This is a genomic window from Halorubrum sp. CGM4_25_10-8A, assembly GCF_005435025.1.
GTDB lineage: Archaea > Halobacteriota > Halobacteria > Halobacteriales > Haloferacaceae > Halorubrum > Halorubrum ezzemoulense.
The window spans coordinates 272,559-326,133 of the sequence record NZ_SGTX01000003.1 but is presented as its reverse complement, the minus strand read 5'-3'; the positions used below and the strand labels follow the sequence as shown (position 1 = coordinate 326,133).

Annotated in this window: 64 protein-coding genes and 1 tRNA gene (2 of these 65 only partly in view); 50 read left to right on the top strand and 15 right to left on the bottom strand. The window is 69.5% G+C overall.

The genetic code is table 11. From position 1 onward, the window contains the following. On the top strand, nt 1-1,352 hold the 3' portion of the coding sequence (locus tag EXE52_RS05855; RefSeq protein ID WP_089308366.1) for a PAS domain-containing protein. 433 nt of this gene lie to the left of the window's left edge; only the last 1,352 of its 1,785 coding nucleotides appear in the window; the start codon falls outside the window, past its left edge; its stop codon occupies nt 1,350-1,352. A 115-nt stretch (nt 1,353-1,467) separates the two neighbouring features. Continuing rightward, a complete protein-coding gene (locus tag EXE52_RS05850; protein ID WP_049930157.1) occupies nt 1,468-2,784 on the top strand; it encodes an MFS transporter in 1,317 nt (438 codons plus the stop codon). Between the two features lie 48 nt (nt 2,785-2,832). On the opposite strand, the gene EXE52_RS05845 is transcribed toward EXE52_RS05850, so the two are convergent. Then, nucleotides 2,833-3,267, bottom strand: coding sequence for a hypothetical protein (locus tag EXE52_RS05845; protein ID WP_241988200.1), 435 nt, complete (start codon nt 3,265-3,267; stop codon nt 2,833-2,835). A 134-nt stretch (nt 3,268-3,401) separates the two neighbouring features. Between EXE52_RS05845 and EXE52_RS05840 the strand changes: the two genes are divergently transcribed. Both EXE52_RS05840 and EXE52_RS05835 read left to right on the top strand, forming a co-directional pair. Continuing rightward, entirely contained in the window at nt 3,402-3,680 is a 279-nt protein-coding gene (locus EXE52_RS05840; protein WP_049930159.1) for a zinc ribbon domain-containing protein, read from the top strand. 75 nt (nt 3,681-3,755) lie between these two features. After that, nucleotides 3,756-4,430 (top strand): phosphate ABC transporter permease, encoded by a 675-nt coding sequence (locus EXE52_RS05835; protein WP_086216120.1) that lies wholly within the window; start codon nt 3,756-3,758, stop codon nt 4,428-4,430. Between the two features lie 25 nt (nt 4,431-4,455). Here EXE52_RS05835 and EXE52_RS05830 read toward each other — a convergent pair whose 3' ends face one another. Further along, entirely contained in the window at nt 4,456-5,313 is an 858-nt protein-coding gene (locus tag EXE52_RS05830; RefSeq protein ID WP_049930162.1) for a 3-hydroxyacyl-CoA dehydrogenase family protein, read from the bottom strand. Between the two features lie 211 nt (nt 5,314-5,524). On the opposite strand from EXE52_RS05830, the gene EXE52_RS05825 reads away from it, so the two are divergent. From EXE52_RS05825 to EXE52_RS05815, 3 genes are all read left to right on the top strand, one after another. After that, entirely contained in the window at nt 5,525-6,328 is an 804-nt protein-coding gene (locus EXE52_RS05825; protein WP_086219875.1) for a class I fructose-bisphosphate aldolase, read from the top strand. Continuing rightward, nucleotides 6,328-7,221: a class 1 fructose-bisphosphatase gene (locus EXE52_RS05820; protein WP_089308365.1), complete on the top strand. Its 894-nt coding sequence runs from the start codon at nt 6,328-6,330 to the stop codon at nt 7,219-7,221. The genes EXE52_RS05825 and EXE52_RS05820 overlap by 1 nt, the downstream gene beginning before the upstream one ends. A gap of 112 nt (nt 7,222-7,333) precedes the next feature. After that, nucleotides 7,334-9,145 carry an acyl-CoA carboxylase subunit beta gene (locus EXE52_RS05815; RefSeq protein ID WP_089308364.1) on the top strand — a complete coding sequence of 604 codons (1,812 nt, stop codon included), beginning with the start codon at nt 7,334-7,336 and terminating at the stop codon, nt 9,143-9,145. A 24-nt stretch (nt 9,146-9,169) separates the two neighbouring features. Here EXE52_RS05815 and EXE52_RS05810 read toward each other — a convergent pair whose 3' ends face one another. Continuing rightward, nucleotides 9,170-9,718, bottom strand: a complete 549-nt coding sequence (locus EXE52_RS05810; protein WP_049930168.1) for a VTT domain-containing protein — start codon at nt 9,716-9,718, stop codon at nt 9,170-9,172. A 136-nt stretch (nt 9,719-9,854) separates the two neighbouring features. Between EXE52_RS05810 and EXE52_RS05805 the strand changes: the two genes are divergently transcribed. Both EXE52_RS05805 and gfo6 read left to right on the top strand, forming a co-directional pair. Next, a complete protein-coding gene (locus EXE52_RS05805) occupies nt 9,855-10,403 on the top strand; it encodes a redoxin domain-containing protein (RefSeq protein WP_089308363.1) in 549 nt (182 codons plus the stop codon). A 106-nt stretch (nt 10,404-10,509) separates the two neighbouring features. Next, nucleotides 10,510-11,601 carry a D-xylose 1-dehydrogenase Gfo6 gene (gene gfo6 / locus EXE52_RS05800; protein WP_089308362.1) on the top strand — a complete coding sequence of 364 codons (1,092 nt, stop codon included), beginning with the start codon at nt 10,510-10,512 and terminating at the stop codon, nt 11,599-11,601. Between the two features lie 24 nt (nt 11,602-11,625). On the opposite strand, the gene EXE52_RS05795 is transcribed toward gfo6, so the two are convergent. Together EXE52_RS05795 and EXE52_RS05790 are read right to left on the bottom strand one after the other, a co-directional pair. Next, nucleotides 11,626-12,468: an aldo/keto reductase gene (locus EXE52_RS05795; protein WP_089308361.1), complete on the bottom strand. Its 843-nt coding sequence runs from the start codon at nt 12,466-12,468 to the stop codon at nt 11,626-11,628. A gap of 398 nt (nt 12,469-12,866) precedes the next feature. Further along, a tRNA-Gly gene (locus EXE52_RS05790) sits at nt 12,867-12,937 on the bottom strand. A gap of 107 nt (nt 12,938-13,044) precedes the next feature. Between EXE52_RS05790 and EXE52_RS05785 the strand changes: the two genes are divergently transcribed. The 26 genes from EXE52_RS05785 to secY all read left to right on the top strand — a co-directional run bounded on the left by EXE52_RS05785 (nt 13,045) and on the right by secY (nt 28,826). Further along, nucleotides 13,045-14,322, top strand: coding sequence for a PQQ-dependent sugar dehydrogenase (locus tag EXE52_RS05785; protein ID WP_089308360.1), 1,278 nt, complete (start codon nt 13,045-13,047; stop codon nt 14,320-14,322). 159 nt (nt 14,323-14,481) lie between these two features. Beyond that, nucleotides 14,482-15,348, top strand: a complete 867-nt coding sequence (locus tag EXE52_RS05780) for a putative RNA uridine N3 methyltransferase (RefSeq protein ID WP_086220222.1) — start codon at nt 14,482-14,484, stop codon at nt 15,346-15,348. A 4-nt stretch (nt 15,349-15,352) separates the two neighbouring features. After that, nucleotides 15,353-16,369, top strand: a complete 1,017-nt coding sequence (locus tag EXE52_RS05775) for a 50S ribosomal protein L3 (RefSeq protein ID WP_089308359.1) — start codon at nt 15,353-15,355, stop codon at nt 16,367-16,369. Nucleotides 16,370-16,372: 3 nt separating this feature from the next. Beyond that, complete coding sequence (rpl4p, locus tag EXE52_RS05770; protein WP_086216128.1) at nt 16,373-17,119, top strand: 50S ribosomal protein L4; 747 nt, start codon at nt 16,373-16,375, stop codon at nt 17,117-17,119. After that, complete coding sequence (locus EXE52_RS05765) at nt 17,116-17,370, top strand: 50S ribosomal protein L23 (protein ID WP_049930182.1); 255 nt, start codon at nt 17,116-17,118, stop codon at nt 17,368-17,370. Before rpl4p ends, EXE52_RS05765 begins: the two co-directional genes overlap by 4 nt. Before the next feature lies 1 nt (nt 17,371). Then, nucleotides 17,372-18,094, top strand: coding sequence for a 50S ribosomal protein L2 (locus EXE52_RS05760; RefSeq protein ID WP_049930183.1), 723 nt, complete (start codon nt 17,372-17,374; stop codon nt 18,092-18,094). Further along, the gene (locus tag EXE52_RS05755; RefSeq protein ID WP_049930185.1) at nt 18,091-18,516 is read left to right on the top strand and encodes a 30S ribosomal protein S19; all 426 of its coding nucleotides are present in this window, start codon (nt 18,091-18,093) and stop codon (nt 18,514-18,516) included. Before EXE52_RS05760 ends, EXE52_RS05755 begins: the two co-directional genes overlap by 4 nt. 3 nt (nt 18,517-18,519) lie before the next feature. Beyond that, the gene (locus EXE52_RS05750) at nt 18,520-18,984 is read left to right on the top strand and encodes a 50S ribosomal protein L22 (RefSeq protein WP_006114468.1); all 465 of its coding nucleotides are present in this window, start codon (nt 18,520-18,522) and stop codon (nt 18,982-18,984) included. Next, on the top strand, nt 18,984-19,922 hold the full coding sequence (locus EXE52_RS05745) for a 30S ribosomal protein S3 (protein ID WP_086216131.1): 939 nt from the start codon (nt 18,984-18,986) through the stop codon (nt 19,920-19,922). Before EXE52_RS05750 ends, EXE52_RS05745 begins: the two co-directional genes overlap by 1 nt. Beyond that, nucleotides 19,922-20,140, top strand: a complete 219-nt coding sequence (gene rpmC / locus EXE52_RS05740; RefSeq protein ID WP_089308358.1) for a 50S ribosomal protein L29 — start codon at nt 19,922-19,924, stop codon at nt 20,138-20,140. The genes EXE52_RS05745 and rpmC overlap by 1 nt, the downstream gene beginning before the upstream one ends. A 1-nt stretch (nt 20,141) precedes the next feature. Continuing rightward, nucleotides 20,142-20,600, top strand: coding sequence for a ribonuclease P protein component 1 (locus EXE52_RS05735; RefSeq protein ID WP_086216132.1), 459 nt, complete (start codon nt 20,142-20,144; stop codon nt 20,598-20,600). Beyond that, a complete protein-coding gene (locus tag EXE52_RS05730; protein ID WP_006114464.1) occupies nt 20,591-20,935 on the top strand; it encodes a 30S ribosomal protein S17 in 345 nt (114 codons plus the stop codon). The genes EXE52_RS05735 and EXE52_RS05730 overlap by 10 nt, the downstream gene beginning before the upstream one ends. After that, nucleotides 20,935-21,333, top strand: coding sequence for a 50S ribosomal protein L14 (locus tag EXE52_RS05725; RefSeq protein ID WP_004597429.1), 399 nt, complete (start codon nt 20,935-20,937; stop codon nt 21,331-21,333). Before EXE52_RS05730 ends, EXE52_RS05725 begins: the two co-directional genes overlap by 1 nt. A 2-nt stretch (nt 21,334-21,335) precedes the next feature. Next, nucleotides 21,336-21,692 carry a 50S ribosomal protein L24 gene (rplX, locus tag EXE52_RS05720; RefSeq protein ID WP_049930190.1) on the top strand — a complete coding sequence of 119 codons (357 nt, stop codon included), beginning with the start codon at nt 21,336-21,338 and terminating at the stop codon, nt 21,690-21,692. Then, a complete protein-coding gene (locus EXE52_RS05715; protein ID WP_049930192.1) occupies nt 21,689-22,402 on the top strand; it encodes a 30S ribosomal protein S4e in 714 nt (237 codons plus the stop codon). Before rplX ends, EXE52_RS05715 begins: the two co-directional genes overlap by 4 nt. Next, complete coding sequence (locus EXE52_RS05710; RefSeq protein WP_049930678.1) at nt 22,395-22,919, top strand: 50S ribosomal protein L5; 525 nt, start codon at nt 22,395-22,397, stop codon at nt 22,917-22,919. Before EXE52_RS05715 ends, EXE52_RS05710 begins: the two co-directional genes overlap by 8 nt. Next, a complete protein-coding gene (locus EXE52_RS05705) occupies nt 22,916-23,089 on the top strand; it encodes a 30S ribosomal protein S14 (RefSeq protein WP_004597423.1) in 174 nt (57 codons plus the stop codon). Before EXE52_RS05710 ends, EXE52_RS05705 begins: the two co-directional genes overlap by 4 nt. A gap of 2 nt (nt 23,090-23,091) precedes the next feature. Next, nucleotides 23,092-23,484, top strand: coding sequence for a 30S ribosomal protein S8 (locus EXE52_RS05700; RefSeq protein ID WP_004047215.1), 393 nt, complete (start codon nt 23,092-23,094; stop codon nt 23,482-23,484). A gap of 2 nt (nt 23,485-23,486) precedes the next feature. Further along, nucleotides 23,487-24,020, top strand: coding sequence for a 50S ribosomal protein L6 (locus EXE52_RS05695; RefSeq protein ID WP_086220227.1), 534 nt, complete (start codon nt 23,487-23,489; stop codon nt 24,018-24,020). 3 nt (nt 24,021-24,023) lie between these two features. Beyond that, nucleotides 24,024-24,734 carry a 50S ribosomal protein L32e gene (locus EXE52_RS05690; protein WP_049930196.1) on the top strand — a complete coding sequence of 237 codons (711 nt, stop codon included), beginning with the start codon at nt 24,024-24,026 and terminating at the stop codon, nt 24,732-24,734. Next, nucleotides 24,727-25,188: a 50S ribosomal protein L19e gene (locus EXE52_RS05685; RefSeq protein ID WP_049930197.1), complete on the top strand. Its 462-nt coding sequence runs from the start codon at nt 24,727-24,729 to the stop codon at nt 25,186-25,188. The genes EXE52_RS05690 and EXE52_RS05685 overlap by 8 nt, the downstream gene beginning before the upstream one ends. Then, the gene (locus EXE52_RS05680) at nt 25,188-25,745 is read left to right on the top strand and encodes a 50S ribosomal protein L18 (RefSeq protein ID WP_049930198.1); all 558 of its coding nucleotides are present in this window, start codon (nt 25,188-25,190) and stop codon (nt 25,743-25,745) included. The genes EXE52_RS05685 and EXE52_RS05680 overlap by 1 nt, the downstream gene beginning before the upstream one ends. Then, complete coding sequence (locus EXE52_RS05675; RefSeq protein ID WP_049930200.1) at nt 25,738-26,385, top strand: 30S ribosomal protein S5; 648 nt, start codon at nt 25,738-25,740, stop codon at nt 26,383-26,385. Before EXE52_RS05680 ends, EXE52_RS05675 begins: the two co-directional genes overlap by 8 nt. Continuing rightward, nucleotides 26,385-26,849 carry a 50S ribosomal protein L30 gene (locus EXE52_RS05670; RefSeq protein WP_049930202.1) on the top strand — a complete coding sequence of 155 codons (465 nt, stop codon included), beginning with the start codon at nt 26,385-26,387 and terminating at the stop codon, nt 26,847-26,849. The genes EXE52_RS05675 and EXE52_RS05670 overlap by 1 nt, the downstream gene beginning before the upstream one ends. Further along, nucleotides 26,846-27,343 (top strand): uL15m family ribosomal protein, encoded by a 498-nt coding sequence (locus EXE52_RS05665; protein ID WP_086216135.1) that lies wholly within the window; start codon nt 26,846-26,848, stop codon nt 27,341-27,343. Before EXE52_RS05670 ends, EXE52_RS05665 begins: the two co-directional genes overlap by 4 nt. 1 nt (nt 27,344) lies before the next feature. Next, on the top strand, nt 27,345-28,826 hold the full coding sequence (gene secY, locus EXE52_RS05660) for a preprotein translocase subunit SecY (RefSeq protein ID WP_049930205.1): 1,482 nt from the start codon (nt 27,345-27,347) through the stop codon (nt 28,824-28,826). 511 nt (nt 28,827-29,337) lie between these two features. On the opposite strand, the gene EXE52_RS05655 is transcribed toward secY, so the two are convergent. Further along, nucleotides 29,338-30,096, bottom strand: coding sequence for a hypothetical protein (locus EXE52_RS05655; RefSeq protein ID WP_049930207.1), 759 nt, complete (start codon nt 30,094-30,096; stop codon nt 29,338-29,340). A 189-nt stretch (nt 30,097-30,285) separates the two neighbouring features. Between EXE52_RS05655 and EXE52_RS05650 the strand changes: the two genes are divergently transcribed. From EXE52_RS05650 to EXE52_RS05640, 3 genes are all read left to right on the top strand, one after another. Next, on the top strand, nt 30,286-31,416 hold the full coding sequence (locus EXE52_RS05650) for a tRNA (guanine(26)-N(2))-dimethyltransferase (protein ID WP_049930208.1): 1,131 nt from the start codon (nt 30,286-30,288) through the stop codon (nt 31,414-31,416). A gap of 109 nt (nt 31,417-31,525) precedes the next feature. Beyond that, nucleotides 31,526-32,848, top strand: coding sequence for a YihY/virulence factor BrkB family protein (locus EXE52_RS05645; protein ID WP_089308357.1), 1,323 nt, complete (start codon nt 31,526-31,528; stop codon nt 32,846-32,848). Between the two features lie 15 nt (nt 32,849-32,863). Beyond that, complete coding sequence (locus EXE52_RS05640; RefSeq protein WP_089308356.1) at nt 32,864-33,844, top strand: phosphatase PAP2 family protein; 981 nt, start codon at nt 32,864-32,866, stop codon at nt 33,842-33,844. Between the two features lie 62 nt (nt 33,845-33,906). Here EXE52_RS05640 and glnA read toward each other — a convergent pair whose 3' ends face one another. Further along, on the bottom strand, nt 33,907-35,271 hold the full coding sequence (gene glnA / locus EXE52_RS05635) for a type I glutamate--ammonia ligase (protein ID WP_086216099.1): 1,365 nt from the start codon (nt 35,269-35,271) through the stop codon (nt 33,907-33,909). Between the two features lie 126 nt (nt 35,272-35,397). Here glnA and lrp point away from each other — a divergent pair, with 126 nt between their 5' ends. Next, nucleotides 35,398-35,856 carry an HTH-type transcriptional regulator Lrp gene (lrp, locus tag EXE52_RS05630; protein WP_008441157.1) on the top strand — a complete coding sequence of 153 codons (459 nt, stop codon included), beginning with the start codon at nt 35,398-35,400 and terminating at the stop codon, nt 35,854-35,856. A gap of 85 nt (nt 35,857-35,941) precedes the next feature. On the opposite strand, the gene EXE52_RS05625 is transcribed toward lrp, so the two are convergent. Beyond that, entirely contained in the window at nt 35,942-37,171 is a 1,230-nt protein-coding gene (locus tag EXE52_RS05625; protein WP_089308355.1) for a phosphoglycerate kinase, read from the bottom strand. Between the two features lie 132 nt (nt 37,172-37,303). Further along, entirely contained in the window at nt 37,304-38,356 is a 1,053-nt protein-coding gene (gene gap, locus EXE52_RS05620) for a type I glyceraldehyde-3-phosphate dehydrogenase (RefSeq protein ID WP_049930217.1), read from the bottom strand. Between the two features lie 218 nt (nt 38,357-38,574). On the opposite strand from gap, the gene EXE52_RS05615 reads away from it, so the two are divergent. Next, the gene (locus EXE52_RS05615) at nt 38,575-38,955 is read left to right on the top strand and encodes an Hsp20/alpha crystallin family protein (RefSeq protein ID WP_049930219.1); all 381 of its coding nucleotides are present in this window, start codon (nt 38,575-38,577) and stop codon (nt 38,953-38,955) included. A 33-nt stretch (nt 38,956-38,988) separates the two neighbouring features. Here the strand turns inward: EXE52_RS05615 and EXE52_RS05610 are convergent, their stop codons facing one another. Both EXE52_RS05610 and eif1A read right to left on the bottom strand, forming a co-directional pair. Continuing rightward, nucleotides 38,989-39,888 (bottom strand): RimK family alpha-L-glutamate ligase, encoded by a 900-nt coding sequence (locus tag EXE52_RS05610; RefSeq protein ID WP_086216096.1) that lies wholly within the window; start codon nt 39,886-39,888, stop codon nt 38,989-38,991. Between the two features lie 191 nt (nt 39,889-40,079). Further along, complete coding sequence (gene eif1A / locus EXE52_RS05605; RefSeq protein ID WP_004597376.1) at nt 40,080-40,370, bottom strand: translation initiation factor eIF-1A; 291 nt, start codon at nt 40,368-40,370, stop codon at nt 40,080-40,082. Between the two features lie 96 nt (nt 40,371-40,466). Here eif1A and EXE52_RS05600 point away from each other — a divergent pair, with 96 nt between their 5' ends. Both EXE52_RS05600 and EXE52_RS05595 read left to right on the top strand, forming a co-directional pair. Continuing rightward, nucleotides 40,467-40,646 (top strand): hypothetical protein, encoded by a 180-nt coding sequence (locus EXE52_RS05600; RefSeq protein WP_049930222.1) that lies wholly within the window; start codon nt 40,467-40,469, stop codon nt 40,644-40,646. Between the two features lie 106 nt (nt 40,647-40,752). Further along, nucleotides 40,753-40,998, top strand: coding sequence for a hypothetical protein (locus EXE52_RS05595; protein ID WP_089308354.1), 246 nt, complete (start codon nt 40,753-40,755; stop codon nt 40,996-40,998). 1 nt (nt 40,999) lies between these two features. Here EXE52_RS05595 and EXE52_RS05590 read toward each other — a convergent pair whose 3' ends face one another. Next, complete coding sequence (locus EXE52_RS05590; RefSeq protein WP_089308353.1) at nt 41,000-42,718, bottom strand: cryptochrome/photolyase family protein; 1,719 nt, start codon at nt 42,716-42,718, stop codon at nt 41,000-41,002. Between the two features lie 112 nt (nt 42,719-42,830). Between EXE52_RS05590 and EXE52_RS05585 the strand changes: the two genes are divergently transcribed. From EXE52_RS05585 to EXE52_RS05575, 4 genes are all read left to right on the top strand, one after another. Continuing rightward, nucleotides 42,831-43,028, top strand: coding sequence for a hypothetical protein (locus EXE52_RS05585; RefSeq protein WP_049930226.1), 198 nt, complete (start codon nt 42,831-42,833; stop codon nt 43,026-43,028). 71 nt (nt 43,029-43,099) lie between these two features. Beyond that, nucleotides 43,100-44,077 (top strand): aldo/keto reductase, encoded by a 978-nt coding sequence (locus tag EXE52_RS05580; RefSeq protein WP_089308352.1) that lies wholly within the window; start codon nt 43,100-43,102, stop codon nt 44,075-44,077. A gap of 97 nt (nt 44,078-44,174) precedes the next feature. Next, entirely contained in the window at nt 44,175-44,330 is a 156-nt protein-coding gene (locus EXE52_RS18460) for a hypothetical protein (RefSeq protein WP_167373081.1), read from the top strand. A gap of 120 nt (nt 44,331-44,450) precedes the next feature. After that, on the top strand, nt 44,451-44,888 hold the full coding sequence (locus EXE52_RS05575) for a hypothetical protein (RefSeq protein ID WP_086216092.1): 438 nt from the start codon (nt 44,451-44,453) through the stop codon (nt 44,886-44,888). 154 nt (nt 44,889-45,042) lie between these two features. Here EXE52_RS05575 and EXE52_RS05570 read toward each other — a convergent pair whose 3' ends face one another. Next, entirely contained in the window at nt 45,043-48,198 is a 3,156-nt protein-coding gene (locus EXE52_RS05570) for an adenosylcobalamin-dependent ribonucleoside-diphosphate reductase (protein WP_089308351.1), read from the bottom strand. 425 nt (nt 48,199-48,623) lie between these two features. Between EXE52_RS05570 and EXE52_RS05565 the strand changes: the two genes are divergently transcribed. Next, nucleotides 48,624-48,866, top strand: coding sequence for a hypothetical protein (locus EXE52_RS05565; RefSeq protein ID WP_049930233.1), 243 nt, complete (start codon nt 48,624-48,626; stop codon nt 48,864-48,866). Nucleotides 48,867-48,910: 44 nt separating this feature from the next. Here the strand turns inward: EXE52_RS05565 and EXE52_RS05560 are convergent, their stop codons facing one another. Together EXE52_RS05560 and EXE52_RS05555 are read right to left on the bottom strand one after the other, a co-directional pair. Then, nucleotides 48,911-51,178, bottom strand: a complete 2,268-nt coding sequence (locus EXE52_RS05560) for a CDC48 family AAA ATPase (RefSeq protein WP_089308350.1) — start codon at nt 51,176-51,178, stop codon at nt 48,911-48,913. Next, nucleotides 51,175-51,426, bottom strand: a complete 252-nt coding sequence (locus tag EXE52_RS05555; protein ID WP_049930235.1) for a hypothetical protein — start codon at nt 51,424-51,426, stop codon at nt 51,175-51,177. The genes EXE52_RS05560 and EXE52_RS05555 overlap by 4 nt, the downstream gene beginning before the upstream one ends. A 214-nt stretch (nt 51,427-51,640) precedes the next feature. Here EXE52_RS05555 and EXE52_RS05550 point away from each other — a divergent pair, with 214 nt between their 5' ends. The 3 genes from EXE52_RS05550 to EXE52_RS05540 form a co-directional block, all read left to right on the top strand. Beyond that, on the top strand, nt 51,641-52,411 hold the full coding sequence (locus EXE52_RS05550) for an alpha/beta fold hydrolase (protein WP_094583049.1): 771 nt from the start codon (nt 51,641-51,643) through the stop codon (nt 52,409-52,411). A gap of 88 nt (nt 52,412-52,499) precedes the next feature. Continuing rightward, the gene (locus EXE52_RS05545; RefSeq protein WP_049930238.1) at nt 52,500-53,204 is read left to right on the top strand and encodes a hypothetical protein; all 705 of its coding nucleotides are present in this window, start codon (nt 52,500-52,502) and stop codon (nt 53,202-53,204) included. A 175-nt stretch (nt 53,205-53,379) separates the two neighbouring features. Further along, nucleotides 53,380-53,575: the 5' portion of an Hsp20/alpha crystallin family protein gene (locus tag EXE52_RS05540; protein ID WP_049930239.1), read on the top strand. Its footprint extends 179 nt past the window's final position; the window shows 196 of its 375 coding nt (coding positions 1-196); it begins with the start codon at nt 53,380-53,382; the stop codon falls past the right edge of the window.

The window sequence follows — 53,575 nt, the reverse complement described above, 5'->3', positions numbered from 1 at the left end:
ACCCCGTCTACGTCGTCGACGAGACCGGCGTCTTCCGGTTCGTCAACGAGCCGTTCGCCGAGCTCACCGGCTACGACCGCGAGGAGATCATCGGCCAGAAGCCCGGGTTCATCAAGGACGACGCGGCGGTCAAAGAGGCCGAGGACCGCCTCGGCACGATCCTCTCGTCTTCGGGGCCCGACGTCCAGCATTTCGGCGTCGACATCGTCCCGAAGGAGGGAGAGCCGATCCCCTGTCGCGACCACATGGCCGCGCTGCCGTACGAGGGCGACTCGTTCAACGGCAGCGTCGGCATCCTCCGAAACGTCTCCGACGAGCGCGAGCGCCGCGCGGAACTGGAGACGAAGACCCGCGCCCTCGACGAGGCGCCGGTCGGGATCACCATCACGGACGCGGACCGGGAGGACAACCCCATGGTGTACGTCAACGACCGGTTCGTCGAGATGACCGGGTACGACCGCGAGGAGTCGATCGGCGTCAACTGCCGGTTCCTCCAAGGGCCGGACACGGAGGAGGAGTCGGTTCAGGAGCTCCGCGACGCGATCGACGCCGACGAGCCGACGAGCGTCGAGCTGCTGAACTACCGGAAAGACGGGACGGAGTTCTGGAACCGAGTGAGCATCGCCCCGATCTGCGACCCGGACGGGACCGTCACGCACTGGGTCGGCTTCCAGGAGGACATCACGGCGTTCAAAGAGCGGGAGGCGGCGCTCGAACGACAGAACGACCAGCTCGACTCCTTCGCGAGCATCGTCTCGCACGACCTGCGGAACCCCCTCAACGTCGCGCAGGGCCGGGTCCAGCTCGCCCGCGAGGCGTCGGACGACGCGGAGAACCTCGACGCCGCGCTCGACGCGCTCGCCCGGATGGAGTCGATCGTCGAGCGGACCCTCGCGCTCGCCCGCGAGGGAGAGACGGTCGGCGACCCGGAGCGCGTCGACCTCGCGGACGTCGTCGCCGACAGCTGGTCAACCGTCGACACCGCGGACGCGACCCTCTCGGTCGAGACCGACCGCGAGGTGCTCGCCGACCCGGACCGCCTCCGGAACCTCTTCGAGAACCTGATGCGCAACGCGGTCGACCACGCCGGCGACGACGTCTCGATCCGGGTCGGCGACCTCTCGGACGGCTTCTTCGTCGAGGACGACGGGTCGGGGATTGACCCGGCGGTCGCCGACTCGCTCTTCGAACCCGGCGAGAGCGGCGGCGCGGGCACCACCGGATTCGGCCTCGCGATCGTTCAGGAGATCGCCACCGCGCACGGGTGGACGGTCGAGGCGACGACCGGCGAGGACGGCGGCGCGCGGTTCGAGGTCCGCGGCGTCGACAAGCGGACCCCGGCGACCCCCTGAGCCGCTCGGTCTCGGTCGACACCGAGACCGCGGTTCGACGCTCGTCGGCGACCGAAACCGGATCGACTCCCCCCGTTCACAAGCGCCTTTATCATCCGTTCCGAACCCAGAGTGAATGGGGCTCCTCTCCGGCGTCACCGACACCGACCGGCGCGTGATCGTGCTGGCGCTCGCGCGAATGGTCGGCGCCGCCGGGAACTCCTTTCTCATCGTCGTCCTCCCGCTGTACATCACCAGCGACCTCGTCGACATCGAGGGGTTACTCGGCGTCGAGGTCGGGGTCGGCGCGGCCGCGGTCACGCTGACCGAACCGCTCCTCATCGGCGTCGTGCTCTCGCTTTTCGGCTTTCTCAACAGCCTCTCGCAGCCGTTCACGGGGCGGCTCTCCGACCGCGTTGGCGCCCGTCGTCCGTTCGTCCTCGCCGGAATCCTGCTCCTCGGAACCGCGAGCGGGCTGTACACGATCGCGACGAGCTACCCGGTGCTGGTGGCGCTGCGGGCGATACAGGGGCTCGGCGCGGCGCTCATCATCCCCGCCACGGTCGCCCTCGTGAACGAGTACGCCGCGAGCGACGCCGACCGCGGCGGCAACTTCGGCGTGTACAACACGTTCCGGCTCATCGGCTTCGGCTTCGGCCCGGTCCTCGCGGGCGCGGTCGTCGCTCGCGGGCCGTACGACCTCTCCGCCGTCGGGCTCCCGGTCCTCGACGGCTTCGACGCCGCCTTCGTCGCGGCCTGCGCGGGGGCGTACCTCAGCTTCACGCTCGTGTTCCTGCTCGTCCGCGACGCCGACGTCGAGGCCGAGGCGGGCGACGACGTGTCGATCCGGGTCCGCGGCGAGGACCGCCTGCTCGACCCCGTGTTCACGCTCGGGCTCGCGACCGTCGCCATGGGCGCGTGCATCGCCCTGTTCGCGACGCTCCAGAACCAAGTGAACGTGCGGCTCGACCAGCCCCCAGTGTGGTTCGGCGCCCAGTTCGCGGCCGTGACGATAGCGAACGTGGTCTTCCAGGTCCCCGTGGGCCGCGCCAGCGACCGGATCGGCCGCCGGCCGTTCCTGCTCGCCGGCTTCGTCATCCTCGTCCCGACGACGCTGCTTCAGGGGATCGTGACCGAGCCGGCGCTGATGATGCTCGTCCGGCTCGGCCAAGGGATCGCGGTCGCGTGCGTGTTCGCCCCGTCGCTCGCGCTCGCCGGCGACCTCGCCCGCGAGGGGGAGTCCGGGACCACCCTGTCGGTGCTCACGATGGGCTTCGGCTTCGGCGTCGCCCTGGGGCCGCTGGCCTCCGGCTGGCTCTACGGCTTCGGGTTCGTCGTGCCGTTCGCCGTCGGGGCCGCGGCCGCGGCGGTCGCGCTGGTCGCGGTGTTCACGCAGGTGGAAGAGACGCTCAATACCGGCGACGAGCCGGCCGCGGCGGCCGGCGCGGACTGAGCGGGAGAGCGGGCGGAAATCCGCACCCGGCGCTCGTTTCGCGCGTCGTCAACACTCAGCTTCGGCGTAGTACATGCCTCCGCCGTTCTCGTCGACCGGACTGAACGCGGATACACACCCGTCGTCCTCACTCTCTTGTGCCACGCTCTCCGTGAATAGACTGGCTTCGTCGATCGAATCCGCGGATATCGTGAGTTCCAGGTCTCCCTCACCACTCATCCAACTTTCTTTTAAATACACTCCGCCCGTCGCTCCGCCTTGCTTCGGGCCGAATCGGAACCCGTCCTCGGATACGACCTCGTCGCCTCGCTCCGCAACTATCGTGACACCGACGGTCTCGTCCCGCAGATTCACCACGTCTATCTCCCGAATTTCCACCTGCGGGTCGTCGTCGGAAATACAACCGGCGGTGAGCCACCGCGAGGGCTCCGAGGACCTCGCGGCGTCTCCGTTTCGGCACTTCGGTTCACAATCCGGAAACATCGTTTAACCATGCGGCCCGTCGGAGTTCTCTGTTCCGACGAGTACAATCCGAGGCGCGTCCGGGTAGCAGACACGTCCTCTCGGCCCCCTCCGCAGTCAACAGAGCCAAACCGGTCGCGGCCGAACCGCCTCGCGTGCCGAGCGACCGCCTCCGCTGCGTCGACTGCCGCGAGCCGATCCCCGCCGACGCGCGGATCTGCCCGCACTGCCGGACCATCCAGCCGTCGCCGCTGCTGGACGTGGGCGTCGTCGTCGCCGGCGTGTTCGCGCTGCTGTTCGGCGTCGTCCTGACGGTGATGACCGTCGGGACCAGTCGCCTCCTCGGGTTCGTCCTGCTCGTCGTCGGGTTCGGCCTCGCGGTCGGCGGGTACACGCGATACATCGATCGACGAGCGACGAGCCGGGCGCGGTGAGTCCGCCGCTCGCCGCCCGTTTTCCGTCCTCGCGGCTGCGACAATTTAAGTAGCAGCGCGCGCCACGGTACGGACATGCTCACCCCACTCAACGGCGGCTTGGTCCTCGCGGGGCTGGCGCTCGCGTTCGTCGGCGCGGCGGTCTCCGTCTACGCGGTGACGCTGACGGGGCTGCTCGTCGGCGCCGGCGCCGGCTACCTGCTCGCGCCGAACGTCGTCGGCCTCGTCGCGGTCGACGGCGCCGTCCTCACCGCCGGCGCGGTCGCGGTCGGCGGCCTCCTCGGCGGCTTCCTCGCGTACGCCGGGCTCTCCTTCGCGGTGCTCGGCATCGGCGCGGTCGTCGGCGGGTTCGCCGGGCGGTTCGCCGTCGGCCCCTTCTACGCGGCGGACGCCGCGGGGGTCGAGGGGACGGCGCTGCTCGTCGGCGCGACGCTGGCGGGCGTCGCCGTCGGCGCGCTGTTCGGGTTCGTCCTCACCCGGACGACGCTCGTGGTCTCGACGGCGCTCATCGGCGCGGCGTTCGCCTCGCGGTCGCTGACGCCCGCGAGCTTCGAGACGGCCGCCGCGGAGACGACCGTCCAACCCCTCCTCTTCGACCTCTCGGCGCCCGCGTTCCTCGCGGTGTTCGTCCTCGGGGCGCTCTCGCAGCTGGGGCTGTTCCGGTTCGGCTACGTGACGAAGCTCGTCGGGCTGCTGCCCGGCGCGCGCCGGTGGACGGCGGACGACGACCGCGACGCGGACGCGGCCTGACCGCCTCTCAGACGCCCCGACGCGGTCACTCGTACTCGTAGAACCCGCGACCGGTCTTCTTGCCGAGGTCGCCCGCCTCCACCTTGCGCTTGAGGAGGTACGCCGGCTTGTAGCGGTCGCCGAGTTCGTCGTGGAGCGTCTCGCTTGCGTCGAGCGCCACGTCGAGGCCGATGTGGTCGGCGAGTTCGAGCGGCCCCATCGGGACGTTCGTGCCGAGCTTCATCCCGCGGTCGATGTCGGCCTTGTCGGCGACGCCCTCGTCGTACGCGCGGATCCCCTCGTTTATCCACGGCATCAGGATCCGGTTGGTGACGAACCCGGGCTTGTCGTCGGACTCCCACGTCTCCTTGCCCAAGTCCTCGGCGAAGGCGTGCGCGAAGTCGACGACCGCCGGGTCGGTGCGCTCGCCCACCACGACCTCGACGCCGTCCATGATCGGGACGGGGTTCATGAAGTGGAGGCCGACCACGTCGCTCGCGCGCTCCGTCGCGCTCGCGATGGTCGTGATAGACAGCGTGGAGGTGTTCGTCGCGAGGACGACGTCGTCGTCGGTGACGCGGTCGAGGTCGCCGAACACGTCGCGTTTTACCTCGAGGTCTTCGATCACGGCCTCGACGACGAGGTCGGCGTCCGCGAGGTCGTCGAGGGCTGTCGTCCCCGTGATCCGGTCGCGGACCGCTTCGGGGTCCTCGTCGAGCGCGCCCTTTCCGGCCAGCCGGTCGAGGCTGTCCTCGACGCTGTCGAGGCCGCGCTCGACGTACTCGCGCTCCACGTCCCGCATCACCACGTCGTATCCCGCCGACGCCGCGACCTGCGCGATCCCGTTGCCCATCGTCCCGGCGCCGACGACGCCGACGACCTCGATTTCGGAAAGCGTTCGCATGTGACTCGCTGCCGCGCCGCGGCTGGTAAGTATTGCGAAAGCCGGGCCCGAACGCGTTCGCGCCGGAGAAATTAACAATTCGAGTAGTAACGCGTTTCGAAGCCGATCGCGCAAAATCGACCCGAGGCGCCGCTCAGTCGGCCGCTAAGTTTCTTTACGTCCGCCGACTTCACCACAGCCCTTTTTACGTATGTAACGGAACTACGAACTGATGCTTCCTCACGCCGCCGACGACATTTCGCGCGACGGTAAGTCGCTCATCCTCGCGTACGACCACGGGCTCGAACACGGGCCGGTCGACTTCGAGCCGAACCCGGACACGGCGGACCCGGAACGGATCTTCGAGCTCGCCACCCACGAGGCGGTCACCTCGCTCGCCGTCCAGAAGGGGCTCGCCGAGGCGTACTACCCCGACTACGAGGACGAGGTCAACCTCCTGTTGAAGCTCAACGGGACCTCCAACCTCTGGCGGGGAGAGCCGAACAGCGCCGTCAACTGTACGGCCGAGTACGCGGCCGAACTGGGGGCCGACGCGGTCGGGTTCACGGTCTACGGCGGGTCGAACCACGAGGTAGAGATGGCCGAGGAATTCCGCGACGCGCAGGAGGGCGCCCGCGAACACGACATGGCCGTCGTCATGTGGTCGTACCCGCGCGGGCAGGGGCTCCGCAACGACGCGAGCCCGGACGTCATCTCGTACGGCGCGCGGCTCGGCCTGGAGCTCGGCGCCGACGTGGTGAAGGTGAAGTACCCCGGCTCCGCCGAGGCGATGGGCGACGCCGTCGAGATGGCCGGCCCTGCCGACGTCGTCATGTCCGGCGGGACGATGCGCGACGACGAGGCGTTCCTCCGGAACGTCTCGAACGCCATCGACGCGGGGGCCACCGGCATCGCCGTCGGCCGAAACGTCTTCCAGCGCGACGAGCCCGAGCGCATCCTCGACGCATTGGAGGCCGTGATCTTCCAAGAGTCCGACCCGGCCGAGGCGCTGGCCGTCGCCGAGAGCGACGACTGATGTCCTCACCGGACTCGACCGTCGACGCGGTGTTCGACGCGGTCGCGGCGACGGCCCCCGAGATCCGCGCCGCGCTCCCCGGCCGCCGCGTCGAGAGCGGGACGGAGAACGAATCCGGCGAGTCGGTGCTCGCGGGCGACCTGTACGCCGACGAGCTCCTCGGCGACGCGATAACCGCGGTCGACGGCGTCGGCTCGTTCGTCAGCGAGGAGCGTGAATCGGCGGTCGACGCGGGCGGCGCCGTCGGGAGCGGCGCGGGCGACGCGCTCGCCGTCGCGATCGACCCCCTCGACGGCTCCTCGAACCTCCGGTCGAACAACGCGATGGGCACCGTCGTCGGCGTGTACGAAGCGCCGCTGCCCGCGAGCGGCCGCGACCTCGTCGCCGCCGGCTACGTCCTCTACGGCCCGATCACGACGATGGTCGTCGCCGACGAGACGGGCGTCCGCGAGGAAGTGGTCACCGCCGACGGCGACAGCGTCGAGAGGTCCGTCGTCGAGGCCGACCTCTCGCTGCCGGCGACCCCGACCGTCTACGGGTTCGGCGGCCGGGTGCCCGACTGGCCCGCGGACTTCCGCGCGTACGCCCGATCGATCGAAGACGAGCTGAAGCTCCGGTACGGCGGCGCGATGGTCGGCGACGTGAACCAGGTGCTCACCTACGGCGGCGTGTTCGCCTACCCCGCCCTCCGGAGCGCGTCCGAGGGGAAGCTCCGGCTACAGTTCGAGGCGAACCCGATCGCCTACATCGTCGAGCGCGCGGGCGGCGCGTCCTCGGACGGAACCGGCTCGATCCTCGACGTGGAGCCCGAGGCGGTCCACCAGCGCACGCCGGTTTACGTGGGCAACGAGGCGCTGATCGAGCGGCTGGAAGCCGCCGTCGACGCGGAGTAGCAGCGGGGTACCGCTCCGGACGAGCGGCGCGCCGCCCCGGGCCGCCGGCCGACGCGGGCCCGCCGAATCCCGCATGGAAAACTGTTTAGGATCCACCGCAAATCTTGCGTTCATGAAAGTCCACGTCGGCGCGGCGGCGACGCCCGAGGAGGCTGCGGCGATCGCGAAGTCGCTCGCCGAACACCTCGGCGTCGACGTCGACGTCCACGTCGAGGGCGAGGAGACGCCGGTCGCCAGCGCCGAGCCGTCCGAGCCGAGCTACCCGCTCGACGACGACCTCGGACCGACCGACCGCGAGCGCGACCTCCGCGCCGAGATAGCCGACATCCGCGAGGGCGGCCCGGAGAAGTACCGCGACCGCCTCTCGGAGCAGGGGAAGCTGTTCGTCCGCGACCGCCTCGACCTCTGGTTCGGCGGCGAGGGCGGGACCCGCGGGACCGGCGACGCCGGCGCCGCGGACGGCGACCCCGCGGGGGTGAAGTTCGAGGACGGGAAGTTCGCCGCGTTCGACGACTGGCACCCCGACGCGCCCGCCGGCGAGGACGAAGCGGGGAACGATCGCGGCGGCGACCGCCTCCCGGGCGACGGCCTGCTGACGGGCGCGGCCGAGTTCGAGGGGCGCGACGTCCACTTCATGGCCAACGACTTCACCGTGAAGGCGGGGTCGATGGCGTCGAAGGGCGTCGAGAAGTTCCTTCGGATGCAACAGCGGGCGCTGAAGACGGGGAACCCGGTGCTCTACCTGATGGACTCCTCCGGCGGTCGGATCGACCAGCAGACCGGCTTCTTCGCCAACCGCGAGGGGATTGGGAAGTACTACTACAACCACTCGATGCTCTCCGGCGCGGTGCCGCAGATCTGCGTTCTCTACGGCCCCTGTATCGCCGGGGCCGCCTACACGCCCGTCTTCGCGGACTTCACTGTGATGGTGGAGGACATGTCCGCGATGGCGATCGCCTCCCCGCGAATGGTGGAGATGGTCACCGGCGAGGAGATCGATCTGGACGACCTCGGCGGCCCCCGCGTCCACGCCGAGGAGTCCGGCTCCGCGGACCTCGTCGCGCGCGACGAGGAGCACGCCCGCGAGCTGGTCGCCGACCTGATCGGCTACCTCCCCGACCGGGCCGGCGAGAAGCCCCCGCGGCGCGAGACGAAGCCGCCGAAGCTCTCGCCCGACGGGATCGACGAGCTGATCCCCGAGTCGCCGAACCGCCCGTACGACGCCCACGACCTGATCGACCGGATCGCCGACGCCGAGTCGGTGTTCGAGCTGAAGGAGGGGTACGGTCCGGAGATCGTCACGGCGTTCTGCCGGATCGACGGGCGGCCGGTCGGCGTCGTCGCCAACCAGCCGACGGAGCGGTCGGGCGCGATCTTCCCGGACGCCGCGGAGAAGGCCGCGGAGTTCATCTGGACCTGCGACGCCTACGAGATCCCCCTGCTGTACCTCTGTGACACGCCCGGCTTCATGGCCGGCTCGCAGGTGGAGAAGGACGCCATCTTAGAGAAGGGGAAGAAGATGATCTACGCCACCTCCTCGGCGACGGTGCCGAAACAGACCGTCGTCGTGCGGAAGGCGTACGGCGCGGGCATCTACGCGATGGGCGGGCCGGCCTACGACCCTGAGAGCGTCATCGGCCTTCCCTCCGGCGAGATCGGCATCATGGGCCCCGAGGCCGCGATCAACGCGGTCTACGCCCGGAAGCTCGCCGAGATCGACGACCCCGAGGAGCGCGCCGCCGAGGAGGAGCGCCTCCGCGAGGAGTACCGCGAGGGGATCGACGTCCACCGCATGGCGAGCGAGGTCGTCATCGACGAAATCGTGCCGCCCTCGGACCTCCGCGCCGAGCTCGCCGCGCGGTTCGACTTCTATGAGGACGTTCAGAAGGACCTGCCGGACAAGAAGCACGGGACGATCCTCTGACCGGGTGAAACGGGCGGAGCCGGGCTACAGCGCCGCGACGAGGTCGCCGCCGAACAGCCCGACTGCGCTCTCGACGCCGAGCGCGACGGCCAGCCCGATTCCCAGGAGCGCGCCGGCGTAGGCGGCCGACCCGAGTAGCGACGCGGCGGCGAACCGCGGCGCGGACACCGACGACGCGCTCGCGCTGGGCACCGCGAGCCACCCGCGCGTCCCGGGGACGGCGTTCGAGGCGGCGACCGCCGGGAGCCCCCACCGGTCGAGCCAGCGCGTCGCGCCGTCCAGCCGCCCCGCGTCGACCGGGACGGCCCTCGACGCCGTCGGATCCAGGTCGAACCGACGGACGGCGACGAAGAGCAGCGACTGGCCGGTCGTCGCCCCGACGACGGCCGCCGCGAACACCGGGACGACCGCCACAGCGTCGACCCCCGCGGCGACCACCGCTGCGACAAAGAGCGTCCGCGCTGGCAGCACCTTCCCGACGAGGGCGCCTTCGAGCGCGAAGACGACGAAGACTGCGACGGCGCCGTAGGTGCCGACGAGGGCGAGCGCCGTCTCGGCGTGGGCTCCGATCACGACCGCCCTCCGGGCCCCACAGCTAAAACACCCCCCGAGCCGGCTGTTCGCACGCGTCAGGCCGCTCCGCGGACCCGGTCGCGGTCGCCGCCCCCGCCTCGGGTGGCTATTTATCGGCCGCGGGCCTCGTGGACGCATGGTCACCGTCGGCGACACCGCCCCCGACTTCGCCGCGCCCGCGGTCGGCGGGGCTCCGGAGGGCGACGCGGAGCGCACCGCAACCGAACTGGCGCTGTTCCGGTTGGTCGAGGCGCACGACGCCGTCGCTCTCTGTCTCGCGCCCGCGACGTTCGTGCCGCCCTGTACCGCGGCGCTCACCGCGGTCCGCGACGCCGGCTGGCACGACCGCGACGGCCTCGCCGTCGTTGCGCTCACGGGCGACTCGCTGTACGCGGCGTTCGCGTACGCCGACCGGTTCGGACTCCCCTTCCCGGTGGTCGCCGACTTCCACGGCGGCGTCGCCGAGTCGTACGACCTGCTCGCCGACTCGTGGGAGGGGCATTCGGGCATCCCGCGGCGCGCGACGGTCGTGATCGACGGGGACTGGACGGTCCGGTTCGCCGAGGCGACCGACGATCCCCTCGACCGCGCCGACCCGGCGCCGGTCCGGCGCGCGGCCGAGACGCTCCGCGAGATCGGGATCGACGTGGACCGGCCGCGGGTGAACTACGACGGGCCGTGGTGAGCGCGGCGCGGACGAGCGCGACGGCGGCGCGGTCCGTGACTCGCCCGGTCGCGTCACGCGTCGGCGTCGCCGTGGTTATTTGACGCCCCCGCGCGGAGGGGGCGACATGGACGCCGCCTTCGCGGAGTACCTCGACGAGTTCACGCGCCGCGACTGGGAGACGCTCGACCCGGCCGCCGTCGCCGACCCGGTCAGGGTCGCGGTCGTCGGCCTCGGCTGGTTCGCCCGGGAGTGGGCGCTGCCCGGCATCGCGCGGTCGGCGTACACCGAGGCCACCGTCGTCAGCGATGTCGACCCCGCGGCGGTCGAAGCGGTCGCCGCCCAGCGCGACCTGACGGGCCTCACGCCCGAGGAACTGCGATCGGGGGCCGCCGCGGACGCGTACGACGCCGTCTACGTCGCGACGCCGAACGCGACCCACCTGGAGTACGTCGAGGCCGCCGCACAGCAGGGGAAGGCGGTCCTCTGCGAGAAGCCGCTGGAGGTGACGCCGGAGCGCGCGCGGAAGCTGGTGGCGGCCTGCCGCGACGCCGGGGCGCCCCTGATGGTCGGCTACCGGATGCAGACCGACCCTGCCGTCCGGCGGCTCCGCGACCTCCTCGACGCGGGCGTCGCCGGCGAGGTGATCCACGTCCACGCGACGATGTCGCAGACGATGCTCGGCGAACTCGGAAGCGACACGGACCAGTGGCGGCTCGACCCCTCGCTGTCGGGCGGCTGCGCGGTGATGGATCTGGGCGTCTACCCGCTCAACACGACGCGGTTCGCACTCGGCGAGGACCCGGTCCGGGTGTCCGGCCGGACCCGGTCGGAGCACGAGGCGTTCGCCGACGTGGACGAGCACGCCTCGTTCCGACTCGAGTTCCCGGACGACGTCGACGCGTTCTGTACGGTGAGCCAGAACGCCCAGCACGCGAGCCGGCTGGAGGTCACCGGGACAGACGCCAGACTCGTCCTCGACCCGGCGTTCTACGAGCGCGAGGACCGCGGATTCGCCGTGGTTCGCGGCGGGACGCGGGTCGATGTCGACTTCGAGCAGGTCCACCAGATCGAAGAGGAGTTCGCCTACTTCGGTCACCAGCTGCTGGCCGACGAACTGTTCCACCCCGACGGCGAGCACGCGCTCACGGACATGCGCGCGCTCGCCGGCGTCTACGAGTCGGCCGAGACCGGGCGGCCGGTCGAACTCGGCGACTGAGCCGCGACCGCGGCTGCGAGCCCACTACTGTTCGATCCCGTACACGTCGTTCGTCCAGTCGCGGGCCGGGGTGTCGTACACCGGGGCGTCGCGGTCGCGCCCGTCGAGCCGTCGCCGATCGGCCTCGTCGAGCTCCCAGTCGAGGTCGGCGTTGGCCCGGACGTGCTCCGGGGTCGACGAGCGCGGTAGCGGGACGACGCCGCGGTCGATCGCCCACCGGATGATCACCTGCGCCGGGTGCTTGTCGTACTGCTCCGCCAGCTCGGCGACGACCTCGTCGCCGAACACGTCGGTCCGCGCGAGCGGGGCCGCGGCCTCGATCACGGTGTCGGTCTCGCGGCAGTAGTCGACGAGGTCGGGCCGCTGGAACCACGGGTGAAACTCGATCTGGTTGACCGCGATCGGCACGTCGGAAATGTGGTGCGCGCAGCTGAGCTGGTACGCGCTGAAGTTCGAGACGCCGATATCGCGGACGAGCCCCCGCTCGCGCAGCTCCACCATCGCCTGGAGCGTCTCGCGCAGAGAGATGGCGGGGTTCGGCCAGTGGATCAGGTACAAGTCGAGGTAGTCGGTGCCGAGCCGGTCGAGCGACGCCTCGCACGATTCGATCACCGACTCGTAGTTGAGGTTCTTCGCGAGCACCTTCGAGGTGAGGAAGACGTCGTCGCGGTCGACGTCGCTCGCCGCGAGCGCCTCCCCGATGACCGCCTCGTTGCGGTACCCCTCCGCGGTGTCGATGTGCGCGTAATCGGCGTCGAGCGCCGCCCGAACGCTGTCGGCCGTCTCGTCGTCGTCGAGGTCGTACGTGCCCAGCCCGAGCGCCGGCAGCTCCGCGCCGCTCGGGAGCGTCTTCGTTGGTACGGTCACGCGAGGGGGGTTCGCCGGATCACCGATTGAAAGTACCGGTCGGGGAATCTCGTGCGGCGGCGCGTGCCTGCGAGGCCGCCACGCGGCCGAGCAGCACGCGCGAGGGAGTCGCGAGCGAAGCGAGCGGAAGTCAGGCCGGTACATGACCGCAGGGAGTACACCGGCCGAGATTCGAACTCAGAATCAGACGTGCCCGCTCACGGCTCGCTCCGCTCGCCGTTCGCTGCGCGCGACTGATAGCGCTCAAGTCTCTCTCGGTGATTCTGCTCACTTCGTTCGCAAGTCCGCTGAGCGGAGTGAAGCGGACGCTGGCTGGCGCAGTCAGTCGGAAAATGCACCGGCCGAGACTCCCGCAAGCAGAGCGAGCGGGAGTCAGGTCGGGGCACGACCGCAGGGAGTGCACCGGCCGAGATTTGAACTCGGGTTGCAACCATGGCAAGGTTGCGTGATACCACTACACTACCGGTGCGTGCTTCGCATCCGATCGTAGTCCGGGTCGGAGATATAAGGGTTCCGAACGACGGTCGGCGGAAGGGTCATCGGTGCCGCGCCCCCACACGGATCCGTACCCGAACGATGACCGACCTGCCCGACCGCGCCGACCGACGCACCGTCCTCCGCGCGACCGCCGGGCTCGCCGGCATCGCCGCGTTTCCCGCCGTCGCCGGCTGTCTCGGGGGCGGCGGCTCTCCCGGCGGCGACGAGGCCGGAGGCTCCGGCGACGACGGCGGCGACGCCCCGCCGGACGACGGCGCGGGCGTCGCGTACGACGTCGAGACCGTCGCGGAGGGGTTCGAGAACCCATGGGCGCTCGCCTTCCTACCCGACGACGGTCGCCTGCTGGTCACAGAGCGACCGGGACGGCTCTCGCTTGTCGACCCCGCGGACGGGGCCGTCGAGGCGGTCGCGGGCGCGCCAGAAGTGTTCGCGGAGGGGCAGGGCGGCCTGCTCGACGTTGCGGTCCACCCGGACTACCCGGCCGACCCGCGCATCTACCTCACGTACGCGGCGGTGAACGACGCGGGCGAGGCGACGACGCACGTCGGGACCGGACGGCTCTCGCTCGACGGCGGCGACGCGCCGGTGCTCGACGAGTTCGAGCCAATCCGGGTCGCCGAGCCGTTCCGCGGCGGCGCGAACCACTTCGGCTCCCGGGCGACGTTCGGCCCCGAGGGGTCGCTGTTCGTCACGGTCGGCGACCGGCGCGACACGGACTTCGGACCCGACCACGTCTCGCAGGACCGTTCGAACGAGCTGGGCGCGACGCTGCGGCTGACCCCGGACGGCGACGCCCACCCCGACAACCCGTTCGTCGACGACCCGGACGCGGCCGACGCGCTGTACAGCTACGGGCACCGGAACCCGCAGGCGATGGCGGTGCGGTCCGAGACGGGCCGGATCTGGCAGTGCGAGCACGGCGAGGAGGACGGCGACGAGATCAACGTGATCGAGCGCGGCGGCGACTACGGCTGGCCGGTCGCCAGCGAGGCGTGCCGCTACGGGACCGACGACCCCTTCGCGCCGGGCCACGGGGACCGCGACGGCGTGATCGCGCCGGTCCACCACTGGCCGTGCGGGTCCGGCGGCTTCCCGCCGAGCGGCGCGGTCTTCTACGACGGCGACGCGTTCCCCGAGTGGCGGGGCGACCTGTTCGCGGGCACGCTCGCGGCGCGGTACCTCGGGCGGTTCACGGTCGACGGCGACGGCCTCGACGCGACCGTGACCGAGCGCGAGCCCCTGCTCGCCGACCGCGGGTGGCGCATGCGCGCGGTCGCGGTCGAACCGGACACGGGGAACCTCTACGTCGCGGTCGATGACGACGACGCGCCGGTGGCGCGGGTCGTTCCGACGTGAGGGGTCGCCTCCGCGGCGACGCGGATCCGTGTGACGAGTTGGCTCGGATTCGCGGGCGGAATCCCCACGCAGACCCCGTGTGAACGCGGCACAGCCGGATATCGGGACCGCTATCCTTTTACCGTGCCGTCCGGAATCGAAGGTTACAGTCTCGCCACGATGCGTACCGAAGACGGACTCACGATCTGTGTTCCGTCTTCGCTCGTCCGGGAAGCCGAGGACGACCGCGAGGCGACTCGCAAACTCGGCTACGTCGCCCGTGCGGCGGCGGTGTTCCGGGCGGATCGGCTCGTGGTCTTCCCCGACCGGGAAGGCGACGGGCGACGGGGCGGGGAGTACGTCCGCACCGTGCTGGGGTACGCCGCGACGCCGCCGGAGCTCCGAAAGGACCTCTGGGGGCAGCGCGACGAACTCCGGTACGTCGGTGTGCTTCCCCCGCTCCGCGTGCCGTGGCGGACCGGCTCGACCCCTAGCGGGGAAGAGTCGAAAACACAGGGACTCGTGACCGAGGTCGGACCTGAAGGCCGCGTCCGGGTCAATTCCCCGCTGCGGGAACACCCGATCTCCCTGCTCGTCCCCTCCGGAATGGAGGTCGAGCGGGGGGAGCGCGTCACCATCAGGGTCTCTTCGAGAGAACCGGTCCGCGCCCGCATCACCGGGAAGCCGGAGGTCGGCTTCCAGGTCGCGGCCGCGGACCTGTCGGAAGCGCTCGCCGGCGACGGACTGGCCGTCGCGACGTCGCGACACGGAGCGGAACTCTCCGTCTCGCGGCTCGGCGACCTCGTCTCGGACGCCCGCGAGGCCGGCGGTTACACCGTCGCCTTCGGCGCGCCCGAGCGGGGGCTTCCGGAGATGCTCGGGCTTCCGCCCGACCGCATTCGGGCGGCCGTCGCCGACGGCCGCTCGGTCGAACCCGATCCGGGGTTCGACCTCTGGCTGAACACGATCCCGGCACAGGCGAGCGAGGTCGTCCGGACGGAGGAGGCTCTGTTCGCGACCCTCGGCTCGCTCACACTCACGGAGTAAACACATGCCACAACCAAGCCGACCACGAAAAGGCTCGCTGGGCTACGGCCCGCGCACCCGCGCAGACAGCGAGGTGCCGCGCATCCGTTCGTGGCCAGAAGACGACGGGGCCCCTGCGCTGCAGGGATTCGCCGGCTACAAGGCCGGGATGACCCACGTCATGATGGTCAACGACGAGGCGAACTCGCCGCGTGAAGGGATGGAAGAGGCCGTCCCCGTCACCGTCGTCGAGACGCCGCAGATGCACGCCGTCGCCGTGCGCGCCTACGAGAACACGCCGTACGGACAGAAGCCGGTCGAAGAGGTCTGGGCGACCGAGTTCCACGAGGAACTCGACCGCGCGCTCGACCTCCCGGCGGAAGACACCTTCGAGGCAGATGCCGACGAGCTCCGCGCGCTGCTCGACGACGACGTCGTCGACGACGTGCGCGTCATCACGCACACGGCGCCCTCGGAGCTCTCGAACGTCCCGAAGAAGAAGCCCGACATCATGGAGACGCGCGTCGGCGGCGGCTCCCTCGAGGAGCGCGCCGACTTCGCGCTGGACCTCGTCGCGGAGGGCGGCGCCCACGAGTTCGGCGACGTCTTCCGCGCGGGCCAGTACACCGATGTCTCCGGCATCACGAAGGGGAAGGGGACGCAGGGTCCCGTCAAACGCTGGGGCGTTCAGAAGCGGAAGGGCAAACACGCCCGCCAGGGATGGCGGCGTCGGATCGGCAACCTCGGTCCGTGGAACCCCTCCCGCGTCCGCTCCACCGTCCCCCAGCAGGGGCAGACCGGCTATCACCAGCGCACCGAGCTCAACAAGCGCCTCATCGACTTCGGCGAGGGCGACGACGCCTCCGTCGACGGCGGCTTCGTCAACTACGGCGAGGTCGACGGTGAGTACGCGCTCATCAAGGGCTCGCTGCCCGGTCCGGACCAGCGCCTGCTGCGGTTCCGCCCGGCCATCCGGCCGAACGACCAGCCGCGCCTCGACCCCGAGGTCCGGTACGTTTCCACCGAATCCAACCAGGGATAACCAATGAACGCAACAGTACACGACCTGGACGGCGAGGAGGCGGGCAGCGTCGAGCTGCCGGCCGTCTTCGAGACCGCGTTCCGACCGGACCTCATCGGTCGCGCGGTCGACGCCGCTCAGGCCAACCGGAAGCAGGCCTACGGGGCCGACGAGTTCGCCGGGCTGCGGACGCCCGCCGAATCGTTCGGCTCCGGCCGCGGGCTCGCGCACGTGCCACGTTCCGAGAACGTCGCCCGTCGCGTCCCGCACGCCGTGTCGGGGCGCGCCGCGCACCCGCCGAAGGCCGAGAAGGACCAGTCGAAGCAACTGAACGACAAGGAGCGACAGCTCGCGATCCGGTCGGCCATCGCGGCCACGACCGACGCCGAGCTCGTCGCCGAGCGCGGCCACGCGTTCGACGAGGACCTCGACCTCCCGCTCGTCGTGAGCGACGAGTTCGAGGACCTCGAGAAGACGCAGGACGCCCTTGGCGTGCTCGAAGCCGTCGGCGCCGACGCCGACATCGAGCGCGCCGAGGAGGGTCGCTCCGTCCGCGCCGGACAGGGCAAGGCCCGCGGCCGCAAGTACCGCCAGCCCAAGTCCGTCCTCGTCGTCACCAGCGAGGAGCCGTCCCGCGCCGCCCGCAACCTCGCGGGCGTCGACGTCGCGACCGCTCGCGAGGTCAACGCGGAGGACCTCGCGCCCGGCGCGCACCCGGGCCGACTCACGCTGTGGACCGAGAGCGCCGTCTCGGAGGTGGCCGACCGATGAACTCGATCATCGAGCATCCGATCGTCACCGAGCAGGCGATGAACGAGATGGACTTCAACAACAAGCTGCTGTTCCTCGTCGACGTGGACGCGACCAAACCGGAGATCGAGTCCGAGGTCGCCGAGCGCTACGACGTGGGCGTCGTCAACGTGAACACGCAGGTGACGCCGCAGGGCGAGAAGAAGGCGGTCGTCACCCTGTCCGCGGACGACGACGCGACCGAAATCGCCTCGCGTATCGGGGTGTTCTGAGATGGGACGACGAATCCAAGGACAACGGCGCGGACGCGGCGGCCCGACGTTCCGGGCCCCCTCCCACCGTTACAAGGCGGAACTGTCGCACAAGAAGCTCGAAGACGTGGACACGGTCACCGGCGAGATCGTCGGGATCGAACACGACCCGGCCCGCTCGGCCCCCCTCGCGGAGGTCGAGTTCGAGGACGACGACCGCCGGCTCGTGCTCGCGCCGGAAGGCGTGCGCGTGGGCGAGACGATTCAGGTCGGCGTCTCGGCCGAGATCAAGCCGGGAAACACGCTCCCGCTGGCGGAGATCCCCGAGGGCGTCCCGGTGTGTAACGTCGAGAGCAACCGCGGGGACGGCGGGAAGTTCGCGCGCGCCTCCGGCGTGTCGGCGACACTCCTCACCCACGACCGCGACGTCGCGGTCGTCCAGCTCCCCAGCGGCGAAGTGAAGCGACTCGACCCGCAGTGCCGCGCCACGATCGGCGTGGTCGCGGGCGGCGGCCGGACGGAGAAACCCTTCGTCAAGGCCGGCAACAAACACCACAAGATGAAGGCGCGCGGCACGAAATACCCGCGCGTCCGCGGCGTCGCGATGAACGCCGTCGACCACCCCTTCGGTGGCGGTGGTCGCCAACACCCCGGCCAGCCGAAGTCCGTCTCGCGGGACGCCCCGCCGGGACGCAAGGTCGGTGACATCGCATCCAAGCGCACCGGACGAGGTGGCAACAAATGAGTTCAGACTACCGAACCGGCCGCGAGGGCGAGGAGTTCGCCTACCGCGGTCACTCGCTCGACGAGCTGCAGGAGATGGACGTAGACGAGGTCGCGGAACTGCTCCCCGCACGCCAGCGGCGAAGCATCGTTCGCGGACTCGGCACCGAACAGCAGAAGCTGCTGGAGACGGTCCGGAGCCGCGACAAGGAGACGACGGCGGACGACCCGATCCGGACGCACCTGCGCGACATGCCGATCCTGCCGGAGTTCGTCGGCGTCACCTTCGCCGTGTACAACGGCCACAGCTTCGAGCGCGTTCAGGTTGAGCCCGAGATGATCGGGCACTACCTCGGTGAGTTCCACCTCACGCGAAGCACCGTCGAACACGGTCAGGCCGGCATCGGCGCGACCCGGTCCTCGAAGTTCGTGCCCCTCAAGTAACCCATGGGAATCAACTACAGCGTCGAGGCCGACCCGGAGACCACCGCCAAGGGGATGCTCCGCGACCGGCCCATCAGCGTGAAGGACAGCAAGGAGATCTCCCGAGAGATCAAAGGCGAGACGGTCGCCGACGCGGAGGAGTTCCTCCAGGAGGTCATCGACGAGGAGACGTCGGTGCCGATGCGCCAGCACAACGCCGGCGCGGGCCACCGCTCCGACATCGACGGCTGGGACGCGGGACGGTACCCCGAGAAGGCCGCCAAGGACTTCCTCAAGCTCTTGGAGAACGTCAAGAACAACGCCGACGAGCAGGGGTTCGACGGCGAGGCGATGGTCATCAAACACGTCGCCCCTCACAAGGTCGGCGAGCGACCCGGTCGGAACCCCCGCGCCGCGGGCGCGACCGAGTGGAACACCACGCTCGCGGACGTCGAACTGATCATCGAGGAGCCGGAGGCTGACAACTAATGGCTGACGAACACCAATTCATCGAGGACGGCCTGCGCCGTTCCCAGATCAACGAGTTCTTCGCGGACGAGCTCGGCCGCGCCGGCTACGGCGGGATGGACGTCGCCCAGACGCCGATGGGCACGCAGATCGTCCTGAAGGCCGAAAAGCCCGGGATGGTGATCGGGAAGGGCGGGAAGAACATCCGCAAGATCACCACCGAGCTCGAGGACCGCTTCGACATGGACGACCCGCAGATCGACGTTCAGGAGGTCGACGAGCCCGACCTGAACGCACAGATCGTCGCGGACCGTCTGGCGAACGCCCTCGAACGCGGCTGGTACTTCCGGAAGGCCGGTCACACGACGATTGACCGCATCATGGACGCGGGCGCGCTGGGCGCCGAGATCGTCCTGTCCGGCAAGGTCACCGGCGCGCGCTCGCGCGTCGAGAAGTTCAACCGCGGCTACATCAAGCACAACGGCGAACCCGCCGAGGAGGTCGTCGACCACGGCCAGGGCGTCGCCGTCATGAAGCTCGGGACGATCGGCGTCAACGTGAAGATCATTCCGCCGGGGGCGACGCTCCCGGACGACTTCCAGATCCGCGAGGACGCCGAGGTCCCCGAGGTCGAGCAGGCGGCCGCCGGCGCCGGCGACGACGAGGGCGTCGAGGCGCTGCTCGAAGAGGATCCGGAGGAGGTTCCCGACGTGGGCGCCGACGAGGATGTCGGTGTCCCCGACGAGGACCCCGCGGATGTCATCGACGAGGAGGTCGTCGAGGAGGTCGTCGAGGAGACGCAGGACACGGCCACCGAGGCGACCGACGTCGCCGCGGAGGAGCCGGTCGGCGACGCGGACGCCGACGAGCTCGACGAACTGGACGAAGAGATCGAGTCCGAGGCGGCCGACCTCGTCGCGGAGATGGAGGCGGCCGACGAGGAGGAGGAGGACGAATAATGGCGATCCTCTACACCGACGAGATCCGCGACATGACCGCGGCGGAGCGCCAGGTCGAAGTCGAGGAGCTCGAGACCGAGCTGCTCAACTCGAAGGCGCAGCGGGCGGCCGGCGGCATGCCGGAGAGCCCGGGCCGCGTCAACGAGCTCAAGAAGACGATCGCCCGGATCAAGACGATCCAGGCGGAAGAAGGCGACTTCGACGAGGACGAAGCGTAAGATGATCTCCCCCGACACACTCGTTCGGCACGAGCTCGTCGGCCTCCCGGTTCGGGTGGCCGACGCCGACAGCGACGCCCACGTGGGTATCGCCGGTCGCGTGCTCGACGAGACGTTCGGTACCCTCGTGGTCCGAACGGCGTCGGGGGACAAACGCGTGCCCAAGTCGGGCGCGACGTTCGAGTTCGGCGTCGCCGAGACGCCGACCGCTCGCACAGATGAAGCCGCCGGCGACGGACAGTCGCCGGGGTCCGCGTCCCAACTCGGGTCGGATACTACGGGGGTCCGCCCCCGTCAGTCTGGCCCGTCCGGATCCGCAAGCGTCGTCGACGGTGACGGCGCGGGTCCGGCGAGCCGCCGAGGCGAGTGCAAAGACGCGGTCTACGCGACGGTGGATGGCGATCGGTTGCGATATCGGCCCGCCGAACGCACCGAACGAGGTGCCACACAATGGCGATAGGAATCGACGTACCCACGCCTCCGGAGCCAGACAACCCGGAGGATTACGACTACGAGAAATGCCCGTTCTACGGGCAGCTCTCCGTCCGCGGCCAGACCCGCGAGGGAACGGTCGTGTCGACGGATATGGAAAAGACCGTCATCGTCGAGCGAGAGTACGACGTGTTCGTACCGAAATACGATCGGTACATGAAGCGTCGCTCGCGCATCCCGGCCCACGTGCCGGGCGTGCTCGACTCGCTCGAAGTCGGTGACGAAGTGACGATCGCGGAGACGCGACCGCTCTCGAAGACGAAGTCCCACGTCGTCGTCGAGATCCGCTCGGGTGATCAGTGATGGAGGCGCTCAAGGCCGACGTCACGCAGGGGCTCTCGAAGGGCTCGCTGATCACGTGCGCCGACAACACCGGCGCCCGTGAGCTGAAGGTCATCTCCGTGTCGGGCTACTCCGGCACGAAGAACCGCCACCCGAAGGCGGGGATCGGCGACAAGGTGACCGTCTCGGTCACCAAAGGGACCCCGGAGATGCGGCGGCAGGTGCTGGAGGCGGTCGTCGTCCGCCAGCGCAAGCCGATCCGCCGTCCGGACGGCACGCGCGTGAAGTTCGAGGACAACGCGGCCGTCATCATCGACGACCTCGAGGAGCCGCGGGGCACGGAGATCAAAGGCCCCGTCGCCCGCGAGGTCGCCGAACGGTTCGGGAGCATCGCCTCGACCGCGACGATGATCGTCTAACTATGACGAAACAGCCACGCAAACAACGAAAACGGTCGGAGACCGCGCCGCTCCACGAGCGGCAGAATCAGGTCCGGGCCACCCTCACCGACGAGCTCCGCGAGGAGTACGGACAGCGCAACGTCCGCGTCAACGCCGGCGACACCGTCGAGGTGCTTCGCGGCGACGCGGCCGGCACGGAGGCGGAGGTCGTCTCCGTCGACCTGTCCGCCGAGCGGATCACGGTCGAGGACGTCACCGTCGAGAAGGCGGACGGGGAGGAGGTTCCCCGCCCGATTCCGGCGAGCAACGTCCGGGTGACCGAGCTGGACCTCGAGGACGAGCGCCGCGAGGCGCGGCTCCAGGAGGATAACGAATGACGCGACACCAGAAGCGACTGTCAGTACCGAACTCCTGGCCGGTCGAGCGCAAGACGAACACGTTCACCGTGAAGGCGGGCGCGGGCCCGCACGGCGAGGCGGGCGTTCCGCTCGTCGTCCTGCTGCGGGACGTGCTCGGCTACGTCGACTCGACGAAGGAGGCGCGCTACGCGCTGAACAACGACTCGATCCTCGTCAACGGGGACGCCGTCTCGGACGAACAGCGTCCGATCGGGATGTTCGACATCCTGGCGTTCCCCGAGCGCGGGGAGTACTTCCGCGTCTTCCCCGACGAGGGCGGTCGGCTCGCGCTGACTCCCGTCGACGAGGACGCCGCGGGCAGCCGGCTCGGGAAGATCACGAACAAGACCGTCGTCCCCGGCGGCGTCACGCAGCTGACGCTCCACGACGGGACGAACGTCCGCGTCGACGACGACGCGGACTACGAGACGAACGACTCGATCGTCGTCGACAACGAGACGAAGGAGATCGTCGCCCACTTCGAGTACGAGGAGGGCGCCTTGGTGACCGCCGTCGCCGGCCAGCACGCCGGCCAGATCGGCGAGATCGAGGACATCGACGTGACCCTCGGCTCCGGCGACAACACCGTGACCGTCGCCAGCGAGGACGGCGGCTACGAGACGGTCGAGGAGTACGTCGTCGTCATCGACGAGAACTTCACCGACGACGAGGGTGATGCGGATGAGTGAAGCCGAGAGCGCCGACCACGAGATGCGCGAGCCGTCCCTCGAGAAGGTCGTCGTCCACATGGGCGTCGGGCAGGGCGGTGAGCCGCTCGCGGACGCCGAGGAGATCATCGAGGAGATCACGGGCCAGCAGTCGGTCCGGACCACCTCGAAGCGCACCATCGCCGAGTTCGGGATCCGCAAGGGCGACCCGATCGGCGTCAAGGTGACGCTGCGGGGCGAGGACGCGCACGCGTTCCTCGAGACCGCGCTCGATCTCGTCGATGTCTCGCGGAGCCAGTTCGACGACACGGGTAACCTCAGCTTCGGGGTCGAGGACCACACCGACTTTCCGAGCCAGGAGTACGACCCCAACATCGGGATCTACGGCCTCGACGTGACGACGACGATCGTCCGTCCCGGCTACCGCGTCTCGAAACGCGACAAGGCGACGGGGACCATTCCCTCCCGCCACCGGATGACAGCCGAGGACGCGGCCGCGTTCCTCGAAACGAACTTCGACGTCGAGGTAACCGAATGAGCGAAGCGAACAACGACACGGGCGAGCACGCCGCGAAGCGCACCGACTCCCGGCACACGTGCCGGCGGTGCGACCGCGAGCAGGGACTCGTCGGCAAGTACGACATCAACCTCTGCCGGCAGTGCTTCCGCGAGGTCGCCCGAGACATGGGATTCGAGAAGTACAGCTGATCATGACGGGAAACGATCCATTCACCAACGCGCTCGCCGGCATGGACAACGCCGAGAGCGTTGGCCACCTGTCGTACACGGTAGAGCCCGCTTCGAACATCATCGGCTCCGTCCTCGAGGTCCTCTACGACCGCGGGTACGTCGACGGCTTCGAGTACGTCGACGACGGGAAAGCCGGGAAGTTCGAGGTCGAACTGAAAGGCGCGATCAACGAGTGTGGCGCCGTCAAGCCCCGCTACTCCGCGGGTGCGGACGAGTTCGAGAAGTGGGAGAAGCGGTACCTCCCCGCCCGTGACTACGGGACGCTCATCGTCACGACGAGCCACGGCGTCATGAGCCACTACGAGGCCCGCGAGGAGGGCATCGGCGGCCAAGTGATCGCATACGTCTACTAACAATGAACAGAGTCGAAATCGATATTCCGGACGACGTCTCCGCCGAGACCGACCACCTCGAACTCACCGTCGAAGGACCCAACGGGAGCGTCACGCGACGCCTCTGGTACCCCGACGTCGACGTGACGATCGAGGACGGCGCGGTGGTCATCGCGACCGAGAACGAGGACGCGAAGACCAACGCCACCGTCGGCACCTTCGAGAGCCACGTCGCCAACATGATCCACGGCGTCACCGAGGGCTGGGAGTACGCCATGGAAGTGTACTACGCCCACTTCCCGATGCAGGTGAACGTGGAGGGCGACGAGGTCGTCATCGAGAACTTCCTCGGAGAGAGCGCCGCGCGGCGCACCCCCATCCGCGGAGACACGGACGTACAGATCGACGGCGAGACGGTCACGCTCTCGGGCTCCGACAAGGAGGCCGTCGGCCAGACCGCCGCCGACATCGAACAGCTGACGAAGGTGACCGACAAGGACACGCGCGTCTTCCAGGACGGCGTGTACATCGTCGAGAAACCCACCGGAGGTGCCTAACCGATGGCAGACGAACTGGAAGACATCAGCGGTGTCGGTCCCTCGAAGGCGGACGCGCTTCGCGAGGCCGGCTACGAGACGGTCGAGGACGTGAAGGCCGCCTCCCAGTCGGAGCTCTCCGAGGTCGACGGCGTCGGCAACGCGCTCGCAGCGCGTGTCAAGGCCGACGTCGGCGGGCTGGAGGTCGACGAGGAGGCGGACGCGGAAATCGAAGACGAGACCGACGAGGAGGAGCCGGTCGACGAGGCCGAGGAGTCCGAGACGGTCGAGACGGAGCTTCGGCCCCGCGGTCACGCCGACAAGACGCCGGAACTGGACGACGAGACCGCTCGCGCGCTCGCACAGAAGCACCGCGAGGGGAAACCGCAGTTCAACCGGCAGGACTACCACAAGAAAAAGCGGATCCCGACGTCGTGGCGCAAGCCGCGCGGCGGGCTCTCCAAGCAGCGCCGTCGCATGAAGTCGAAGGGGCCGGTCGTCGAGGCCGGCTTCCGCTCGCCGACGGCGTCGCGCGACCTGCACCCGAGCGGCTTTGAGGAGGTCCGCGTTCACAACACGGACGATCTTGAGGGCGTCGACGGCGACACGCAGGCGGTGCGGATCGCCTCGAAGGTCGGCGGTCGAAAGCGCGAACTGATCGAAGACGAGGCGGAGGAGCGCGGCATTCGCGTGCTGAACCCGACCTACGTCGAAGTGGAGGTCGACGATGAGTGATCTGAAGGCGCAGAAACGGCTCGCAGCGGACGAGCTCGACGTCGGCAAGGGCCGCGTCTGGCTCGACCCCGAGGCACAGGAAGAGATCGAGGACGCCATCACCCGCGAGGACGTCCGCGAGCTCATCGAACAGGGAACGATCCGCGCGAAGGACGCGAAGACGAACTCGCGCGGTCGCGCCCGCGAGCGCGCCGACAAGCGCTCGTACGGGCATCAGTCGGGCGCCGGCTCCCGCAAGGGTCGCTCCGGCGCGCGACAGGACACGAAAGACGACTGGAAGGCGCGCATCCGCGCACAGCGGGCCCGCCTGAAGGAGCTTCGCGACGACGAAGACGTGCTCGACGCCTCCGAGTACCGCACGCTGTACAACAAAGCGAGCGGGGGAGACTTCGAGGACGTCGCCCGTCTCGAGGCGTTCATCGAGACGCAGTACGGTTACGAGGTGACGGACTAATGGCGACAGGACCACGATACAAGGTGCCGATGCGGCGCCGCCGCGAGGTCCGGACGGATTACCATCAGAGGTTGCGCCTGCTGAAATCGGGCAAGCCTCGCCTGGTCGCTCGGGTGAGCAACGCTCACGTCAGGGCGCAGCTGGTGACCCCCGGATCCGACGGCGACGAGACCCACGCGGCCGCCTCCAGCGAGGAGCTCGGCGAGTACGGCTGGGACGCCCCCACGGGCAACCTCCCCAGCGCGTACCTCACCGGGTACCTCGCGGGCGCTCGCGCCGTCGACGCCGGCCTCGACGAGGCCGTCCTCGACATCGGGCTCAACACGGCGACGCCCGGCAACAAGACGTTCGCGGTACAGGAAGGAGCGATTGACGCGGGCCTCGAGATCCCGCACAACGACGACGTGCTGGCCGACTGGTCGCGCACGCGCGGCGAACACATCGCCGACTACGCCGAGCAGCTCGACGAGCCGCTGTACAGCGGCGCGTTCGACGCCAGCGAGCTACCCGAGCACTTCGACGACGTGCTCGCGACAATCCAGGAGGACCATGAGTAGACACAACGACGGCTGGGAACCGCGGACGCGACTCGGCCGCAAGGTACAGGACGGCGACATCACGTCGATGGAACAGGCGCTCCAGTCCGGGCTCCCGCTGAAGGAGGCCGAGATCGTCGACCAGCTCCTCCCGGGGCTCGAAGACGAGGTGCTGGACATCAACATGGTCCAGCGCATGACCGACTCCGGCCGCCGCGTGAAGTTCCGTTGCGTGGTCGCCGTGGGCAACCGCGACGGCTACCTCGGCTACGCGCAGGCCCGCGACGACCAGGTCGGCGGCGCGATCCAGAAGGCGATCGACGTCGCGAAGCTGAACATCATCTCGGTGGACCGCGGCTCCGGGTCCTGGGAGGACCAGCCCGGCGGCACCAACTCCTTGACCCGCACGGCGAAGGGGAAGGCCGGCTCCGTCACCGTCGAGATCAAGCCCGCCCCGCAGGGGCTGGGCCTCGCGGCCGCGGAGACGGTCCGCAACATCCTGGAGCTCGCCGGCGTCGAGGACGCCTGGACGAACTCCGACGGCAACACGCGCACGACGGTGAACCTCGCGAAGGCGACGTTCAACGCCTTGGAGAACGCGGCGCAGTCCCGTACGCCCCAGCACGCGCGCGAAGTCCACTACGACGAGGTGAGCGAGTGATGCAGGCGATCGTTCAGCTCCGCGGCGAGGTTAATCTCGGGTCCGGCGTCGAGGACACGCTCGACATGCTGAACGTCGGGCGCGTCAACCACGCGACGCTCGTCCCCGAGACGGACTCGTACAGCGGCATGATCGCGAAGGTCAACGATGTCGTCGCGTTCGGGGAACCGAGCGTCGAGGCCGTCGCGCGAACGATCGCGCGGCGCGGCGAGCCGCTCGAAGGCTCGGCCGACGTCGACGACGAGTGGATCGACGACAACACCGACTACGCCGATCTGGAGGCGCTGGCCGAGGCGCTCGTCGACGAGGAGACCACGCTGCGCGAGCAGGGTCTCTCGCCGACGCTGCGGCTCCACGCCCCCCGCGGCGGTCACGAGGGCATCAAACACCCCGTGATCGAGGGCGGCGAACTCGGGAAACACACCACCGAGGAGATCGACAGTCTCCTGGAGGCGATGCGATGACGAGCAAGAAACGACGACAGCGCGGCTCTCGGACGCACGGCGGCGGCACGCACAAGAACCGGCGCGGCGCCGGGCATCGCGGCGGTCGCGGCGCGGCCGGTCGCGCGAAACACGAGTACCACAACTACGGTCCGCTCGGCAAGCACGGGTTCAAGCGCCCCGAGGACGCTCAGACGGAGGTCCTCGAAGTGAAGATCCAGAAGCTCGACGAGGACGCGGCGCTGTACGCCGCGGACGGTCTCGCCGAGGAGGACGGCGACGCGTACGTCTTCGACGCGCGCGACGTCGTTGAGGACGGCCACGAGGCTGATGTGGTGAAGGTGCTCGGCGGCGGGCAGGTCCGCCGCGAGCTCCGCGTCACGGCCGACGCGTTCACCGCCGGTGCGGTCGAGCTCATCGAGGAGGCGGGCGGCGAGGCGACGCTCTCCGAGCGCGCCGAAGAGCCCGCTGACGAACCGGAAAACACTTCCGACGACGAGAACGACGAGGCGTAACATGAGCTGGAAGGAGGCCGCCGAACCGGTGCTCTCGCGGATGCCCGTCGTGGAGCGGCCCGCGGGACACGTCCCGTTCAGACGGAAGCTTACGTGGACGGCCGGAATCCTGATCGTCTACTTCTTCCTGACCAACATCAACCCGTTCGGGTTGGCGGTCGGGCAGGGGTCGGACTTCTTCGGGCAGTTCCGGTCGGTGCTCGCCGGGTCGTCCGGGTCGCTGCTACAGGTCGGTATCGGACCGATCGTCACGGCGTCCATCGTCCTCCAGCTGTTGGGCGGTGCGAACCTCCTCGGGCTCGACACCGAGAACGACCCGCGCGACCAGGTCCTCTATCAGGGCCTCCAGAAGCTGCTGGTGATCATCGTCTCCGCCCTCACGGCGGCGCCGATGGTGTTCACCGGGGGGTTCCTCCCCGCGGACGACGCGGTCGCGAGCGCGCTCGGCATCGGGACGTTCGGCGTTCAGGTGCTGATCTTCGCGCAGATCTTCGTCGGCGGCATCCTCATCCTGTTCATGGACGAGATCGTGAGCAAGTGGGGCGTCGGCTCCGGCGTCGGGCTGTTCATCATCGCGTCGGTGAGCCAGCAGATCGTCGGCGGCTTCTTCAGCTTCTCCGCACTCGGCGCCTCCGGCTTCTTCGCGAGCTGGTACGGCGTCATCTTCGGCGACGTGCCGGTGTCGATGTCGCCGTTCACGGCGGAGGGGCTCCAGAATCTCCTCTTCGATCCGGGGAACATTCTGGCGCTTTTCACCACGGTGTTCATCTTCGGGATCGTCGTGTACGCGGAGTCGGTCCGCGTCGAGATCCCGCTGTCGCACGCCCGCGTGAAGGGCGCCCGTGGACGCTTCCCGGTGAAGCTCATCTACGCGTCCGTCCTCCCGATGATCCTCGTTCGCGCGCTGCAGGCGAACATCCAGTTCCTCGGCCAGATCCTCTCCTCGCAGTGGGCGGGGATGCCGGCGATACTCGGGACCTACAGCGAGCAGGGGCAGCCCATCGGCGGGCTGTTCTACTACCTGAACCCGATTCAGAGCCGGGGGCAGTGGATGTGGTTCCTCGGTGAGATACCGGCGTCCGTCGAGCCGTGGATGATCGCGATCCGGCTCGCGATCGACCTCGCGTTCATGATCGTCGGCGGCGCTATCTTCGCGATCTTCTGGGTCGAGACTACCGGCATGGGGCCGGAGGCGACCGCGAAACAGATCCAGAACTCCGGGATGCAGATCCCCGGGTTCCGCCGGAACCCGCAGGTCGTCGAGAAGGTCATGGAGCGGTACATCCCGCAGGTGACCGTCATCGGCGGCGCCCTCGTCGGGCTGCTCGCCGTGATGGCGAACCTGCTCGGCACCATCGGGCAGGTCTCCGGCACCGGGCTACTGCTTGCGGTCTCTATCACGTACAAGCTGTACGAGGAGATCGCCGAAGAGCAGCTCATGGAGATGCACCCGATGATGCGCCAGATGTTCGGCAACGAGTAGCGAACATCCACTCCTTTCCGTTCTTCTTCGACCCTGAGCGACTGCGTCGTACTCAGCAGTCTCCTACCGGGGGGAGTCGAAGTGACCGACTCGGACGGCTTCTTCGAGCAACTCGACGAGACCGAGGCGATCGCCGACGATTAACCGGAATCTATCGAAACACCGGTCGAACAGACGGAAGCGGACGCCCCCCGCGCGGATGCGGATACAACGGCCGGCTCAACGTTCACCGAGCCACGACGACGTACGGGTACCTCCGGTACATCGCCAGCTGTCGATTCCGTCGGTGTAAATTCAAACGACACAGTATCGCGCCGAGTCGGTTCCTGACGCTTCGCGTCGACAACGGATCGAGAACTCGGCGTTAGGGGAGCGGCCGGTCGGGTTCGGCCGCTATCGCCCGCGACTTCCGAGGCGTGACCAGATCGGGTTGTTCCGGCTGGTCGCCTTTCGCTCGGAGACGCACCACTCGGCTCGATCCCACCGAGACCGTCGGCCGCGGTCGCCCCGGCTATACGGCGTCGGACCGATCGCTCGCAGCGGCTTCGTCCGCCGCGTCCTCTTCGTCGTCGCTCATCTCCTCGGCGGCTTCTTCGACCTTTTCTTCGACGGTTTTCTCCACCGTCTCTTCGACCTTCTCGCCGACGGTTTCTTCGACGGTTTTCTCCACCGTCTCTTCGACTTTCTCGCCGACGGTCTCCTCGACGGTCTTCTCTACCGTCTCTTCGACTTTCTCGCCGACGGTCTCCTCGACGGTCTTCTCTACCGTCTCGCCCACGGTCTCTTCGACCTTGCCCGAGACCTCCTCGCTGACCGTGTCGCTGACGTCGTCGGCGACCTCGCCGACCTCCTTGTTGACGGTCTCGCCGACGCTCTTCTCGACCTCCTTGCTCACGGTCTCCTCCACCTTCTCGCCGACCGTCTCCTCGACGGTCTTCTCGACCTCCTTGCTCACCGTTTCGCCGACGGTCTTCTCGACCTCCTTGTTGACCGTCTCACCGACGGTCTTCTCGACCTCCTTGTCGACGGTCTCGCCGACGCTCTCTTCGACCTGTTTCCCGACCTGGTCGGCGACCTCGCGCGTCATCCAGTCCGGATCGAAGCGGGCCATCTTCCACACGACGTGGATCACGTACGACGCGAACACCCCGATCCCGAACGCGATCGCGACGTTGTTCACCTGCGTCGTCGCGATCAACACGATCGACAGGACGATCAGCGCGCCGTACGCGATGTCGGTCGCCGCGTCTACCCGCGCCGGGCTTACCATTCCCGGCCCTCCGTCTCTTCGTCGACCGCGCTCGCCCGCCGCGTGGGATATCCGTTCATACGGTTACCTTGCGAGCCCGCGGCGTAAAAGCCTCCCTCGTTGGGCGTCCGCGCCCCGCGCCCGGAGATCCGGAGCGCACCCCCGGACCCGGAGCGCGACCCTTTTAGGCCGGATGGTCGAATCGAGCGTATGGACATCGAAGAGGGCGGACTCACCGTCTCCGTCCCGGAGGCTCGTGACGGCGCCAGCAAGGGCACCGGCGGCGGCGTCTTCTTCAACCCGACACAGGAGCTGAACCGCGACGTGACGGTCGCGACGCTGCGCGCCTACCGCGACCGCGAACCGCGCGTCGCCTCGTACCTCGACGCGATGGCCGCCTCCGGGGTCAGGGGGGTCCGCGCCGCCGCGGAGGGGTATCGGGTCACCTGCGCCGACGTCGACGCGGACGCGGTCGAGCTCGCCGCCACGAACCTCGACGCCAACGGCCTCGACGGCGAGGCGGTCCACCGCGACGTCAACGCCCTCCTGTACGACGAGGGGCCGTTCGACGTCGTCGATCTGGACCCGTACGGCACACCGATCCCCTTCGCGGACGCCGCGTTCGCGAACGGGCGCAACCTGGTCTGCGTCACCGCCACCGACACCGCGCCGCTGTGCGGCGCCCACCTCAACAGCGGGATCCGGAAGTACGGCGCGGTCCCGCGCAACACCGACTATCACCCCGAGATGGGGCTCCGAACGCTGATATCCGCCTTGGTGCGGACCGCCGCGCGCTACGACAAGGCGGCGACGCCGATCCTCTCGCACGTCTCCCGTCACTACGCGCGGACCTACCTCGAACTGGAGTCGGGCGCCCGCGCGGCCGACGACTGCCTCGACGGCGTGGGGTACGTCGACCACTGCGAGGACTGCCTCTGGCGCTCGGCGACGCCGGGGCACGTCGCCGACCCGGTCGACGCCTGCCCGGAGTGCGGGAGCGACCGCGTCCTCACGGCCGGTCCGATCTGGCTCGGCCCGGTCGCGGACGCCGACTTCGCGCGCGCCGTCCGCCGCGAGGTGACGGACGACATGGGCGAGGCGAAGCGTGCGCGCAAGCTGCTCGGGACGGTCGCTCGCGAACTCGACACCCCCACGCACTACGACCAGCACCGGCTGTACAAGGAGTGGGGTGAGCCCGCGATCGGGATGGACGAGTTCGTCGAGCGCGTCCGCGGGGCCGGCCACGAGGCGAGCCGCGCGCACTACCGTGGCACGGCGGTGAAGAGCACGGCGTCGATCCCCGAGATGCGCGAGGCGGTCCTCGGCGACAACGCGGACTGACGGGGCCGCGGCCGCGTTCGCTCCCGCCGCGAATTCCACCCCACGAGCGCCCGCCCGCGCCGCGCCCGGCACCCTCCCGCTTTTGTCGCGGTCGGTCGAAACACGTGACGTGTCTCGACACTCGCGCACCGCGTTCGGGACGGTTCGACGCGTCGCCGACCTCGCGGTCGACAGGCAGGTGACGTTCCTCGCGGCCGCCATCGCCTACTACGCGTTCGTCTCGCTCGTCCCCGCGCTCCTGCTGCTGGTCGTCGTCGCCACCGCCGTCTTCGGCGAGACCATCGCCGCCGAGCTGGTGGCGTCCACGGGCGAGTTCCTCACGCCGGCCGGCGAGGAGGCGGTCGTCGGGGCCGTCTCCTCGGCCGGCGGGCGGACCGGCGCGAGCCTGCTCGGGGTCGGGCTGCTGATCTGGTCGACGCTGAAGGTGTTCCGCGGGCTCGACACGGCGTTCGTCTCGCTGTACGGCGGCGAGGAGGCGCCCGGCCTCCTCAAGCAGGTCGCCGACGCCGCCTCGGTCGTCGTCGGCGTCGGCGTCGGCCTCGGCGTGATGGTCGCCGTGGGCGCGTTCGTCGCGGCCGCGGACGCGCTTCCCCTGATCGAGGCGGCGAGCGTCCTCGCCCTGCCCGCTCTCCTCGCGGTCGTGTTCCTCCCGATGTACTACCTCCTGCCGCAGCCGGCGATCGCCGTCCGCGAGGCGCTGCCGGGCGCGGCGTTCGCGGCGGTCTGCTGGACGCTGCTTCAGGCCGGGTTTCAGGTGTACGCCGCGGGCGCCGCGCAGTACGAGGTGTACGGCGTCATCGGCGGCATCCTCCTGCTGGTCACGTGGCTGTACCTCGCCGCCGTCGTCGTCGTCCTCGGTGGCGTGGTCAACGTGGTGCTCGCCGGGCGGGGGACTGGCGGCGACGACTCCGGGGAGGCCGGGGGCGGCGGTCCCGCCGCCGCGTTCGACGGCACCGACGACGCCGCGGACCGGCAGTTACAACAGGACCGCGACCGACCCACGGGTATGAACGGCGAGTCGGATCCCGAGGGGGACGACGGCGAACGGCCGCGCGGCGCGCCGGACGTCGCCGCCCTCGAAGCGGAGGTCCGGGAGCTGCGGTCGCAGCTCGACGAGTTCGAGGACGACGTGGAACGCCGGACGGTCGACAAACCGGAGGTCGAGTCGGAGCTGAAGCGGTACGTCCGCTCGCGGATGCGCCGCGGCCACGCCCGCGGCTGGGGCCCGTACCTCGTGCTGCTGTACGGGACCGTGCTGACGCTCGCCGCGTTGACCTCCCTCGACGGGATCTACGCGGTCGGCGCCATCGTCGTCCTCGGACTCTCGACGCTCGGCCTGTACACGATCTTCGTCGTCGTCGGTATCGGCCTCAACCTGATCGAAACGCCGGGGAAGGCGCTCGACTACGCCCGCCGCCGCGGCGATGACTGACCGGACGACGGACGCGTGACGGGACTCGTCGCCGCCGAGCGTGGGATCGGCGAGTTCGCCGTCGTCGACGCCCTCCCGGAGGCCGTTGTCGTGGTCTTCGCGGCAGTCACCCACCTCGCGGACCCGTGGCTGCTCTTCGCCATGCTCGCCGTCGGCTACTGGTTCGCGAGCGAGGGGGTCGCGGGCTCGCCGCGCCGCGCCGGCGCCACGGCCATCGCGGCCGTCACCTGCGCGTACGCCGCGACGGCGCTCGGCAAGGCGTGGTTCGCGGCCCCCCGCCCGCCCGGCGCGATGCCCCCGGCGGACGTGCCGACGTGGCTCCCCGCGCTCCTGTCGGGCTGGTACGAGGCGCAGGTGCTCTCGGACGGGTTCGGCTTCCCGAGCGGGCACGCCACCGGCGGCGCGGCGGCGTACCTCGCGCTCGCACTGCTGTACGACCGGCTCTGGACCGACCGCGCTCGCTACCTCGCGGCCGGGGCGGTCGCCGTCGCCGTCGCGGCCTCGCGGGTCGTCATCGAAGTCCACTACCTCGTCGACGTGCTCGCCGGCCTGCTCGTCGGCGCGGGGACCGTCGCCGTTGCCCTGCGGCTCGCCGGCGACCCGCGGGTCCGCGGCTCGCCCGGCACGGACGCGGCGGCCGGACCGACCGCCGATCTGAACCCCGCACCGGCGTTCGCCCTCGCGGCGGTCGTCTCCGCGGGCGCGCTGGCCGTCGCCGTCGCCGGCGGGCACACGGGGGAAGTCGTCGAGGCAGGGATCGGGATCGCCACCGGTGCCGGGGGCGCGATCGGCTGGCGGTTCGTCGACGGCGAGGAGCCGTCGGTCCCGCCCCGCGTCGCCGTCCCCGCGCTCGCGGTCACCGGCGGCCTCTGGGTCGGCGCGTACGCCTTCGCGGGGACGCTGCCGGTGACGCTGGTCGCGACGACCGCCGCCGTGGTCGCCGTCGTCGCGCTCCCGGCGCTGTCCGGGCGGATCGAGCGGTCGCTCGCCGAGTGACGCGGCGTCGGAAAAAGTCCCGTCGCGGACCGCGGTCAGGGGCTACTCGACTCGGACCGGGCTCAGAACGTCTCCAGGTAGCGGTCCTCCTCCCACTGCGACACCTGGGTGAGGTACTCGCTGAACTCCTGAGACTTCGCCTCGGCGAACTTCTCGGAGGTGTGCGGGCCGAGCGCCTCCTGGAGCACCTCGTCGGTCTCCAGCTCCTCGACTGCGGCGCCGAGGTTCGGGGGCAGCGTCTCGATGCCGTACTCCTCGCGCTTCGCGTCGTCGAACTCGTAGATGTCCTCGCGGACCGGGTCGCCCGGGTCGGCGCCGGTCTTGATCCCGTCGAGGCCGGCGGCGATGAGCGACGCCATGCCGAGGTAGGGGTTACAGGACGGGTCGGGGCTGCGGACCTCGAAGCGCGCGGAGACGCCCGCGGCGTCCGGGACGCGGACGAGCGCCGAGCGGTTCGTGTCGGACCACGCGACGTAGATCGGGGCCTCGTAGCCGGGCACCAGCCGCTTGTAGGAGTTCACGGTCGGGTTCGTGACCGCCGTGAACGCGGGGGCGTGGTTCAGGATGCCGCCCATGAACTGGTAGGCCGTCTCGCTCAGGTTGAACTCGTCGGAGTCGTCGGCGAAGGCGTTGCCGTCCTCGTCGAACAGCGAGATGTGGCTGTGCATGCCCGAGCCGTTGATGTCGGCGATGGGCTTGGGCATGAACGTCGCGTGGAGGTCGTGCTGCTCGGCGACCGCGCGAACGACGGCGCGGAACGTCGCGATGTTGTCCGCGGTCGTGAGCGCGTCGGCGTACTTGAAGTTGATCTCGTGTTGGCCCTCCGCGACCTCGTGGTGGGAGGCCTCGATCTCGAAGCCCATCTCCTCTAAGGTGAAGATGATCTCCTTGCGCACGTCGGACGCGAGGTCCTTCGGGGCGAGATCGAAGTAGCCGCCGTTGTCGTGCGGGATGGTCGTCGCGTTGCCGTCGTCGTCCTTCTCGAACAGGAAGAACTCCGGCTCCGGCCCGATCGAGACGGAGTAGCCCATCTCCTCGGCCTCGGCGAGGACCGACTTCAGGACCTGCCGCGGCCCGCCGACGAACGGCTCGCCGTCGGTGTCGACGATGTCACAGATGAGCCGCGCCGCGCCCGAGTCGCCGTCGTTGCGCCACGGGAGCACCGCGAACGTGTCGGGGTCGGGGACGAGCCGCATGTCCGACTCCTGGATGCGCACGAACCCCTCGATTGAGGAGCCGTCGAAGTAGATGCCTTCGGTGAACGCCTTCTCCGCCTGGTGGGCGGGGACGGAGACGTTCTTCACGACGCCGAGGATGTCAGTGAACTGAAGCCGCAGGAAATCGACGTTCTGCTCCTCGATCTCGTCGAGTACCGCCTGTTCCTCGGCCGTGAGGCCGCCGTCCGGTTTCGCGTGTTCGTCCGTCATGTTCTGGACGTTTGATTCGTTATCTGCCAGTATAAAGGCCTTATCGCTTGGCGCATGAACCGCCGGACAGGCAAAACTGCTGGACGTTCGTAAAATTCTAAACCCCCGAAAGCGTGGTTAGGTGTGATGACGTACGAAAACCTCGACGCGAAGCTCATCAACTCGCTGCTCAGCAACGGCCGCGCGAGTCTCCGGAGCTTGGGCGACGAACTCGACGTATCGGTGACGACCGTTTCGAACCACCTGCGCGACCTCGAAGAGGAAGGCGTCATTCGGGGGTACACGCCCGTCGTCGACTACGACAAGCTCGGCTACGACGTGACCGCCGTGCTCCAGCTCAAGGTCGAAGGGAGCGCGCTGCCGGACGTGACCGAGAAGCTGCGGCAGGAGAAACAGATGGTGAGCGTCTACGAGGTCACCGGGGATTACGACGTGATCGCCATCGGGAAGTTTACCGACACGGACGGGATGAACGACCAGATCAAGTCGATCCTCACGGACGCGGACATCAGGGAGTCGAACACGAGCGTCGTCCTCAACGCGGTCACGGAGAACGAGCAGTTCGACCTCGACGTCAAGGAGTAGTTCGGCCGCCGCCGGGGCCCTCTCCGCGCCGCCGACACCTCTCTTCGTACCGGCGCGAGCCGTCCCCGCGCTGCCCGCTGCCGGCTCAGTCTCTCCGCCGCTCCGCCGCCGCCTCCAGCGTCTCCACCGCCGGGAGCGGCTCGCCCGTCAGCGCGCGGATGTACGCGCCGCCCGCGATGGAGACGTGCGAGAAGTCCGCCTCGCTCAGCCCGTACATCTCGATGGCCCGCGAGGTGTCGCCCCCGCCGACGACCGAGAAGCAGTCCGTCTCCGCGATGGCGTCGAGGACGCCCACGGTGCCGTCGGCGAACCGCTCGTCCTCGAAGACGCCGAGCGCGCCCTTCACGAAGACCGCGTCGGACTCGCGGATCGCCGGCTCGTAGTCGGCGACCGTCGTCGCCCCTACGTCGAGGTACCCCGTCTCCTTCTCGCCGATGTCGTCGACGGGGACCTCAGCGCGCTCGCCGTCGGGACCCTCGTACGCAAGGTCGCTCGCGAGGCGGATCGCGTCGCCGCGCTCGTCGAGGACCGACTCGATCAGCTCGCGGTTCCGCTCCCACTGCTCGTCGAAGAGGTCCATCTCGCCCACGTCGCGGCCGACGGGGTGACCCGCGGCGCGGAGGAATAGCTCGCCGGCGACGCCGCCGAGGAGGAAGCGGTCGACGCGGTCGTCGAGGGCGTCCATTACGCCGATCACGTCGGTCGCCTTCGTCCCCCCGACGACCATCGTGACCGGGCCGTCGAACTCGCGGGTCGCGATCGCGGTGTTCGCCTCGTACTCCGTCTCCATCACGCGGCCCGCGTACGCGGGGAGGACGAGCGGGAAGCCGACGAGCGAGGCGTGCTTCCGGTGGGCCGCCGAGTAGGCGTCGTTGACGTACGCGTCGAACAGCGGCGCGAGCGTCCGGACGAACTCCGTCTCGGCCTTCTCTTCGGGCGACGCCTCCGGAAGCTCGTCGTCGCACATCCGCGTGTTCTCCAGCAGGAGGATCTCTCCCGCGTCGAGCGCGTCGATCGCCTCCAGCGCCTCGTCGCCGTACGTGTCGGCCACGAACCCAACGTCGCGGCCGACGCGGTCGGCGAGGATCTCGGCGTGGCCGCCGAGCGACGTGAAGTCGTCGCGACCGGGTCGGCCCTGATGAGCCAGCAGGACGACGCGGTGTCCCGCCTCGGCCAGCTCGCGGACGGTCTCCGCGTGGCGCTCGAAGCGGCGGTTGTCCTGCGGTGTTCCGTCCTCGATGGGCGAGTTGAGGTCCAGTCGGACGAGGACGCGCGAGTCTGCCGAGAGGTCGTCGAGGGTGTTGAACGCGGGCATGGGTGAGGAGTCGTCGATGAGCTCGTTAAGCGGTTGCGCTCCGGGGGAACGTTGCCGTCCGAAGGTCCGTCCCGTCGAACGGGCGGTGCGTGTCGAGCGCGTCGGTCCCGACGCGCCAGACGAACCGGCCGTCTACGCCTCGTCGTGGACGTACGCGGCCATGTCGAGCAGCCGGTTCGAGAAGCCGTACTCGTTGTCGTACCAGGTGAGGATCTTCAGCAACTTCCCGCCGGCGATGACGTTCGTCGACTGGAGGTCGACGTAGCTGGAGAACGGGAGGCCGACGATGTCGGAGGAGACGACCTCGTCGTCGGTGTAGCCGAGAACGCCCGCGAGCGGACCGGAGTCGGCGGCTTCGCGGAAGGCGGCGTTGACCTCCTCCTCGGTGACGGTCTCGTCGAGGCTGACGACGAACTCGGTGAGGGAGCCGGTCGGGACCGGGACGCGCATCGCCATGCCGTCGATCTTCCCCTCCAGCTGCGGGAGGACCTTCTGCGCCGCGCCCGCGGCGCCCGTCGAGGTGGGAACGATGTTCTCGGCAGCCGCGCGGCCGCGGCGACGCTTGCTCATCGGGCCGTCGATGAGGCTCTGCGAGCCCGTGTAGGCGTGGACGGTGGTGAGGGTACCGGCGTCGATGCCGAACTCCGCGTCGAGCACCTTCGCGACCGGCGTGATGGAGTTCGTCGTACAGGAGGCGTTCGAGATCACGTCGTCGCCCTCGTACTCGTCGTGGTTGACGCCGTAGACGAGCTGTTTGACCGGCTTGTCGCCCTTCGGAGGCGCCGAGATGATCACGGTGTCGGCGCCGCCGTCGAGGTGCGCGCTCGCGTCGTCGCGGGTGCGGAAGACGCCCGTACACTCTAGGGCGACGTCGACGTCGAGCTCGTCCCACGGGAGGTCGGCGGGGTCCTGAACGTTGAACAGCGGGACGGCCGTGTCGCCGACCGTCAGCTCATCGCCGTCGCGCTCGACGCCGTCGAGACGACCCATGACGGTGTCGTACTTCGCGAGATACCCCATGTCGTCGAAGTCCATCACGTCGTTGATCCCGACGAGTTCGATCCGCGGGCTCTCTAACACCGCGCGGAACACGTTGCGCCCGATGCGACCGAAGCCGTTGAGCCCCACCCGCACGACCTCGTCGTCGCTCACGTCGTCACCGGCCGCCAGATTCGATTTACTCATATTCGAAAAAGCCGAGCCGCAACTACTTAAATCCGGCCCAGTCGCGGCGAGACCGTCATAATCGTTGGAATTTGTTACGGCCGGTGTCGCGTTTCGCGGCCGAGGGCCCGCGACGGCGGCCGCTCGTCGTCCGCCGGACCGCTGCTTTCCCGCGGCGGATAGCGGCCGATACGGCGACCGACAGAAGGCTTATCGGGGTCACCGACCTCACGGAAGGTATGGACAGAGACGACCGCGACGATCCGTTCGGAGACTTCTTCGAGGAGATCGAGCGGATGATGAACGAGATGGCCACCGGCGACGCTCCGTCGGCCGACGACGCCGGGTTCGGCTCCGACACCCACGTCGACGCGTACACCACCGAGGAGTCGGTGCGGCTCGTCGCCGACCTCCCCGCCGTCTCGAAGGAGGACCTCTCGCTCCGCTGTGACGGCGACGCGCTCACCATCTCCGCGGTCTCCGACCGGCGCGAGTACGACGAGACGGTCGACCTCCCCGCGCCCGTCGACGAGCACTCCGCCGACGCGACGTTCAACAACGGCGTCCTCGAGGTCTCGTTCGACCGCGACGAGGACAGCGCGTCGATCGACCTCGTCTGAGCCGGCCCGCCTCCCGGGGCTCGCTCGCTCTCCTCACTCCTCCTCGGCGGTCCGCCGGACGAGCGCCGCGAACCGGTCGTAGAAGCCGTCCTCGTACTTCGTCGCGGCGTCGACCGTCGGCCGCGCGTTCGTCTCGTTGACGACGAGCCGGTCGTCGGTCGCGAGCAGGTCGACGCCGAGGTAGTCGATTCCCAGCGCCGCGGCCGCGCGCTCCGCGAGGTCGCGCGCTCGCGGATCGAGGTCGACGCCGCGAGCGGTCGCACCGCGGTGGACGTTGTGTTTCCACCGGCCGGCCGCGAGCGCGTCGGCGTCGAGTTCGCGTTCCACCGCCCCGGCGTACGCGCCGTCGACGACCATCGCGCGGTAGTCGCGCGCGTCGGGAAGGTACTCCTGAAGCAGGAACGACTTGTCGCCGGTCGCGCGGTAGTCGTGGATCAGGTTCAGGTAGTCGACGACGCCCAGCAGCGAGTCGAGGTCGGTCGCGGTCGCGACGCCCACCCCGCGGGTCGCGGAGTTCGGCTTCACGACGACCGGGTAGGAGAACTCGCTCGCGGCGTCGACGACGACCGACTCGTCGACGGGGTTCGACACGAGCGTCGTCTTCGGCGTCGGGAGGCCGGCGGCGGAGAGCGTCGCCAGCACGCCGGCCTTGTTGCGCGAGGTCACGACCGCGTCGCGGCCGTTCACCCACGGCACGCCCAGCCGCTCGTCGACGACCGCGCCCTCCATGAGCCGGGTGGGGTAGACGAGGCCGACGTCGAAGTCGGCGAACTCGTCGGGGTCGCCCGCGCCGTCTCGCGCCGCCGCGCCGCCCGAGACGCGCAGCGCTCGCTCTTTCGCTCGGACGTGACCGACGTCGATGCCGCGGTCCGCGAGGGGCCCGCGCACGCGCTCGAACGTCTCCGCGTCGGTGGTCATCGCGAGCCGGAGCATAACCGTGTTGGGGGCCGTTCGGACTTAAAAACGGCGCGAGCGGAACGACGGCAGCGACGCGTTCCGACGGCCGGTAGCGCGTGCCTCGCGGCCGGGGACTCGGAGGCGTTCACCGTCGATTCGCAGTCTGATACGTACGAATAAGCGGTCGAGGTGTCGGCGAGGTCTCCCGTCGATACGCGCGAAGCGACCTATTGGAGGTGGCCTTCCTCGCGGAGCTGTTCGGCCTCGCTCTTCTCGTAGCGCCACGAGATGTCGGCCTTCTCGTCCTGCCAGTCCCACGGCTCGACGAGGACGATGTCGTCTTCGCGGATCCACACGCGCTTTTGCATCCGGCCGGGGATGCGCGCGGTCCGCTGTTTCCCGTCCGCGCAGCGCACCTTGACGCGGTTCGCGCCGAGCATCTCGACGACCTCCGCGAACACCTCGTCGTCGTCGGGCATCCGGAGGTCGTTCCGACCGCCGCCGTCTCCGTTGCTCATGCGTACGCGGTGATACGCGCTCGCAGAAATAAAAGGGCCGCTCTCCGCCGGGACCGAAACGGCCCTTTTACCTCCGGGGACCGCCGAGGCGACGACATGCGTGACACGCTCGGACTCGAAGGCATCGCCGGCGTCCTCGTCGTCCTCGTCGGTATCGGTATCCTGACCCTCCGCGATCCGGTCGTCGCCGGCGCCCTGATGGTCGTGCTCGCCGGTCTCGCGCTGATCGCGAAGGGGCTCGTCGACACCGCCATGCGATCGTTCGGGCTGAAGTGAACCCTCGGCGGCGGTCCGACCGACTCCGGACGAGCGGCCGTCCGCTCGACGCGGCGTTCACCGTGGTCCCGAAAGAGTCATAATCGCCGACCGTCCCTCACCGGGTATGGTCGAAGTACCTGCCGTCGCGGTCGAACTCGTCGAACTCCTCGCCGCTGCCGTCGGCGCCGGCGCGGCCGCCGCGGTCGGCGTCGTGCTCGAACAGTTCGGGCTCTCCGCCGTCTCCGGCGGCGATCTCGTCCTCGGTGCGTGGGCCGTCGGCATGGGACTGATCGCGCTGTACGTCGGCCTCGTCGGTCTCGGCTACGAGCAGGCGCTCCCGCGGCTGCGCCGCCTCGCGAGCGGCGAGTAACTCACAGGTCCCCGTCCGCGGCGAGTTCGCGCACTCGATCGGCGCGCTCGCGGATCGCCGCCCACTCCTCGTCGTCCTTCTTGTCGACGTGCGAGTACATCAGCCCCATTCGCCCGGTGCCGCGGAGCGTCTCCTCGTTCTCCTTCAGGAAGTCCCAGTAGAGCGCGTTGAACGGGCAGGCCCCGTCGCCCGTGGTCCGCGAGACGGCGTACGGGCAGTCGGCGCAGTGGTCGCTCATCCGGTTGACGTAGCTCCCCGAGGAGGCGTACGGCTTCGAGGAGAGCACGTCCGTGCCGAACGACCCCATCGCGACGACGTTCGGCGTCGTCACCCAGTGGTAGGCGTCGACGAAGCCGAGGTGGAACCACTCGTTCACGTCGGCGGGGTCGGCGCCGTACACGAGCGCGAAGTTCGACAGCACCATCAGCCGCTCGATGTGGTGGGCGTAGCCGAACTCGCGGACGTGCCCGACCGCCTCCGAGAGACACCGCATGTCCGTCTCGCCGTCCCAGTAGGCGGGGGGAAGCTCCCGGTCCTGTTCCAACTGATTCGCCTCCGCGAGCTCCGGCATCGCCTCGCGGTAGACGTGGCGCATGAACTCCCGCCAGCCGATCACCTGCCTCACGAACCCTTCTACGGCGTTGAGCGGGACGGGGGCGGGCTCGTTGCCCCCGGCCGCTCTGCCCCCGGTCGCTCCGTCCTCGCCGTCCGCCGCGTCCCCGCCGAACTCGTCGAGCGAGGTCGCCGTCCCGCCCGCGTCGCCGTGGTCGTCTGGGTCGTACGCGCCGGGCTCGACCCCCCGCTCCTCGTAGGCGCGCTCGACCGCCCGCACCGGCTCGCGCGGGTCGAGCAGCCCGAGGTTGATCGCCGGCGACAGCAGCGAGTGCGAGAGGAACGGCTCGCCGCCGACCATCGCGTCCTCGTACCGTCCGAACGCGGGCAGCCCGTCGCGGACGAACCGGTCGAGCGCCTCGCGGGCCTCTGCCCGCGTGACCGGCCACGCGAACCCGTCGAGCGCGTCGTTCCCCCACGTGTCGAACCGGTCGCACACCCACGCGTGGGTCTCGCGGGTCAGCTCGTCCGGCTCGAACGTCGGCCGCCCCGGCGGTTCCCAGTCCTCCGGCGGCGTCTCCTGATTCAGGTCGTCGTAGTTCCACTCCCCGCCGACCGGCTCGCCGTCGTCCATCAGCACGCCCGTCTCGCGACGGACGTGCCGGTACCAGTGCTCCTGCCGGTAGGTGCGCTCCGCGGCCCCGTCGGCGCCGATCTCGGTCCCCTCGTCGCCGGCCCACTCGCGCCAGTCCGCCGGTGTCGTCCAGAACAGCTCGTTGTCGACGAGTTCGAGGGTGCCGCCGCGCTCGGCGACCAGCCCGCGGAGCCGCTCGCCGGCGCCGTGGCTCGCGGGGCGCATGAGCCGCAGGCGCGGCCCGTCGTCGTCCTCGCCGTCGTTCGCCTCGGCCGCCCGACCAGCGAAGAACTCGTCGAGCCCCTCGCCGAACGACTCCGCCTGAACGTACGTCACGTCGTGGCCGCGATCGCGGAGGTCGTCGCGGAAGTGCCGCATCGCCGAGAACACGAGCGTCAGCTTGTGGGCGTGGTACGGCTTCCGGTCGGCGAACCCGTGCGCTTCGATCAGGAGGACCTCGTCGGCCGCGTCGAGGGCGTCGAGGTCGGGGTTGAGCTGGTCACCGAGCAGCCAGCAGGTCGTCCGGTCGCTCACGGGACGAATAACGCTCCCGAGTCTCATAGCTCCGGCGGCGTCGCTCGACCGCGACCTCCCGGAACGACGCGTCACCCGCGGACTTTTGTCGGCCCCCCGTGTCGGGCGAGCCATGGACGAGATCCTCACGAACTGGCTGCTCGGCCTCATCGCCGCCCTCCTCGCCGTGCTGGTGCTCGACTCGACCGGACAGTCCTTCCTCGCGCCGCTCTCGCCGGTCGCGAACGTGCTCGCGCTCGTGACGTTCCTCGCGTTCGTCATCCTCACCGGGGCGTTCCTCGTGTACACGGCGTCGTTCCGGGACCTCTGATCCCCGCCTCGGGCCGAGCCCGTCGCTGCCGCCGCGCGTAGCTTTTTGTTCCGCCTCGAACTGGTGCGCGTATGGAGTACACCACGCTCGGCTCCACCGGCACCACCGTCTCGAAGATCTGTCTCGGCTGTATGAGCTTCGGCGACCCGGACTGGCGCGAGTGGGTGCTCGACGAGGAGGCGGGCCGCGAGCTCGTCGACCGCGCCGTCGAACTCGGCGTGAACTTCTTCGACACCGCCAACATGTACTCGAACGGCGCGAGCGAGCGCGTCCTCGGTGACGCCCTCGGCGAATACGACCGCGAGGAGTTCGTCGTGGCCACGAAGGGGTACTTCCAGATGGACGAGTCGAACCCGAACTCGGGCGGCCTCTCCCGGAAGGCCATCGAGCAGGAGCTGTCGAACTCCCTCGACCGGCTCGGCATGGAGACGGTCGACCTCTATCAGATCCACCGCTGGGACGACGACACGCCGATCGAGGAGACGCTCGCCGCGCTCGACGACGCGGTGCGACGGGGCGACGTGCGACACGTCGGCGCCTCCTCGATGTGGGCCCACCAGTTCGCCGAGGCGCTCCACGCGAGCGACCGCGAGGGGTACGAGCGGTTCGCCACGATGCAGAACCACTACAACCTCGCCTACCGCGAGGAGGAGCGCGAGATGCTCCCGCTGTGCGAGAAGGAGGGAATCGGCGTGATGCCGTGGAGCCCCCTCGCGCGCGGCTACCTGACGCGCCCGCACGAGGAGGTCGACGCCACCCTCCGCGGCGAGACCGAGGAGCACCTCTACGCGCACCCCTACCGCGAGGGCGGCGGGCGGGCGGTCAACGAGCGAGTCGAGGAGCTCGCCGCGGAGGAGGGCGTGAAGATGGCGCAGATCGCGCTCGCGTGGCTGTTCCACAAGGAGTGGGTCGACACGCCCATCGTCGGCACGACGAGCGTCGAACACCTCGAAGACGCGGTCGAGGCGCTCGACGTCAACCTCTCCGATTCCGACGTGGAGTGGCTCGAAGAGCCGTACGAGCCGGTCCGCGTCTCCGGTCACGAGTGACGGCGGAGCGCGACTCCGGCTGCGCGCTCGGCGACCTAAATCGTGTTTTAGGAATATGTCGATAAGTCATTTGTATGCTAGTGAATGTCACACTCATATGGTCGACGACACCGACCGAACCCCGACCCGGTCGAGGACGGAGTACGCTCGCACCCGGATCCGGTGTCCGAACTGCGGCGACCGTGTGCCTGCGGCCGGCCGGGACACGGACTCGGCGGAGTGCCCGAACTGCCACCGGCTGATTCGGACCTGACGCCGGCTCGGGGCCGCCGGCGGAGCGCCGGTCCGACACCGCCGCCCGCCGGCTATTTATAAACACACCGTCGCGGGCGCCACGACAACCCTTTTCGGCGGCGCCGCCGAACCGTGGCGCATGGCAGACGACGACGCCACCGACCCCGAGAACGGCGAGGGCGGCGAACAGAGCGACGGTGACGACGGCGAGGAGAAGTCGTTCCGCGAGCGCGTCGAGGAGATCCGGGAGCGACGCGAGCAGGAGCGCGAGGAGGGCGACCGGCCCGACCCGGAGGAGATGATGGGCGGCGGCGGGCCGCCGGGGATGGGCGGTGGCGGCGGCGGCAACCCCTTCGCGCAGATGATGTCCGGCATGATGGGCGGCGGCGGCGGCCCCGGCGGCGCGGGCGGCCCGCCCGGCATGGGCGGCGGTCCCGGCGCGGGCGCAGAGCAGGGCGCCCGCGGCGACGACGGCGGCAACGAGGAGCTCGTCCGCGAGGTGCGCCAGCTCCGCGACGAGGTCCGCGACGCCACCCGCCAGCTCCAGCGCATCGCGCAGGCGCTCGAAGACGACTGAGCCGACGGTAACCTCTTTTCGGTCCCGACCGCTCCACCTGACCCGAACAGCGTCACGCTCGTCTATCGACCGGTAGTGAACGCGCGCGGAAGCGTCAACGACCCGCAGAAAACCGCGCCGTCGACCGCGCGCTACCGACGTTCGCGCCGCCCGGCTAACACTCCGACCAGCCGCACGACTCGCACGTCTTACAGCCCTCGGAGTAGTAGAGGTTCATCCCGCCGCACTCGGGACACTCGGGCGACTCGCCCGCCGCGATGAGCTGCTGGGTCGAGTCGTCGGCGCCGGCCGCGTCGTCCTCGCCCGTCGGAGCGGTCCCGCTCGGGGCGCCGGTCGCCGCGCCGGCGTCGACCGCGCCGCCGTCGGTCTGGCTCGGCGGGCTCGCGCTCGACGCGGCCTCCTCGACGTCGTCGAGGCTCTGCTGTTGAGGGATCCCCTTGTCGACGTCGTCGTCGAGGTAGCGCCGCAGCGCGGTGCCGATGGCGTCCGGGATCGACTGGATCTGCTCGCCCTTGTCCCAGGCGACCTTCGGGCTCCGGGTGCCCTGGAGCTCGTCGACGATCTCCTCGGGGTCGACGCCGGAGCGCAGCGCCGTCGAGATGACCTTCGCGAGCGCCTCGGTGAAGGAGTTGGTGTAGCCGCCGGAGTGGCCGATGTTCGCGAACAGCTCGAACGGTCGACCGTTCTCGTCCTCGTTGATGGTGACGTACAGCTTGCCGTAGCCCGTCTCGACCCGCTGGGTGACGCCCGACAGCGAGTCGGGGCGCGGGCTGCGCTCGCTGTAGTCGATCCGGGGCTGCTCGGTCGCTTCGAGCAGGTCTGCGACCTCCGCGTCGATCGCCGCGCGGACGTCCTCGTTGTCGAGGAACGCCTCGACGCCGCCGAAGACCTCGTTGATCTGCTCGACGATGGTCTCCGCGGCCTCGCTCTCGTCGGCGAACTCCGTGTTCTGCGCCCGCGTCGTGAGCACCTGCTTCGAGCGGGTGCCGTCGCGGTAGTAGGTGACGCCCTTCCCGCCGTTCTCGTAGATGTACTCGAAGACCTCCTTGGCGTCGCCCAGCGTCGAGTCGTTGGGCGCGTTCACGGTCTTCGAGATGGCGGAGTCGACGCCCTTCTGACAGGCGACCTGGACGCCGGCGTGGTCCTTCGCCGAGAGGTCGCCGGTGACGACGAACAGCTCGCCGATGGCGTCCGGGACGGTGTCGAGCCCCTCGACGCCGTCGAACGCGTTTTCGGCCATCTGCGCCTGCGCCTCGCGCTTGACGGCCTCGACGTCGACGTCGTTGGCCTCCAGCGTGCGCAGGAAGTAGTCGTCGAACTCGACGAGCATCTCGTCGCCCTGGACGTCGTCGGAGACGTTCTTGTAGTAGGCGACGTTGTAGATCGGCTCGCAGCCGCCGGTCGTGTTGCCGATCATCGACGTCGTGCCCGTGGGGGCGATCGTCGTCGTGTTGTGGTTGCGGATCGGGAAGCCGTCCGCCCACTCGTCGGCGTCGAGCCCGGTGAAGTGCTCGAACCAGTCGCGGTGCTCGGTCGGGTTCGCGTACTTCGAGTCCGCCCAGTCGTTGAACGTCCCGCGCTCCTCGGCGAGATCGTGGGAGGCAAGCTTCGACTCGTGGTTGATGTGGGTCATCAGCTGCCGGGCGATCTCGTTGCCCGACTCGGAGCCGTAGCGGACGCCGAGCTGGACGTACAGCTGCGCGAGCCCCATGATCCCGAGCCCGATCTTCCGCATGTCGCGGACCTTCTCCTCGATCTCGTCGACCGGGAAGTCGGACATCGTGACGACGTTCTCGAGGAAGCGGGTGCCGTACGCGATCCGCTCTTCGAACTCCTCGAAGTCGATCGCCTCTTCGAGGAACGCCTCGACTGCGGCCGCCTCGGAGTCGTACTCGTCGGCGTGCTCGTCCGACCAGACGCGCCAGTCGGGCGCGTCGAGGTCCGCGAGCGTCGAGAGGTTGATGTGGCCGAGGTTACAGGCCTCGTACTCCTCTAACGGCTGCTCGCCGCAGGGGTTCGTCGCGAGAATCTGGTGCTCCGGGTGCTCCTCCACGTCGAAGGAGTGCTCCTTGTTGATCCGTTCGAGGTAGACGACGCCCGGCTCCCCGTTCTCGTGTGCGCCCTGGATCATGTGATCCCAGATCTCCGCCGCCGGGACGGAGAGCTCCTCGCCGACCTCGACGTGCTCGCCGAGCCCGAACATGTCGTAGAGCTCCTTCGTCTCCGGGGTGGCGACGTGGGGCTCCTCGGTGCGGGGGTTGGTGAAGGTGAACTCCTCGTCGTTCGCCAGCGCCTCCATGAAGTCGTCGGTGACGCCGACGCTGATGTTGAAGTTCGAGAGGTGTCCCTCGACCGCGTTCCGGAGGTGCTCGGGCACCTTGCCGTCCTCGTCGATGAGCTCGCGGGCCTCCTCCAGCGCGTCCGCGAAGGAGTTGTGCGTGAAGTCGTCGGGGTCGTTGAGCCGCAGCGAGTGGGCCAGCGAGACGTCCTTGTTCTTCGCGTGGATGAACTGGATCACGTCCGGGTGCGAGATGCGCATGACGCCCATCTGGGCGCCGCGGCGCGCGCCGCCCTGCGCGATCGTCTCGCACATCTGGTCGAACGTCCGCATGAACGTGATCGGGCCGGAGGCGATGCCGCCGGTGGAGCCGACGGAGTCGCCGTACGGCCGGAGCTTCCAGAACGCGTACCCCATGCCGCCGCCGGACTGGAACACCTCGGCCGCCTCCTTGGCGGTCTGGTGGATGTCGGTGATGTCGTCGCCCGGCGAGTCGACGAAGCAGGCGGAGAGCTGCTGGAGCTCGTCGCCGGCGTTCATCAGCGTCGGGGAGTTCGGCATGAAGGAAAGCGACTCCATCCCCTGTCGGAACGTCTCGGCGGTCGCCTCGACGTGGTCGCGCACCCCGTCGGGGAGCTCGGGAACGACCGTCTCGTACGCGAACTTGTTGACGTTGTGGGCCGTGAGCGTCGCCTCCGCGTCGTCGTCGGCCGTCGTGCCCGCGCCGAACACGTCCTCGGCGAGCTCGTCGCGCCGCGGGTGGTCGGGCTTCAGCTGGTCGGGCGTGACGGTGACCTCGACGCCCTGGTTTTCAGCCTCGAAGACGGCCTCCGCGAGCGCGACGTTTCGCGCGACCCGGTCGAAGAGTTCCTCCTGGTCTTCGATCGGTTCGCCGTCCGCGTTCTTCCGGAGGTAGCGCGCGGGCAGGATGTTCTGGTAGGCGTTGCCCGTGAGGCGCTCCTCCATCGTCTCGCCCGTGGTTCGTTTGATCGGCAGTTCGACTCCGTCGGCGGAGACGCCGTCGCTGCTCATTCGGCGGCCACCCCGCTGGCTTTGCGTGGAATATGGATCATCTGTAGTGTTGGTGTACTGGCGAGGCGGGCCCTTGTACGTTCGGATGTTCGGCCCCGCCCGGCTTCTACATGTCCGATTCGGTATGTAACGTCTCTCCGGCGCGCCTGACGCTGAATCCGGTACGTCGGTAATGAACGGGTTCTGGACACATAAGCATAGGTAGACCGGAGTGAAACTGGTCGTCGATCGAAAAAACCACACGATGTGAGCGGTCTCCCACGGGAACAGAAGGGGGGTCGATCGAGGCGGCAACCGCCGGCCCAGCCGGCGCCCGATACCGCCGTGTCGGCCGATGTCGGGCGGATCCACGCTCGGCCCCATCACCGGAATGCCTGAAGACCTATCAGAACTAGTAAACGACTTCCGGCTCCTCCCACAAGCTTATGCCCGGCGTCGCCGTGGTCCGGGACATGACCGCAACGTCGCTCGCGCTCGCGGGGCTCGCCGCGCCGGCACAGGCCGCGCTGCTCGGCAGTCAGGTCGGGCAGCTCCTGGTCGCCCTCGTCGCCGTCGCGCTCGTCATCGTCGTCGGCAAGTTCGTATTGAAGCTCGCGTGGCGGCTCGTCACGATCGGCATCGTCGTCGTCGCGGCGTTCTACCTGCTGTCGACGCTGGGACTTGTCTAAAAACCGCCGCGGGCCGGCCGCCGGTTCGGGTCGAAGCGCCCGGCTTACTGGAACGCCGCGCCCGGTTCGGCCTCGGTGCGGTCGACCTCCGACCGCTTGAACTGCTTTTCTATCTCCTCGTAGCGCTCGCGCGTCTCGGGGGTGACGCTCGGGTTCACCCCGCTCAGCGCGTCCTCGAAGTGCTCCATCGTCACGCGGACGTTGCCGACGGACTCGCCGACCTCCTCGCGCGTGACGCTGCCGATGAACTCCCGAGAGGCGTTCATCGACGCCTCGCGGGCGACCGCCTCGATGTCGGCCCCCACGTACCCCTCGGTCTTGCGGGCGAGGGCGTCGAGGTCGACGTCGTCCGCCAGCGGCTTATCCCGCGTGTGGACCTCGAAGATCCGGCGGCGCGCCGCCTCGTCGGGCACTGGCACGTGGACGTGCCGGTCTAAGCGACCGGGGCGGAGCAGCGCCGAGTCGATGAGGTCGGGGCGGTTCGTCGTCGCGACGACGACGACGTCCTCCAGCGACTCGAGGCCGTCGAGCTCCGTCAGCAGCTGGGAGACGACGCGCTCGCCCACGCCGGAGTCGCCGGAGTTCTTCCCGCGCTCGGTGGCGATCGAGTCGATCTCGTCGAAGAACACGATCGTCGGCGCGTTCTCGCGGGCCTTGCTGAACACCTCGCGGACGCCCTTCTCGGACTCGCCCACGTACTTGTTCAGCAGCTCGGGCCCCTTGATCGAGATGAAGTTGGACTCGCTCTCGTTGGCGACGGCCTTCGCGAGCAGGGTCTTCCCCGTGCCCGGCGGGCCGTACATCAGGACGCCCTTCGCGGCCTGCATGTCGAGCTCGTCGAACACCTCGGGGTACTCGAGCGGCCACTGGATCGTCTCGCGGAGCCGCTCTTTCGTGTCGCCGAGGCCGCCGACGTCGTCCCAGGTGGTGTCGGGGACCTCCACGAACACCTCCCGCAGCGCGGAGGGTTCGATCCCCTTGATCGCCTCCTTGAAGTCCGACTCGGTCACCTGGATGCTGTTCAGCACGTCGGCGTCGATCTCGTCCGATTCGAGGTCGATCTCCGGGCGGATGCGCCGCAGCGCGTGCATCGCGGACTCCTTCGCCAGCGATTCGAGGTCGGCCCCGACGAAGCCGTGCGTGTTCTCGGCGTACTCGTCGAGGTCGATCCCGTCGGTCAGCGGCATGTTCCGCGTGTGGACCTGAAGGATCTCCTTGCGACCGTCCCGGTCGGGGACGCCCACCTCGATCTCGCGGTCGAAGCGGCCGCCCCGTCGGAGCGCCTGATCGATGGCGTCGACGCGGTTCGTCGCCCCGATGACGACGACCTCGCCGCGCTCTTCGAGCCCGTCCATCAGCGAGAGCAGCTGCGCCACGACGCGGCGCTCCACGTCGCCGCCCGCCTCCTCGCGCTTGGGCGCGATGGAGTCGAGCTCGTCCATGAAGATGATCGACGGCGACTCCTCGGACGCCTCCTCGAACACTTCGCGGAGCTGCTCCTCGCTCTCGCCGTAGTACTTCGACATGATCTCCGGGCCGGAGATCGTGTGGAAGTTCGCGTCGATCTCGTTGGCGACCGCCTTCGCGATCAGCGTCTTCCCCGTGCCCGGCGGGCCGTGGAGCAGGACGCCCTTCGGCGGGTCGATGCCGAGGCGCTTGAACAGCTCCGGGTGCCGCATCGGGAGCTCGATCATCTCGCGGACCTGTTCGAGCTCGTCGTCGAGCCCGCCGATGTCCTCGTAGGTCACGTCCGGCCCCTCGCCGGTGCCGCCCGCGGCCTCGCCGCGGTCGGCGATCTCCTCGGCGGAGATCTCGGAGATGCTGATCTCCGTCTCGTCGGTGATGACGACCGTGCCGCCGGGGCTCGTCTCGGCGATCTTCATCGGGACCGCCTGCGACTGGCCGCCCATCAGCCCGAAGCCGAGCGAGGTCCGGATCGTCTGCCCCTCGGTCACCGGCTGACCGGAGAGCTTGTCCCGGATGAACGGGGCGATCTGCCCCCGCACCCGCAGCTGGCTGGGGAAGGCGATCGTCACCGCGTCCGCCCGCGAGACGTCGACGTCCTCGACGGTGACGCGGTCGTCGATCCCCACGTCGGCCTCCTGGCGGAGGCGCCCGTCGATGCGGATCACGCCCGTCCCGTCGTCCTCGGGGTAGCCGGGCCAGACGCGGGCGATCGCCGCCCCGTCGGCGCTCTCGACGCGGACGATGTCCCCGCCGGAGAGCCCGAGCTCGTCGGCCGCGACGCGGTCGATTGCCGCCAGGCGACGGCCGGCGTCCTTCTGTTTCAGCGGCTTGACAGTGAGCTTCATCGGTCGCCCTCCACGGTGAGCACGCCGTTGTTCACCGCCACGTCGGCGGCCGTCCCGGGCAGCTCGAACTCCGATTCGACCGGCCCGTCCGGTCCCTCTACGACGACGATCGCCGTCTCGCCGACGGTGTCGACGGTGACGGCCTCGTCGTCGACGTCGAGGTCGGCGGCGACGGTCCAGCCGTCGTCGTACTCGTACCGGCGCAGCAGCGCGCCGTCGCCGGTCGATCGGGTCTGTATGTGATTCATCCTAACTACGAGTTAGTCGCGTAAGTATTTAAACTTGACGCTCAAAATCGCATGACGTGAGTGCCTCTTTGTACTAACGGTAGTGTAGCGGTTCGAGCGATTCCACCGCCGACCGTCCGCCGTCGTGCGGTCGGACCCGCGGCGCCGATCGAGTCGCCGAGCGCGCGTCGGCTCCCTCGGGCGCTTATACCGCTCGGCGCCGAACCGCCCGGACATGGAACGGGTCACCCACGACGGTCGCGCGACGGCGTACCGCCGCTTCGACCGCGGCGGCGACGGGCCGACGGTCTGCTTCGTTCACGGCAGCGGCGGCACGAAAGACATCTGGAAGTCGCAGGCCAGGCTGGCCGACCTGGTTCCGAGCGTCGCCGTCGACCTCTCCGGGCACGGCGACAGCGACGACGTCGCGACGCCCGCCGGCCCCGAGACGCTCGACGCGTACGCGGACGACGTGGTCGCGGTCGCGGAGGAGACGGGGGCGACAGTCCTCTGCGGCAACTCCCTCGGCGGCGCGGTCGCGCTGCGGGTCGCCTTAGAGCGCGACCTCGCGCTCGACGGCCTCGTCCTCGCGGGCACGGGCGCGAAGCTCGCGGTGGCCGAGCCCCTCCGCGGCGCGCTCGCCGACGATTTCGAGCGGGCCGTCTCGCTGCTCCACGAGCCGGACCGCCTCTTCCACGACGCGCCGCCCGAGTACGTCGAGCTCTCCGAGGCGGCCATGCGCGAGTGCGGGCGAGCGGTCACCGAACGCGACTTCCTCACCTGCCACCGGTTCGACGTCCGGGAGCGACTCGGCGAGATCGGCGTCCCGGCGCTCGCGCTCGTCGGCGCGCACGACGAGCTCACGCCGCCCGCGTACCATGAGTACCTCGCGGACGGGATCCCGGCCGGAGAGCTCGCGGAGGTCCCCGACGCCGCGCACCTCGCGATGCTCGAAGCGCCGACCGCGTTCAACGACGCGCTCTCCGCGTTCCTCGGTCGGCTGTAGGCCGCCCGTCCCGCCGGTCGTCGGCTCGCGACCGCGTGGACCAGCCGACCGCCGCGAGATTTAGGTCGGTCGCGCGTCCCGTGGGCACATGGTCGACAGCGACGACGGCGATACCGGCCGTGCCGACGGGTCCGGAGCGCCGGCGGGCGCCGAACAGCCTCCGGCCGAACCGCCCCCGGGCGACCCCGACATCGACGACCTGCTCGCGAAGCTCGACGCCCTGCGCGACACGGTCGACGAGGGCCACGAGCGCGAGGAGGTTCGACAGACGATCTCGCTCGTCGAGCGGATGCCCGGGAGCGGCGCGCTCGCGGAGCGGATCACGAAGTACACATCCAGAGACCTCGCCGAGTCGTTCGTCGGGGCGGTGCTGTTCGCGCTCCCGCTGCTCGTCGAGGGCGGCGTCTTCGAGATCGCGGCCTGGTTCGCGGCGACGACCGTCGCGGGCGTCCCGGTCCTCCTGATCGGCCACGTCGGCTTCGTCTTCGTCGCGACCGCCGGGCTCCTCTACTACGCCGACTTCCGGCAGATCGCGATCCACCACCCGATCCTCGGCGTCATCCCGCGCCGCTACGCCGGGGTCCTCCTCGTCTCGCTCGCCACGTCGGCGGCCATGCTGCTGTTCTGGGGGCGCCTCCACGAGGGCGACCCCACCGCGCTCGAACGGGTCAGCCGGGTCGCGGTCGTCTGGGCCGCGGCGGCGTTCGGCGCGGGCCTCGGCGACATCCTCCCCGGCGAGTCGCAGGGGGACGACCTCGGGAAGTTCGACCTCGACATCGGCGACCGCGACTGAGCCGCCTCCCCGGGAGCCCCACTCGCTCCACGCCACCTGTGGCACTCGCTCCGCGCCACCAGCGGCACTCGCTCCGCGCCACCAGCGGCACTCGCTCCGCGTCACCCGCGGTGGATCTTCCGCCCCGATCCGCCTTTTCCACAGGTTTTTCGCCGCGGCGATCCTACCGACCCCTATGTCAGCGCTACGCGACGCGCTCCGGGACCTCCCGGACGCGGTGTTTGCGGACCTACTCGAGTCCGACGACGGGTACGTCCTCGTCGTCGACCTCCCGGGCGCGACCGCAGCGACGACCGAGGTGCTCGTCGAGGACGGTCGTATCGACATCGAGGGTCGCCGCGAGAAGGCCGTCCCCGACGGGTTCGAGTACG

Coding starts and splice junctions, on each gene's coding strand:
- EXE52_RS05850 (WP_049930157.1), top strand. CDS start 1,468: ATGGGGCTCCTCTCCGGCGTCACCGACACCGACCGGCGCGTGATCGTG.
- EXE52_RS05845 (WP_241988200.1), bottom strand. CDS start 3,267: ATGTTTCCGGATTGTGAACCGAAGTGCCGAAACGGAGACGCCGCGAGG.
- EXE52_RS05835 (WP_086216120.1), top strand. CDS start 3,756: ATGCTCACCCCACTCAACGGCGGCTTGGTCCTCGCGGGGCTGGCGCTC.
- EXE52_RS05830 (WP_049930162.1), bottom strand. CDS start 5,313: ATGCGAACGCTTTCCGAAATCGAGGTCGTCGGCGTCGTCGGCGCCGGG.
- EXE52_RS05825 (WP_086219875.1), top strand. CDS start 5,525: ATGCTTCCTCACGCCGCCGACGACATTTCGCGCGACGGTAAGTCGCTC.
- EXE52_RS05820 (WP_089308365.1), top strand. CDS start 6,328: ATGTCCTCACCGGACTCGACCGTCGACGCGGTGTTCGACGCGGTCGCG.
- EXE52_RS05815 (WP_089308364.1), top strand. CDS start 7,334: ATGAAAGTCCACGTCGGCGCGGCGGCGACGCCCGAGGAGGCTGCGGCG.
- EXE52_RS05805 (WP_089308363.1), top strand. CDS start 9,855: ATGGTCACCGTCGGCGACACCGCCCCCGACTTCGCCGCGCCCGCGGTC.
- gfo6 (WP_089308362.1), top strand. CDS start 10,510: ATGGACGCCGCCTTCGCGGAGTACCTCGACGAGTTCACGCGCCGCGAC.
- EXE52_RS05785 (WP_089308360.1), top strand. CDS start 13,045: ATGACCGACCTGCCCGACCGCGCCGACCGACGCACCGTCCTCCGCGCG.
- EXE52_RS05780 (WP_086220222.1), top strand. CDS start 14,482: ATGCGTACCGAAGACGGACTCACGATCTGTGTTCCGTCTTCGCTCGTC.
- EXE52_RS05775 (WP_089308359.1), top strand. CDS start 15,353: ATGCCACAACCAAGCCGACCACGAAAAGGCTCGCTGGGCTACGGCCCG.
- rpl4p (WP_086216128.1), top strand. CDS start 16,373: ATGAACGCAACAGTACACGACCTGGACGGCGAGGAGGCGGGCAGCGTC.
- EXE52_RS05765 (WP_049930182.1), top strand. CDS start 17,116: ATGAACTCGATCATCGAGCATCCGATCGTCACCGAGCAGGCGATGAAC.
- EXE52_RS05760 (WP_049930183.1), top strand. CDS start 17,372: ATGGGACGACGAATCCAAGGACAACGGCGCGGACGCGGCGGCCCGACG.
- EXE52_RS05755 (WP_049930185.1), top strand. CDS start 18,091: ATGAGTTCAGACTACCGAACCGGCCGCGAGGGCGAGGAGTTCGCCTAC.
- EXE52_RS05750 (WP_006114468.1), top strand. CDS start 18,520: ATGGGAATCAACTACAGCGTCGAGGCCGACCCGGAGACCACCGCCAAG.
- EXE52_RS05745 (WP_086216131.1), top strand. CDS start 18,984: ATGGCTGACGAACACCAATTCATCGAGGACGGCCTGCGCCGTTCCCAG.
- rpmC (WP_089308358.1), top strand. CDS start 19,922: ATGGCGATCCTCTACACCGACGAGATCCGCGACATGACCGCGGCGGAG.
- EXE52_RS05735 (WP_086216132.1), top strand. CDS start 20,142: ATGATCTCCCCCGACACACTCGTTCGGCACGAGCTCGTCGGCCTCCCG.
- EXE52_RS05730 (WP_006114464.1), top strand. CDS start 20,591: ATGGCGATAGGAATCGACGTACCCACGCCTCCGGAGCCAGACAACCCG.
- EXE52_RS05725 (WP_004597429.1), top strand. CDS start 20,935: ATGGAGGCGCTCAAGGCCGACGTCACGCAGGGGCTCTCGAAGGGCTCG.
- rplX (WP_049930190.1), top strand. CDS start 21,336: ATGACGAAACAGCCACGCAAACAACGAAAACGGTCGGAGACCGCGCCG.
- EXE52_RS05715 (WP_049930192.1), top strand. CDS start 21,689: ATGACGCGACACCAGAAGCGACTGTCAGTACCGAACTCCTGGCCGGTC.
- EXE52_RS05710 (WP_049930678.1), top strand. CDS start 22,395: ATGAGTGAAGCCGAGAGCGCCGACCACGAGATGCGCGAGCCGTCCCTC.
- EXE52_RS05705 (WP_004597423.1), top strand. CDS start 22,916: ATGAGCGAAGCGAACAACGACACGGGCGAGCACGCCGCGAAGCGCACC.
- EXE52_RS05700 (WP_004047215.1), top strand. CDS start 23,092: ATGACGGGAAACGATCCATTCACCAACGCGCTCGCCGGCATGGACAAC.
- EXE52_RS05695 (WP_086220227.1), top strand. CDS start 23,487: ATGAACAGAGTCGAAATCGATATTCCGGACGACGTCTCCGCCGAGACC.
- EXE52_RS05690 (WP_049930196.1), top strand. CDS start 24,024: ATGGCAGACGAACTGGAAGACATCAGCGGTGTCGGTCCCTCGAAGGCG.
- EXE52_RS05685 (WP_049930197.1), top strand. CDS start 24,727: ATGAGTGATCTGAAGGCGCAGAAACGGCTCGCAGCGGACGAGCTCGAC.
- EXE52_RS05680 (WP_049930198.1), top strand. CDS start 25,188: ATGGCGACAGGACCACGATACAAGGTGCCGATGCGGCGCCGCCGCGAG.
- EXE52_RS05675 (WP_049930200.1), top strand. CDS start 25,738: ATGAGTAGACACAACGACGGCTGGGAACCGCGGACGCGACTCGGCCGC.
- EXE52_RS05670 (WP_049930202.1), top strand. CDS start 26,385: ATGCAGGCGATCGTTCAGCTCCGCGGCGAGGTTAATCTCGGGTCCGGC.
- EXE52_RS05665 (WP_086216135.1), top strand. CDS start 26,846: ATGACGAGCAAGAAACGACGACAGCGCGGCTCTCGGACGCACGGCGGC.
- secY (WP_049930205.1), top strand. CDS start 27,345: ATGAGCTGGAAGGAGGCCGCCGAACCGGTGCTCTCGCGGATGCCCGTC.
- EXE52_RS05655 (WP_049930207.1), bottom strand. CDS start 30,096: ATGGTAAGCCCGGCGCGGGTAGACGCGGCGACCGACATCGCGTACGGC.
- EXE52_RS05650 (WP_049930208.1), top strand. CDS start 30,286: ATGGACATCGAAGAGGGCGGACTCACCGTCTCCGTCCCGGAGGCTCGT.
- glnA (WP_086216099.1), bottom strand. CDS start 35,271: ATGACGGACGAACACGCGAAACCGGACGGCGGCCTCACGGCCGAGGAA.
- lrp (WP_008441157.1), top strand. CDS start 35,398: ATGACGTACGAAAACCTCGACGCGAAGCTCATCAACTCGCTGCTCAGC.
- EXE52_RS05625 (WP_089308355.1), bottom strand. CDS start 37,171: ATGCCCGCGTTCAACACCCTCGACGACCTCTCGGCAGACTCGCGCGTC.
- gap (WP_049930217.1), bottom strand. CDS start 38,356: ATGAGTAAATCGAATCTGGCGGCCGGTGACGACGTGAGCGACGACGAG.
- EXE52_RS05615 (WP_049930219.1), top strand. CDS start 38,575: ATGGACAGAGACGACCGCGACGATCCGTTCGGAGACTTCTTCGAGGAG.
- EXE52_RS05610 (WP_086216096.1), bottom strand. CDS start 39,888: ATGCTCCGGCTCGCGATGACCACCGACGCGGAGACGTTCGAGCGCGTG.
- eif1A (WP_004597376.1), bottom strand. CDS start 40,370: ATGAGCAACGGAGACGGCGGCGGTCGGAACGACCTCCGGATGCCCGAC.
- EXE52_RS05600 (WP_049930222.1), top strand. CDS start 40,467: ATGCGTGACACGCTCGGACTCGAAGGCATCGCCGGCGTCCTCGTCGTC.
- EXE52_RS05595 (WP_089308354.1), top strand. CDS start 40,753: ATGGTCGAAGTACCTGCCGTCGCGGTCGAACTCGTCGAACTCCTCGCC.
- EXE52_RS05585 (WP_049930226.1), top strand. CDS start 42,831: ATGGACGAGATCCTCACGAACTGGCTGCTCGGCCTCATCGCCGCCCTC.
- EXE52_RS05580 (WP_089308352.1), top strand. CDS start 43,100: ATGGAGTACACCACGCTCGGCTCCACCGGCACCACCGTCTCGAAGATC.
- EXE52_RS18460 (WP_167373081.1), top strand. CDS start 44,175: ATGGTCGACGACACCGACCGAACCCCGACCCGGTCGAGGACGGAGTAC.
- EXE52_RS05575 (WP_086216092.1), top strand. CDS start 44,451: ATGGCAGACGACGACGCCACCGACCCCGAGAACGGCGAGGGCGGCGAA.
- EXE52_RS05570 (WP_089308351.1), bottom strand. CDS start 48,198: ATGAGCAGCGACGGCGTCTCCGCCGACGGAGTCGAACTGCCGATCAAA.
- EXE52_RS05565 (WP_049930233.1), top strand. CDS start 48,624: ATGCCCGGCGTCGCCGTGGTCCGGGACATGACCGCAACGTCGCTCGCG.
- EXE52_RS05560 (WP_089308350.1), bottom strand. CDS start 51,178: ATGAAGCTCACTGTCAAGCCGCTGAAACAGAAGGACGCCGGCCGTCGC.
- EXE52_RS05555 (WP_049930235.1), bottom strand. CDS start 51,426: ATGAATCACATACAGACCCGATCGACCGGCGACGGCGCGCTGCTGCGC.
- EXE52_RS05550 (WP_094583049.1), top strand. CDS start 51,641: ATGGAACGGGTCACCCACGACGGTCGCGCGACGGCGTACCGCCGCTTC.
- EXE52_RS05545 (WP_049930238.1), top strand. CDS start 52,500: ATGGTCGACAGCGACGACGGCGATACCGGCCGTGCCGACGGGTCCGGA.